Origin of the sequence: Rathayibacter sp. AY1F2, from assembly GCF_002930885.1 — a bacterium.
In the GTDB taxonomy this organism is placed as follows: Bacteria; Actinomycetota; Actinomycetes; order Actinomycetales; family Microbacteriaceae; genus Rathayibacter.
Map to the genome: position 1 here is coordinate 1 of NZ_PSVG01000005.1, position 56224 is coordinate 56224.

Genomic DNA, 56224 nt, shown 5'->3' on the forward strand with positions numbered 1-56224 from the left:
CCAGCAAGCTGGGCTTCATCGTTCGACTTGCATGTGTTAAGCACGCCGCCAGCGTTCGTCCTGAGCCAGGATCAAACTCTCCGTAAAAAAATTACGACCCCCAACCCCGAAGAGAAGGAGAGTCAAGTTTGACCTCTAGCAAATAAGACATCTCTCCGACCCGAAAGCCGGAAGCTGACATCAATTTCCAAAGGAATCCCAACCCGATCCGAAGATCAAGGCCGGGGTATAAAATTGGCATTGAACATAGTGCACGCTGTTGAGTTCTCAAGAATCGGACACATCCCGCCTCCACACCAGAACGGTGCTTCACAACGAAAGTGATCGAAGATTGCTGTACGAGGGCGTGAGCCACTCGATTTGTCTTGCTTGCCGAGACCGGTTAGGCTTGTCAGGACCGAAGTCCCGATCGCCTCCGTGGCAACTCGACTAACTTAGCACATCCGCAGGCCGTGTCAAGTCCGGCTTCTTCGTGGTGTTCGCTGCACGATCGAGGACCGCACCGCTGCACCGGGCTCGGCCGTGAGGCCTTGCAACGAAGCCGGGACCGTGTCCCGTGGAGGCTTTGCATCTTACGCTCGCGATCCCGCAGTCTTCAAGAGACGAATCTCTAACAGGCCTGGGAGCGAGGGGATGGTCCCCGCTTGAGGTGGGCCAGCTGGTCTCGACGCTCCGCGCCTGACTCCCGCTTGCCGCTCCTTTGGGGTGACGAGGAGTTACATTACGTCGGGCCTCGGCCGAGCGGCAAATCGCCTGCGTCCCGGGCGTGTCGCGATTCAGGGGCCGTGCGTCGCTGAGTGTCCGACTCGGTACCCGACACCGGCTACCGGCTACCGGCTACCGGCTACCGGCTACCGGCTACCGGCTACCGGCTACCGGCTACCGGCTACCGGCTACCGGCTACCGGCTACCGGCTACCGGACACCGGACACCGGACACCGGACACCGGACACCGGACACCGGACACCGGACACCGGACACCGGACACCGGACACCGGACACCGGACACCGGACACGGGACACGGGACACCGTGTTGATGAGACCGCCGACGCCGTCATCATCCGCGTCCGCTCGAGGAGAGCGGGCACGCGGTCAGCGGACGAAGGCCCCGGCGAAGCTCTTCTTGCCGCGACGGAGGACGGCGATCCCATCGATCAACGGGAGCTCGCCGAGCGTGACGGTCTCGGACGGGAGGGCGGTGTTGTTCACCGAGAGCCCGCCCTGGGCGAGAGCCCGCCGCGCCTCCCCCGTGCTGGCGACGAGTCCGGTCTCGACGAACGCCTGCAGCGCCGGCGTCTCCGGGGTCGCCTCCATCGAGGGCACCGCCTCGAGTGCGCCGCGGAGGATGACCGGGTCGATCCCCTCGAGCGAGCCCTTGCCGAAGAGCGCGGCCGAGGCGTCGATCACCGAGCGCGTCGCCTCCGCTCCGTGCACCAGCGACGTGACCTCCCAGGCGAGCGCGCGCTGCGCCTCCCGGCGGAACGGCTCGTCGGCAGCGGCCTTCTCCAGGCGCTCGATCTCCGTGCGCGGCAGGAAGGTGAAGATCCGCAGGCGGTCGGCGACGTCACGGTCGTCCGTGTTGACCCAGAACTGGTAGAACGCGTACGGGCTGGTGAGCTCGGAGTCGAGCCAGACGGCGTTGCCCTCGCTCTTGCCGAACTTGGTGCCGTCGGAGTTCATCACCAGCGGTGTGCCGATCGCGTGGACCGACACGCCCTCCGTGCGGTGGATCAGGTCGGTCCCGCTCGTCAGGTTGCCCCACTGGTCGCTGCCGCCGGTCTGCAGGACGCACCCGTACTGCCGGTAGAGCTCCAGGTAGTCGAGTCCCTGCAGGATCTGGTAGCTGAACTCGGTGTAGCTGATCCCCGCGTCGGAGTTGAGGCGGGCGCTGACCGCGTCCTTCTTGAGCATCGTCCCCACACGGAAGTGCTTCCCGATCTCCCGCAGGAAGTCGATCGCCGACAGCGGAGCGGTCCAGTCGAGGTTGTTGACCAGGCGCAGCCCGTTGTCGCCGCCCGCGGGAACGAACCGGGACACCTGCGCCTGGAGGCGCTCGACCCACGCCGTCACCGTCTCGCGCGAGTTCAGCGTCCGCTCGGCCGTCGGACGCGGATCCCCGATCAGCCCGGTCGAGCCGCCGACGAGCCCGAGCGGCCGATGCCCGGCCAGCTGGAGCCGGCGCATGACGATCAGCTGCACCAGGTTCCCGAGGTGGAGGCTGGGCGCGGTCGGGTCGAACCCGCAGTAGTAGGTGATCGGCTCCCCCGACAGCAGCTCGCGCAACGCTCCCGCATCGGTCGACACGTGCACCGAGCCTCGCCAGACCAGCTCGTCCCACACGGAGTCGAAGGCGGGGTCGAGCCGCGGGCTCGTCGCGGACCCGGGGAGGTGCTGGTCGATCACCCGACCAGGCTACCGCGGCGGGAAGGAGCCGGTCTCCGGGAGTCAAGCGCACAGGCTTGATCCGGGGCGATCAAGTGCCGATACTTGATCGAGGAGGTCCGATGTTCGTCATCACCGCGGATCAGCGCGACAGCAGGCACGACCACGACCGCGTGGACCAGGCGATCGCGAGCCTGATCGACGACGGTCGGGCGTCGTTCGTCCTGCCCCCGGAGCGGACGGCGGGCGACGAGTTCCAGTGCGTGCTCGACCGGGCCGATGCCGTCGTCGCGCTCGTGCTCGAGCTGCACCGGACCGGCCACTGGAGCATCGGCCTCGGGATCGGCCCCGTCGACCGGCCACTCCCCGCGACCACGAGAGCGGCGACCGGGGAGGCGTACTTCGCGGCGCGCCGGGCGGTCGAGGCGGCGAAGGGCCGGCCGACGCGCTTCTCCCTCGATCCGGACGCACCGGGAACGGCGGCGCCGGCACCGGCGGACGTCCAGGCGCTGATCGATCCGCTCCTCCTGCTGCGCGACGCGCGCTCCGAGGCCGGCTGGCAGATCGTCGACCTGCTCGAGAGCGGCCTCTCCCAGAAGGATGCGGCCGAGCGCCTCGCCGTCAGCCCGCAGGCGGTCAGCCTCCGGGTCCGCGCGGCGAGTGCTCGAGTCGACGCTCCCGCCCGTGACGCGCTCGCGCGCCTGCTGACAGTGGTTGACCGTACGCTCGACCCCACCGACGAGAGGACACCCCGATGACGGCACCCCCCGGATCCCCCGCCCTGCTCCTCGCCTCCGCGCTGCAGTCCGCCTCGTGGACGGGCGTGGTGCTCGTGCTGCTCGCCGGACTCGCCGGTGCGGTGCTCGCCGTGCGCCTTCGCCGTCCGCAGCTCGCCTGGATCCCCCTCGTGGCGGCGGCCGCCGCCTTCCTGCTCACGGCGGTCGCCGGACCGTCCGCGCCCCCGATCCACTCCGTCCTGGTGGCGGTGCTGGCCTTCGCGCTGGCGATCGCGGGCGGCGGGCCGGTCGTGCTGCTCACCCTCCGGCTCGCGACGGCCGACTCCCGCAGCGGCAGCCACGGCGGCATCATGGTCGCCGGAACCTCCCGCCCCGCCGCCGGGAGCGCGCCCTCGGCGATCGGCCAGCCGATCGAGGTGCTGCGCGGGGGGACGACGATCGGGGTCCTCGAGCGGATCGCGACGGCCGGCGCACTGATGAGCGGTCTCCCCGAGGGGATCGCGGTCGTGGTGGCGATCAAGGGCGTCGGCCGCTTCAGCGAGCTCGCCTCCCCGGAGGCGCGCGAGCGGTTCATCATCGGCACGCTGGCGAGCCTCGCCTGGGCGGCGGCTCTCGGCGTTCTCGCCCGGCTCTACCTCGCGGGCTGAGCTCCGGGCCGCCGCCGGGGCACTGCTCTCCGGTAGGGCGAGACGGTGGGGTCGCCCGGGATGCTGAAGCGCCACGGGAAGTCGTCCCCGCCGCCCGGGCCCGAGACGCCGGTGCGCGGGCCCGCCGCCACGGAGGACGGCCTCTCCCCCGGCAGCAGCTCGAACGCCGCCTCGAGTGGGTCGCCCGACTCGGTGAGACGGACTCCGAGGGCCTTCGCCAGCCGTGCGGGTCCGCGGGCCAGATCCCGGCTGCGAACGGGTCCGCGCCGGATCATCGCGAGATCCTCCCCCGATACGACCTCGCCGGCGCGCAGCAGCACCGCCGACGCCGTGCCCGCCGGGGAGCAGACGATGTTCACGCAGGTGTGCATCCCGTAGGTGAAGTACGCGTACACGGACCCGGGCGGACCGAACATGGGAGCCGTCCGGGGTGTCGGTCCGCGGTGCGCATGCGAGCCCGGATCCTCACCGGTTCCGAGGTACGCCTCGACCTCGGTCAGCCGGACGCCGACCACGCCCTCCGGCGTGCGGTGCAGGAGGACGCGGCCGAGCAGCTCCGGTGCCACCTCGAGGGCCGAGCGCGCGAGGTCGGGGAGGTCGGCGCTCAGAAGAAGCTCTGGCCCGACACGAGGGTGATCACGATCACCGCGACGATGACGACTGCGGCGACGAGCACCAGAGTCCGCTGCTGCCAGGGCCGCAGCGGCGGACGGCCGTCGTCGCCCGGCGCTCCTCGAAGAGTCACGGGCGTTCCCCTCGGAGGGATCCGCGCACGACCCGGACGCGCTCGGTCAGCCGGGCGAGCTGCTCCGCGACGCGGTCGGGAGCCGTGCCGCCGACACCGTCCCGGCTCGCCACCGATCCCTCGATGCTGAGGACCGACCGCACGTCTGGAGTGAGCAGCGGCGACACCGAGGCGAGCGCGGCGTCGTCGAGATCCTCGAGCCCCCTCCCCTGCGACTCCGCCAGCTTGACCAGCTCACCGGTGATCTCGTGGGCGTCCCGGAAGGGCACGTGCTTCTTCACGAGCCACTCGGCCACGTCGGTCGCGAGGGAGAAGCCCTGGGGCGCGAGCTCCGCCATCCGGTCGGTGTGGAAGGTGAGGGTCGCGATCATGCCGGTGAACGCGGGCAGCAGGACCTCGAGGGTCGTCACCGAGTCGAAGACCGGCTCCTTGTCCTCCTGCAGGTCGCGGTTGTAGGCGAGCGGCAGCGCCTTGAGGGTCGCGAGCAGCCCGGTGAGGTTGCCGATCAGCCGGCCGGACTTCCCCCGGGCGAGCTCGGCGATGTCGGGGTTCTTCTTCTGCGGCATGATCGAGGACCCGGTCGAGTAGCCGTCGTCGAGCGTGACGAAGGCGAACTCCCGCGTGTTCCAGAGGATGACCTCCTCCGCGATGCGCGAGACGTCGATCCCGATCATGGCGGCGACGAAGGCGAACTCGGCGACGAGGTCGCGGCTGGCCGTCCCGTCGATCGAGTTCGGCACGCTCGACGCGAAGCCGAGATCGCGGGCGACCGCCTCGGCGTCCAGGCCGAGGGTCGAGCCGGCGAGGGCGCCCGAGCCGTAGGGCGAGACGTCCGCCCGGACGGCCCAGTCCCGCAGGCGCTCCAGATCGCGCAGCAGCGCCCAGCCGTGGGCGAGCAGATGGTGCGCGAGGAGCACGGGCTGAGCGTGCTGGAGGTGGGTGCGCCCGGGCATGATCGCCGTCGGGTGCGCCGACGCCTGCGCGGCGAGGGCGTCGATGAGCTGCACCACCAGCTCCGAGACGAGCGCCGCGTGGTCGCGGAGGTACATCCGGACGAAGGTGGCGATCTGGTCGTTGCGCGAGCGCCCCGCGCGGAGCTTGCCGCCGAGCTCGGGACCGGCTTCGAGCATCAGGCCGCGCTCGAGGGCGCCGTGCACGTCCTCGTCGGACTCGTCGGCGGCGAAGCTCCCGTCGGCGACGGCAGCCTCGAGCCGGTCGAGCGCCGCGAGCATCGCGGTGAGCTCGGCGTCGTCGAGGTAGCCCGCTCCGGCGAGCGCCCGGGCGTGGGCGCGGGAGCCGGCGAGGTCGTAGGGGGCGAGCTGCCAGTCGAAGTGGGTCGACCTCGAGAGCGCGGCGAGCTCGGGCGAGGGGCCGCCGGCGAAGCGGCCGCCCCAGAGGGCTCCGGCCTCGCCCGCGCGGGCGGAGGGTCGTTCCGTCATGGTTCTCCTCGGGTTCGGCTGTCGAGTCTACTGAGCGGCGTCGGCGGTGCCGGCGCGCTCCAGGAGCCACACGAGCAGGGCCTTCTGCGCGTGCAGGCGGTTCTCCGCCTCGTCCCAGATCACGCTCTGCGGGCCGTCGATCACGTCGGCGGTCACCTCGTAGCCGCGGTCCGCGGGCAGGCAGTGCAGGAACAGCGCGTCGGGAGCGGCAGCGGCCATCGTGGCGGCGTCGACCCGGTAGGCGCCGAAGGTCGCGACGCGCGCCGCCTTCTCGTCCTCCTTGCCCATCGACACCCACGTGTCCGTGATCACGATGTCGGAGCCGGCCGCGCCCTCGTCGGGGTCGGTCGTGGTGATCGCCGATCCGCCGGTGGTCGCGGCGATGCGCTGCGCATCGGCCAGGACCGCCGCGTCCGGCGAGTACGACTCCGGGGAGACGATGCGGACGTGCATGCCGGCCGTGGCCCCCGCCAGGAGGTACGAGTGCGCCATGTTGCTCGCTCCGTCGCCGAAGAACGTGAGCGTGAGTCCCGCGAGGTGACCGCGGTGCTCGCGGATGGTCAGCAGGTCGGCGAGGAGCTGGCACGGGTGGAACTCGTCCGAGAGCGCGTTGACGACCGGCACGCGCGTGCTGCGCGCCATCTCCTCCAGGCCCGACTGCGCGTAGGTGCGCCATACGATGGCGGCGACCTGGCGCTCCAGGACCCGCGCCGTGTCGGAGGCGGTCTCCTTGCCGCCGAGCTGGCTGCTCGCGGTCGAGATGATCAGGGGGCTGCCGCCGAGATCGGCGATGCCGACCGCGAAGGAGACACGGGTGCGCGTGGAGGACTTGTCGAAGATCACGGCGACGGTCTGCGGCCCGGCGAGGGGCTTCCGGGAGAAGCGGTCGCGCTTGAGCTCGAGGGCGAGGTCGAGGATCTCGGCCTGCTCGGCGGGAGTGATGTCGTCGTCGCGGAGGAAGTGGCGGGTCACGGTGCTGGTCGCTTTCGGTGGAGGTACGGGGTCAGAGGGTCTGCAGTGCGCGGCCGAAGCGCTCGGCGAACTCGGCGACGTCGGCGGCGGTCACCACGAGCGGAGGCGCGAGCCGGATGCTCGAGTCGTTCGCCGCGTTCACGATCAGGCCGGCGTCGAGGCAGGCGGCGGCGAGCTCGGCGGCGACCGGCCGGGTCAGGGCGATGCCCAGGAGGAGGCCCGCGCCGCGGACCCCTCCGATCAGGGGCGAGTCGAGAGCGGTCAGCGCGTCGACGATCTGCGCCCCGCGCTCCCGCGCGTTGCCGAGAAGGTCGGCGCGCTCGATCTCGGCGAGCACGGCTCCGGCCACGGCGGTCGCGAGCGGATTGCCGCCGAAGGTGCTGCCGTGGTGGCCCTTCTGCAGGAGATCGGACGCCTCGCCGAAGGTCACCAGCGCTCCGACGGGGAAGCCTCCGCCGAGCCCCTTGGCCAGGGTGACGGCGTCGGGCAGGATCCCCGCCTCCTGGTAGGCGAACCAGCGTCCGGTCCGCCCGACCCCGGTCTGGATCTCGTCGACGATGAGCAGCGCGCCGTGCTCGCGGGTGAGCTCCCGCGCGCGCTCGAGGTAGCCGGCCGGCAGCGGGATGACGCCCGCCTCCCCCTGGATGGGCTCGACGATCAGCGCGGCGACGGACTCGTCGAGAGCCGCCTCGAGGGCCTCGATGCTCGCCTCGAGGTGCTCGACCCCTCCCGGCATCGGCTCGAACGGCGCGCGCATGGCCGCCTTGCCGGTCAGAGCGAGCGCGCCCATCGTCCGCCCGTGGAACGCGTTCTGCAGCGCCACGACGCGGTGCCGGCCGCCGGCCGCGTTCAGCCGCGCCAGCTTGAAGGCCGCCTCGTTGGCCTCGGTGCCCGAGTTGGCGAAGTAGACGCGGCCCGTCTCCCCGGCCCCGGTGAGGCGGCGCAGGGTCTCGGCGAGCTCGATCTGCGGGGCGGTCGCGAAGTAGTTGGAGACGTGGGCGAGCGCACCGGCCTGGCGCGTCACGGCCTCGACGAACACGGGATGCGCATGGCCGAGCGAGTTGACGGCGATGCCGCCGAGGAAGTCGAGGTACTCCCGCCCGTCGACGTCCCAGACCCGGCAGCCCTCGCCGCGCTCGAGCACGGCGAGCGGCGGCGCGAAGGTCTGCATCATCGCGGCGGAGTAGCGGTCGCGCGCCGAGCCGGTGCGGGACGCGGTCGTGGGGGTGGACATGGTGGCCTTTCGATCGGAGCGGTCCGGCCGCGAGGGCCGACGGTGCGCGCGTCCCGGACGGGACGGGCGCTCGGAGCCGGGGCCGCTGAGGATCAGCGGCCCGACATTCGCTCCCGGTCGCGGGGGTCGAGCGAGGCGACGACCTCGGTGCCGATGCCCTCCGAGGTGAACACCTCGAGCAGGATCGAGTGCGGGATGCGGCCGTCGATGATGGCGGCCTTGGGCACTCCCCCGCGCACGGCGTCGAGGCAGGCGGTCATCTTGGGGATCATGCCCGATTCGAGCGAGGGCAGCAGAGCCGCGAGGTCGTCCGAGCGGATGTGCGAGACGAGCGACTCGCGGTCGGGCCAGTCGGAGTAGAGGCCGGCCACGTCGGTGAGGACGACGAGCTTCTCGGCGCCGAGCGCGACGGCCAGCGCGGCGGCGGCGGCGTCGGCGTTGACGTTCAGCGACTGCGTGGGGTCGTCCGAGTCGGGGGCGATCGAGGACACGACCGGGATCCGGCCGGCCTCGAGCTGAGCGAGGACGGCGGCGGGATCCACGGCGATCACGTCTCCGACGAGTCCGAGGTCGTGCTCCTCGCCGTCGATCACGACACCGCGGCGGCGGCCGACGAAGAGGCCCGCGTCCTCACCGGAGATACCGGCGGCGAGGGGGCCGTGCTCGTTGATCCGGCGGACGATGTCGCGGCTGATGCTGCCGGTGAGCACCATCCGCACCACCTCCATCGCCTCGGGGCTCGTGACCCGGTAGCCGCCCCGGAACTCGCTCTCGATCCCGAGCCGGTCGAGCATCCGCGAGATCTGGGGCCCGCCGCCGTGGACGACCACGGGGCGGATCCCGGCGTAGCGCAGGTAGACCATGTCCTGGGCGAAGGAGCGCTGCAGCTCCTCCGACACCATCGCGTTGCCGCCGAACTTGATTACCATCGTGCGCCCGTGGAAGCTCTGCAGCCAGGGCAGCGACTCGATGAGCGTCGCGGCCTTCCCGGGCGCGGCGTCGCGCTCGGCGCGGCTCTCGGCCGAGAGGGTGGTGTCGTCGCTCATGGCCGCCTCAGCTCGAGTACGCGGAGTTCTCGTGCACGTAGTCGTGCGTGAGGTCGTTGGTCCAGATCGTGGCCGTCGCGTCGCCGGCGTGCAGGTCGATGTCGACGGCGACCTGCCGAGGGGCGAGGTCGACGAGGTCGCGGCTCTCGTGCGGCTCGCCCGCGAGGCAGACCTGCACCCCGTTCATCGCGACGTCGATGCCGTACGGGTCGAACTGCGCATCGGTCGTGCCCACGGCGGCGAGGACGCGGCCCCAGTTGGGGTCCTTGCCGAAGATCGCGGCCTTGAACAGGTTGCTGCGGGAGACGGCGCGGGCGACGACCACGGCCTCGTCCTCGGTCGCGGCGTTCAGCACGCGGATCGCGACGTCGTGGTCGGCGCCCTCCGCGTCGGCCTGCAGCTGCAGGGTGAGGTCGCGGCAGACCGCGGTCAGGGCCTCGGTGAACTCGTCGGCGTCGGCCTCGACGCCGCTGGCGCCGCTCGCGAGCAGTGCGACGGTGTCGTTCGTCGACATGCAGCCGTCCGAGTCGAGGCGGTCGAAGGTGACGCGGGTCGCGGCACGCAGGGCGGTGTCGAGAGCGGCGGACTCGAGGGCCGCGTCGGTCGTGATCACGACCAGCATCGTCGCCAGACCCGGCGCGAGCATCCCGGCGCCCTTGGCCATGCCGCCGATGCTCCAGCCCCGCTCGGAACGGACCACCGCCTGCTTCGGGACCGTGTCGGTGGTCATGATCGCACGGGCGGCCGCCTCGCCCGCCTCGGGTCCCCCGGCGAGCTCGGCGGAGGCGCCGGTCACGCCGGCGGTGAGCTTCGCGAGGTCGAGCTGGTCGCCGATCAGCCCGGTGGAGCACACCAGCACGTCGCCGGCGGACACCTCGAGGCTCTCGCCCACGAGCTCCGCGGTGCGGTGGGTGACCTGGAAGCCCTGAGCACCCGTGTAGCAGTTGGCGCCGCCGGAGTTGAGGACGATCGCCGAGACGACGCCGTCGCGCATCACCTGCTCGCTCCAGAGGACGGGGTTCGCCTTGCAGCGATTGCTCGTGAAGACCGCGGCGGCGCTCTGCAGCGGGCCGAGGTTCTGCACGAGCGCGACGTCGCGCGCTCCGGTCGACTTCAGCCCGGCGACGACTCCGGCCGCCCGGAACCCTGCTGCTGCGGTGACGCTCACGGCGCGACTCCGTTCACGCTCAGGCCGAGGGACTCCGGGAGTCCCAGGGCGATGTTGGTGGACTGGACGGCCGCGCCCGCGGTGCCCTTGACCAGGTTGTCGATGGCCGAGACGACCACGACGCGGCGGGCCCGCTCGTCCACGGCGAGTCCGATCAGAGCGGTGTTCGCCCCCACCACGTCGGCCGTCCGGGGGAAGGAGCCCTCCGGGAGCAGCTGGACGAAGGTCTCGTCGCCGTAGGCGGTCTCCCACGCGGCGCGCACGTCCTGCGCGGAGACGCCGGGAGCGAGGCGCGCGGTCGAGGTCGCCAGGATGCCCCGGGACATCGGCACGAGGACCGGGGTGAACGAGATCGAGACGGGTCCGGCTCCGGCGAGCAGGAGGTTCTGCCGGATCTCGGGATTGTGGCGGTGCGCTCCGCCGAGGCCGTAGGCGTGCGCGGAGCCGAGGAGCTCGCTGGCGAGGAGGTCGATCCGCAGGCTCTTGCCCGCACCCGAGGGTCCGACGGCGAGGACCGCGACGAGGTCCGACGACTCGATCACTCCGGCGTGCAGGCCGGGGGCCAGGCCGAGCGTGATCGCCGTGACGTTGCAGCCGGGGACGGCGATGCGCCGCACTCCGGCGAGCGCCTCGCGCTGCTTGCGTCCGCCGCCGCCGATCAGCAGCTCCGGGAGCCCGTAGGGCCAGGCCCCGGCGAAGTCGCCCCCGTAGAAGTCGGCCCAGTCCTGCGGGTCGGTCAAGCGGTGGTCGGCGCCGCAGTCGACGACGAGGACGTCCTCGGGCAGGGTCGCGGTGATCTCGCCCGACTTCCCGTGCGGGAGGGCGAGGAAGACGACGTCGTGCCCGGCGAGGTTCCCGGTCGTCGTGTCGACGAGGACGAGGTCGCGGAGCGAGCGGAGGTGCGGGTGCACGGCGACGAGGGGCTGACCCGCGTTGGCGTGCGCCGTCACCGTGCGCACCTCGAACTCGGGGTGGTCGGCGAGCAGTCGCAGCAGCTCGCCGCCCGCGTAGCCGCTCGCACCGGCCACCGCCACGGAGAAAGTCATGCCCGAGAGCCTAGCCGGTGCGGGTGCGGGGCCCCGCCCGGCCGAGCCGGACGGGACCCCCGGCCTCACTCGCGGAGTCGGACGCCGAAGCGCTCCGCCGCCACGGCCACGCCGTTCTCCTTCGCGGCCGTCGCCTCGGCCGCGGTGAGCGTGCGGTCCGGCGCGCGGAAGCGCAGCGCGAATGTCAGCGACTTCGTCCCCTCGGCGAGCCCGGTGCCGCGGTAGTCGTCGACCAGGCGGATCGCCTCGAGCAGCTCGCCCGCCCCCTCGGCGACGGCGGCGCGCACGTCGGCTGCCGCGATGCCGACCGGCACGACGAGCGAGAGGTCCTGGGTCGCGGCGGGCAGCGCGCCCACCGGACGGGCCACGACGACCCTCCCGGCCCGCGCGAGCAGCGGCTCGAGGTCGAGCTCGACCACGGCGACGCGGCGCGGGAGGTCGAGCTCCTCGGCGAGCGCCGGGAGCAGCTCCCCCGCGTGCCCGATGACCGCGCCGTCGAGCACGACCTCGGCGGTGCGGCCCGGGTGCAGCGCGGCGTGGGCCCCCTGGCGCAGCACGAGCTCGGTGCCGGTCGCCGCGGCGACCTCGCGGACCACGTCGAGGGCGTCGCGCCAGTCGACGTCACGCCCGGCGACACCGGGCTGGCGCACGACGGCGGCACCCGTGAGCAGCGCCGCGAGGTGCCGCGGCTGCGGCGGAATGCCCGCGTTCAGCTCGGCCTCGACCTCCGCGGACGGACGCGTCCCGCCCGCAGGGAGCGCCCCCGAGCCGAACGGGCGGCCGGCAACCGGGAGGAAGACGGAGCCGAGCTCGTAGACCGCGAGATCCGTCAGGCCGCGCGAGCGGTTGCGGGCCGCGACCTGCACGAGACCCGGCAGCAGAGAGATCCGCAGCTGGCCCGCGGTCGCGTCGAGCGGGTTGGCGAGCGTGATCTGCTCCTGCGGCTCCCCGTCGACCGAGCCGAGCCGGTCGTTGATCGAGCGCGAGAGGAACGGGTACGAGAGCACCTCGGTCAGACCCGCGGCGGCGAGCGCCTGGGCGAGGGTGCGGCGCAGCCGCTGGCCCGGGGTCAGCCCGCGGCCGGGAGGCGCCACGGGCAGGATCGCCGGGATGCGGTCGTACCCGGTGATGCGGGCGACCTCCTCCGCGAGCGAGGCGCGGTCGACGAGGTCGGGGCGCCAGCTCGGCGGAGTCACCAGCAGGCCCGCTCCGCCGGCCTCGACGGAGGCGCCGATCTCGACGAGCGCGCCGCGGATCTCCTCCGGGGTGTACTCCACGCCGATGAGGCCTGCGACGTAGCCGTCCGGCAGCTCGACCGGCTCCGCCGTGCGCGGGTCGGCCAGGACCGAGCCGAGCTCGTCCGCCGTGCCGCCGGCGAGCTCCACGAGCAGCTGCACCGCGCGGGCCGCGGCGACCGAGGCCACCTCGGGGTCGACGCCGCGCTCGAAGCGCCGCGACGCCTCGCTCGGCAGCTTGTGCCGGCGAGCCGTCCGGGCGATCGAGACCGGGTCGAAGTTCGCCGCCTCGAGCAGGACGTCGGACGTGGCGTCCGAGATCTCGGTGCGCGCGCCCCCCATCACTCCGGCGAGGCCGATCGCCCCGCCGTCGTCGGCGATGACGAGGTCCTCCGCGTGCAGGCGCCGGGTCTGGCCGTCGAGCGTCTCGAGGGTCTCCCCCGGTGCGGCGCGGCGCACCACGATGCAGCCCTGCAGGGTCGCCAGGTCGTAGCCGTGCAGCGGCTGGCCCAGCTCGAACATCACGTAGTTGGTGATGTCCACGACGAGCGAGATCGAGCGGACGCCGGCCAGTCGCAGTCGCGCGAGCATCCACGGCGGCGTCGGTCGTGAGACGTCGACGCCCCGAACGACGCGCGTGACGAACACGGAGGCGCCGACACGGCCGCGGATCGGCGCCTCGTCGGCCACGGACACGGGGAAGACGGGGGCCGTCTCCGTGCGCTCGTGCGGAGGGAGCGCCCGAGCGGGGTCGCGGAAGGCGGCTCCGGTGGCGTGGGCGTACTCGCGGGCGATGCCGCGGATCGAGAAGGCGTAGCCGCGGTCGGGCGTCACGTTGACCTCGACCGCGGCGTCGTCGAGACCGAGGAGCGCGACGGCGTCCGTGCCCGGCTCCGGGTCGAGCCCGAGCGAGGCGAGGCGGAGGATGCCGTCGTGGTCGTCCCCGAGGCCGAGCTCGCGGCTCGAGGCGATCATCCCGTCGGACACGTGCCCGTAGGTCTTCCGCGCGGAGATCGGGAACGGCCCGGGCAGGACCGCGCCCGGCAGTGACACGACGACCTTGTCGCCGGCCGCGAAGTTGTGGGCTCCGCAGACGATGCCGCGGACGTCCTCTCCGCCGTCGGCGGCCCGCCCGCCCTCCGGGGCCACGCGGACGTGGCACCAGTTGATGGTCTTGCCGTTCTTCTGCGGCTCCGGAGCGAGGTCGAGCACCTCGCCGACGACGACGGGGCCGGTCACCTCGAAGCGGTGGACGTCCTCCTCCTCCAGGCCGACCGACACCAGGGCCGCGTGCACGGACTCCGTCGTGACGTCCTGCTCGAGGTCGACGTACTCCCCCAGCCAGCTCAGCGGGATGCGCATCAGATCACCATCCCGTACTGCTCGCTGAAGCGGACGTCGCCCTCGACCATGTCGCGCATGTCCTTCACGTCGTTGCGGAACATCAGGGTCCGCTCGATCCCCATGCCGAAGGCGAACCCGGAGTACTCCTCCGGGTCGATCCCGGCCGCGCGCAGCACGTTCGGATTGACCATGCCGCAGCCGCCCCACTCGATCCAGCGGGCACCGCCGACGAAGGTCGGGTGCCAGACGTCCAGCTCGGCGCTGGGCTCGGTGAAGGGGAAGTAGTTCGGGCGCAGGCGAATGCGCGCGTCGTCGCCGAAGAGGATCCGCGCGACGTGCTCGAGGGTGCCCCGCAGGTGCGCCATGGTCAGGCCGCGGTCGACGGCGAGACCCTCGAACTGCGTGAACACGGGCGTGTGCGTCGCGTCGAGCTCGTCGGTGCGGTACACCCGTCCGGGAGCGATCACGTAGAGCGGCAGCGGGCGCTCGAGCATCGAGCGGATCTGCACCGGCGAGGTGTGCGTGCGCAGCACCAGGTGCGAGTCGACGGGGTCGACGAAGAAGGTGTCCTGCATGGCTCGGGCCGGGTGGTCCTCGTCGAAGTTCAGGGCGTCGAAGTTGAACCACTCGTTCTCGAGCTCCGGCCCCTCCGCGATCTCCCAGCCCATCCCGACGAACACGTCGGCGATCGACTCCTGGAGCAGCGAGAGGGGGTGGCGGGCGCCGCGGCGCACGAAGCTGGCGCCGGCGGTGACGTCCACGCGCTCGGCCTCGAGCGCGGCCGCGTCCTCGGCCTCGACGAGCTCGGCCTCGCGGGCGGCGTAGGCGTCGCCCACCTGCTTGCGGGCACCGCCGACGAGCTTGCCGGACGCCGCCTTGTGCTCGGGCGGGACGGAGCGCATCTGCGCGTTGAGGCGGGCGAGGGCGGACCCCTCGCCGAGGTGGGCGGCTCGGGCGGACTTCAGAGCGGTGGAGTCGCCCGCCGCGCCGATGGCGGCGAGGGCGTCGGCGACCGCCGCGGAGACGGCCTCATCGGTGATCGGGTTGCTGTCTGACACGATCCCCCAGTGTAGGCGAGGGCCTCCGCCCCCTCCCGCCGCCCGCGCGCGGTGCTCGTCGCGCTCGCCCGCGGCCAGGCCCCCATCTGCGCCGACGGCCCTCGAAGCCCCGCCACCGGCGCTGCTCGACCAGCAGGGGCGGGTTCTCGCTACGCCGGGGTCGGAGGCTGCTCGACCGGCAGGAAGCTGGGCGCCGCCGGACGGGAAGACGCCCGGACCGATCGCGACTCCCCGATCACCACCGCCTCCGCGTCGACGACGCCGGAGCGGAGCACCACCGCTCGATGCGCTGAGCGATCGCCGGACCCTCGAGGCGAACGGACGAATCGCGTGCGAGCGATTCCTCCTAGCCGGACGCAGGACGCTCTGCGGAACCCGACCCCGTCAGGAAGCCGACCGCGGTGAGGATCGCCCTCGGGCGATCCTCACCGTTCAATCCTGCACAGCGATCAGCTGCGTGTCCGTCTGCGCGCGGGCTGCGGGGTGGCCGCCGATGGTGCGGCCGCCGCGTCCGCCGCTCTTCGTGCGGATCTCGATCCACTTCGCCAGCCCCGAGAGGAGGAGGCAGATGCCGATGTAGATCGCTCCGATGACGATCGCCGCCGGGATGATCGGGCTGTCGAGGCTCGACTGGTTGCCCAGGTAGCGCGCGTAGTACAGCAGCTCGTTGTAGGTGATGATCGAGCCGAGCGCCGTGTCCTTGAGGGCGACGACGAGCTGGGCGATGATCACGGGCAGCATCGAGCGGATCGCCTGGGGGAACAGGATGAGCCGCATCACGCCGGACTTGCGCAGGCCGATCGCGTAGCCCGCCTCCTTCTGTCCTCGCGGGAGGGCTTCGATGCCGGCGCGGAAGATCTCGGAGAAGACGGAGCCGTTGTAGAGGGTCAGGGCGATGACGACGGCGAGGTAGGGGCTGAGCTTGAGGCCCGCGAACGGCAGGCCGTAGTACATCAGCATCATCAGGATCAGGACGGGGATCGCCCGGAACAGCTCGATGAAGAGCGTGACGGGGACGTTGATCCAGCGCCGGTCCGAGAGCCGGCCGATCGCCAGGAGGAGGCCGAGGACGAGGCTGGCGACGCCCGCCGTGGCGAAGGCCGCGAGCGTGCGGCCGAGGGCGCCGCCGATGCTCTGCCAGACCAGTGGGTAGCCGAACGCGCGCCACTTGGAGGCGTCGAACTGGCCGGACTCCGCGAAGCGCCAGACCACGAAGCCGAGGAACGCCGCGATCAGCAGGACGACGACGACGCCGATGACGCGGTTGCGCACGACGGCCCGGGGGCCGGGGTTGTCGAAGAGGACGGAGCTCATCGGGCGACCCTCCACTTCTTCTCGAGCTGACGTTGGACGAGCGAGAGCAGGGTGACCAGGACCACGAAGACCAGGGCCACCCAGAGGACGACGATGAGGCTGTTCTCGCCGCGCTCGTTGAGCACGCGGACGATGGTGCCCGCCTCCGCGACCGAGAAGCCGGCGGCGACGGTGGTGTTCTTCAGCAGCGCGATCAGGACGCTCATGAGCGGCGGGATCACGGAGCGGAAGGCCTGGGGCAGGACGACCTGCGTCATGGTGAGGCCGAAGTCGAGGCCGATCGCGCGGGCGGCCTCGGCCTGGCCGATCGGCACGGTGTTGATGCCCGAGCGCAGCACCTCCGCGACGTAGGTCGCGGTGTAGAGGCTGAGGGCGCAGATCGCCAGGTTCGTGTAGTCCACCTGCGGCAGGTCGAGCTTGGGGTAGCCGAAGGCGAAGAAGAACATCACCAGCGTGAGCGGGGTGTTCCGGATGGTGTTCACGTACACCGTGCCGACCGCGCGGGCGATCGGGACGGGCGAGACGCGCATCGCGCCGACCACCGTGCCGATCAGCAGGGCGAACACGAGCGAGACGCTGAAGAGGATCAGGGTGTTGCCGAAGGCCGGGACGTAGACGTCGAGGTTGTTCAACAGGACATCCATGCGGCTGGCCCTTCTGTCGGAGCGGTGGTGGTGGTCGAGGAGAGGGGACCCCCGGGCGGCGGTCGGGCCGCCCGGGGCGCCTCCTAGTAGTCGTTCACCGCCGGCTGGGTGACGGTCGTGCCGGACTGGCCGAGCGTCTCGTCGTAGATGGCGCTCCAGGTCTCGCCGCCGTCGGTCAGCATGCCGTTGACGAAGTGGCGCAGGGCGTCGTCGTCCTTGGGCAGGCCGATTCCGTACAGCTCGGTGCTGAAGGGCTCGCCGACGACCTTGAGCTCGTCGGGCCGCTGAGCGGCGTAGCCGATCAGGATCGCGCCGTCGGTGGTGACGGCGTCGACGGTGCCGTCGGCGAGGGCGTCCACGCACTGCGAGTACGTGTCGAACTCCTCGGTCTTCACCTCGGGGTAGTTGGTGCGGATGTTCTGGATCGGGGTGGAGCCGGTGGCCGAGCACACCGTGGTGTCGGCGGTGAGGTCGTCCGGTCCGGTGATCGTGTCGTTGTCGGCCGCGACGAGCAGCTGCTGGCCGGTCTCGAAGTAGGGTCCGGCGAAGCCGACCTGCTCCTTGCGCTTGTCGGTGATCGAGTAGGTGCCGACGTAGTAGTCGATGTCGCCGTTCACGATCGACGCCTCGCGGTTGGCCGACGGGATCGCCTTGAACTCGATGGCGTCGGCCGCGAAGCCGAGCGAGGCGGCGGTCCACTTCGCGATCTCGATGTCGAACCCGGAGCGCTCGCCGGTCGCCGCGTCGAGGTAGCCCAGCCCGGGCTGATCCTCCTTGACGCCGATGACGACCTTGCCGTCCGCGGTCATCGCGTCGAAGGTCGGGCTGCCCTCGAGAGTGACGTCGGAGGCGACCTCGTACGCGGAGGTCCCTCCCTCGGAGCCTCCACCGGCGCCGCCGCCGGCGGTTCCGGAGTCGCCGGAGCAGCCGGCGAGGGCGAGGGTCGCTGCTGCGAGTCCCGCGGTCATGAACATGAGCCTGGTGCGCATGATCGTCCTTCCTGGGGTTCGGCCCGCCGGAGCGGGCGATGTCGGGTCGGCTCCCGGGTCACGGGTCCGACCTGCCTGGTGGCTGCGGATCGCGCTTCTAGTGCGTGATGAGCTTGGAGAGGAAGTCCTTGGCCCGGTCGGTGCGGGGCGCGGTGAAGAACGACTCCGGGTCGGTGTCCTCGAGGATCTCGCCGTCGGCCATGAACACGACGCGATCGGCGGCCTTCCGGGCGAAGCCCATCTCGTGGGTGACGACGATCATCGTCATCCCGTCCTTGGCGAGCCCGACCATCACGTCCAGGACCTCGTTGATCATCTCGGGGTCGAGCGCCGAGGTCGGCTCGTCGAAGAGCATCACCTTGGGCTTCATCGCCAGCGCCCGCGCGATCGCGACGCGCTGCTGCTGCCCGCCGGAGAGCTGGGCCGGGGTCTTGGCGGCCTGGTGGCCGACGCCGACCCGGTCGAGCAGTGCCGTGGCCTGGGCCTCCGCGTCCTTGCGGGAGAGCCCGCGGACCTTGATCGGGCCGAGGGTGACGTTCTCGAGGATCGTCTTGTGCGCGAAGAGGTTGAACGACTGGAAGACCATCCCGACGTCGGCGCGGAGCGCGGCGAGGCCCTTGCCCTCCTCCGGGAGCTTCTGACCGTCGATGGTGATGGTGCCGCCCGAGATCGTCTCGAGCCGGTTGACCGTGCGGCAGAGCGTCGACTTGCCGGATCCGGAGGGGCCGAGGACCACGACGACCTCGCCCCGGTGCACCGTCAGATCGATGTCCTTCAGAGCCTGGAAGTCGCCGTAGTGCTTCTGCACCCCGGAGAGGACGACGAGGGGTTCACCGGCGGGAGCGGCGGCGCGCTCGTCTTGCGGGGCTGTGACCATGCCGTCAGAGAAGCACACGGGGATGGGCCGGTCAAATCATGAGGGAATTCTTAACCGAAGGGTAACAACGCGCCCTGTTCTCCAGGTTCGCGGCACCCTCGGCCCGGTTCCTCTCAGGAACGCAGCGCGAAGGCGCTCTCGTACAGGCAGACGGAGGCCGCGGTCGCGAGGTTGAGCGACTCCGCCGCCCCGTAGATGGGCACCGCGACCACGCCGTCGACGAGGGCGAGCGACTCCTCCTCGAGGCCGCGCGCCTCGTTGCCGAAGACCCAGATGGTCGGCTGGGCGAGGTCCCCGCGGGCGCGGACGTCGAGCAGGTCCTCCCCCTTCACGTCGGCCGCGACGGAGCGCAGTCCCACGCCGCGGAGCCGGCCCAGCACGTCGGCGAGGTCGGCGCCGACCGCGACCGGGAGGTGGAAGAGCGAGCCGGTCGTGGAGCGCACGACCTTGGGGTTGTAGAGGTCGACCGAGCGGCCGGACAGCACGACCGCGTCAGCGCCGGCGGCGTCGGCGGCACGGATGATCGTGCCGAGATTGCCCGGATCGCGGACCTCCTCGAGCACCGCCACGAGGCGCGGCTCGGAGGCGACGACGTCCTTGAGCGACGTGGGGAACTGACGGCAGACCGCGACGAAGCCCTGCGGAGTGACGGTGTCGGCCATCGCGTCGAGGACGTCCTCGGTCACGTACTCGATCTCCACCTCCGCCTCGGCGGCCGCGGCGACGATCTCGGGGTGCCGCTCCAGAGCGGTCGGAGTCGCGAACGACTCGACGATCAGCTCCGGGCGGTACTGCAGAGCCTCGGAGAGTGCCTGCGGGCCCTCGAGGAGGAAGAGCCCCGTCTCGAGCCGGGCCGGGCGGCGGGTGAGCTTCGCCACGGAGCGGACACGGGGAGAGCGGGGGTTGTCGAGCATGCGGCGAGCCTATCGGCGCGGTGATCGCCGCCCCCGCAGACACGGCGCGGGAGGGCCCTCGAACGACGGAGGGGGCCGCGACCTCTCGGTCGCGACCCCCTCCGGGAAGCCGTGCTGACTACGCTGCGGCCTTGGGCGCCGAGGTGTCGGCGGGCAGCGCGCTCTTCGCGGTCGCGACGAGCGAGGCGAACGTGGCCGGCTCGGTGATCGCGAGGTCCGCGAGGATGCGGCGGTCGACCTGGACGCCGGCCAGGGCGAGGCCCTGGATGAAGCGGTTGTAGGTCAGGCCGTTCGCGCGGGACGCGGCGTTGATGCGCTGGATCCAGAGACGACGGAACTCGCCCTTCTTGGCGCGGCGGTCGCGGTACGAGTAGACGAGGGAGTGGGTGACCTGCTCCTTCGCCTTGCGGTAGAGGCGCGACCGCTGGCCGCGGTAGCCCGAGGCGCGCTCGAGGATGACGCGACGCTTCTTGTGGGCGTTGACGGCCCTCTTCACTCTTGCCATTGCTGTTTCTTCCTATCGATCCGTGTCGGCTGAGTAGCGACCACGCGGCGCAGCGGGCTGCGCCGGCGGTGGGCTACAGACCGAGAAGCTTCTTGGCGACCTTGGCGTCCTGCGGGGCGAGGACCTGGTCCTGGTTGAGGCGGCGCGTGCGAACGCTGGACTTGGACTCCAGGTTGTGACGCATGCCGGCCTGCTGCTTCATGACCTTGCCGGAGCCGGTCACCTTGAAGCGCTTCTTGGCACCCGAGTGGGTCTTCATCTTGGGCATGTTCTCTCCTTGTGAACGTCACTCCGCGCTCGGCGGGGCGAAACCGGTGCCCCGCGAGCGGGGCGTCCACCGGCCCCGAGGCCGGGGCGGCGAAGTACTAGACGGACTCGGCCTCGGCCGTGTCCTCGGGGGTGTTGGCCTCGCGACGAGCGGCGCGGACCGCATTGGCCTCGGCCTTCGCCTCGGACTTGTTCTTCAGCGGGCCGATGACCATCACCATGTTGCGACCGTCGATGGTCGGGGTGGACTCGACCTGGCCGAACTCGGCGACGTCCTCCGCGAAGCGCTGGAGCAGGCGGACGCCCATCTCGGGGCGCGACTGCTCGCGACCGCGGAAGAGGATCATCGCCTTGACCTTGTCGCCGGCCTTGAGGAAGCCCTCGGCGCGCTTGCGCTTGGTCTCGTAGTCGTGCTTGTCGATCTTCAGGCGGAAACGGACCTCCTTGAGGATCGTGTTCGCCTGGTTGCGACGGGCTTCCTTGAGCTTCTGAGCCTGCTCGTACTTGAACTTCCCGTAGTCCATGATCTTGGCCACGGGCGGCTTGGAGTTGGGGGCGACCTCGACCAGGTCCAGGTCTGCGTCCTGCGCGAGTCGCAGGGCGACCTCGATCTTGACGACGCCGACCTGTTCTCCTGCGGGACCCACGAGGCGGACCTCGGGGACGCGGATACGGTCGTTGGTACGGGGATCGCTGATTGCGTTTCTCCTCTGATCTCGGTGAGTGCAGCTGCGCTGCCGGAGTCTTCTCCAGCGCACCCGAGAGAGGTGATCGTCCCGTCCACGTCGTGCCTGCAGCACGGCGCTCGCACCCTGTGACGCGGTTCCCGAGGCGGACCTCGAGAGCCGCAGCCCTGCCTCCGGTGGTCTGACGACCCTCGGGGGCGGAGTGCTTCTGACCCGGTAACCTTGTGAAGCGGTCAAGCGCGGGTGGGAGAATCTCCACTTTCGAACCGAGGACATGCCTCGGAGCCCGGACAACCATAGCAGACCGGCGGCCCGCCCGACAGACCGGATCCGGCCGCCCCTCGATCCTCTGCTCCGGCGGCCGCGCCCCTCCACCACGGACGACGAACGAAGGACCCATGGCCCAGTACGACGACGACTACACGCGACGATTCGGCGAGGACGGCGGAGCCTCCGACGTGGAGGCCGCGCGCGACATCGCGGAGGTCCCGGCGGTGGAGATCATCACCACCGCCGCCGTTCACCTGATGAGCGCGGCCGCCGTCAAGTGCGGGCTCGCCGACGAGCCCGGAGCGCAGGTCGACCTCGACGAGGCGCGCAAGCTCATCAACGCGCTCGCGGGCCTGGTCACGGCCGGGGCGCCCGACATCAGCGACATGCACGCCCGGAGCCTGCGCGACGGCCTCCGCACCCTCCAGCTCGCGTTCCGTGAGGCGTCCCCCATCGCCGACCCGATCGGCAAGGGCCCGGGCGAGAAGTGGACCGGCCCGGTCACCTGATCGGGAGTCAGCGGGCGGCGGCGAGCTGCAGCGTCATCGAGTCGACGCGCTGCGCGACGGTCTCGTCGGCCGCCCACCGCTCCCCCAGGCGCGCGACGAGGGCGCCGAGCGCGTCCTGATCGAGCCCCGGGCGCAGGCTCAGGACCACCACGAGCTCGGGGCCCGCGAGGCGCTGCTCCGGGTCTCCCGCGCGCACCTCGAGCGAGGCGACCGCCCGTTCCCCCTCCGCAGCCGCGCGCAGAGCCAGGAGCACCTCCGCATCGGCGGGGGCCGGCCGCCAGTCGCCGCCCTCCGCGATCGCCCAGAGGGCCGGGCGCCGGACCGCGAACTCCCGCTCGGACGCGGGGTCGAGGACCATCACCTCGGTGCCCTCCGCGACGGCCGCCAGGGCCGCGCGGCGCCCGTCGACAGGGACGGGACGGGCGGCCGGGTCCCACCGGCGCATGCTCTCGACGCCGCTGAAGACGGGGAGCACCGTGCGTCCGTCGGGTCCGGCGACCGTGACGATCGCGAGCTCCTGCGTCTTGTCCGCCCGGAGTCCCCCGACTCCCTCGGCCTCCTCGCCGAGGCGGGCGACCAGCGGGATGAGCAGGCGAGACGTGCGGAGCGCGTCGACCACGGCCTCCGGGCCGCGAGTGCCACCGGCGAAGGACTCGAGCGCTGCGACCAGCGCCTCCGGGGCGCTTCCGTCGTCCTCCGGTGCTGCGCTCGGCTCGAAGTGCCGGCCCGCCCAGGGGGTGCCTGCCGAGTCGGTCAGATGCGCCGGGAGCGGGCGGGGCTCACTCGGATGCGACATCCAGGGCTTCCGCGAGCGTGAACGCGCCCGCGTACAGCGCCTTGCCGACGATCGCGCCCTCGAGCCCCTGGGGCACGAGGTCGCGCAGAGCGGCGATGTCGTCGAGGTTCGAGATGCCGCCCGAGGCGATCACGGGGCGGTGGGTGCGGGCCATGACCTGCTCGAGGAGCTCGAGGTTCGGGCCCTTGAGCGTGCCGTCCTTCGTGACGTCGGTGACGACGTAGCGGGTGCAGCCGGCCTCCTCCAGGCGGTCGAGGACCTGCCAGAGGTCGCCGCCCTCCTTGGTCCAGCCGCGCGCGGCGAGCGTGGTGCCCCGGACGTCGAGACCGACGGCGATCTGGTCGCCGTACTGCGCGATGACGCTCGCGGCCCACTCGGGGTTCTCGAGCGCCGCGGTGCCGAGGTTGATGCGCTTCGCGCCGGCGCTCAGCGCGGACTCGAGGCTGCGGTCGTCGCGGATCCCGCCGGAGAGCTCGACGTTGACGCCCTTCACCTGCCGGATGACCTTCTTCATGATGCCGTGGTTGTCGCCGCGGCCGAAGGCGGCGTCGAGGTCGACGAGGTGGATCCACTCCGCGCCCTGGTCGGCCCAGTCGCCCGCGGCGTCGATCGGGTCGCCGTAGTTGGTCTCGGTCCCGGCCTCGCCCTGCGTGAGCCGCACGGCCCTGCCGCCCGCCACGTCGATCGCGGGCAGGAGGACCAGGCCCGGGGCCTTGGTGAACTCGCTCATCGTCATCCTCAGTCTCGGAGCCGGTGCCGGCCCCTGGAGGCGCCGACCACCGGCCGATCCTAGTTCGTGCGGAGGGTGCCCAGCCAATTGGCCAGCAGCCGGAGCCCGGCGGCCCCCGACTTCTCGGGGTGGAACTGCGTGGCCGAGAGCGGCCCGTTCTCGACCGCGGCGATGAAGGGGCCTCCGTGATCGGCCCAGGTGACCGCGGGACGCGGGAACGGGGGCATCACGTCGAGCGACCACTCGCGGGCGCCGTAGGAGTGCACGAAGTAGAAGCGCTCCTCGGCGATGCCGTCGAAGAGCACCGAGCCCTCGGGAGCGGAGACGGTGTTCCAGCCCATGTGCGGGACGACCTCGGCCGGGAGGAGGTCGACCGTCCCCGGCCACTCGCCCAGGCCCTCGCTCTCGACCCCGCGCTCGACGCCGCGCTCGAAGAGCACCTGCATCCCGACGCAGATGCCCAGGACGGGGCGCCCGCCGGCGAGGCGCTTCTCGATGATCTCGCCGCCGCGGGCGCGGGTCAGCGCCGACATCACGGCGTCGAAGGCGCCGACGCCGGGCACGAGGAGGCCGTCCGCCTCCAGCGCCCGCTGCCGGTCCCCCGTCAGCTCGACGTCGGCCCCGGCGAGCTCGAGCGCCTTGACGGCGGAGTGCACGTTCCCCGAGCCGTAGTCGTAGACCACGACGGAGGGGCGGGCCGAGCTCACAGCGCGCCCTTCGTCGACGGCACGCCGGAGACGAGCGGATCGAGGGCCTTGGCCTGACGGAAGGCGCGGGCGAACGCCTTGAACTCCGCTTCGGCGATGTGGTGCGGGTCCCTGCCGCCGAGCACCGTGACGTGCACGGTGAGGCCGGCGTTGAAGGCGATCGCCTCGAAGACGTGGCGCACCATCGACCCGGTGAAGTGGCCGCCGATCAGGTGCAGCGCGAAGCCCTCCGGCTCGCCGGTGTGCACGAGGTAGGGGCGCCCCGAGATGTCGACGACCGCCTGCACGAGCGCCTCGTCGAGGGGGACGAGCGCGTCGCCGAAGCGGGAGATCCCGGCCTTGTCGCCGAGCGCCTGACGGATGGCCGTGCCGAGCACGATGCCGATGTCCTCCGCGGTGTGGTGGATGTCGATCTCGATGTCGCCGCGGGCCCGGACTCGGAGATCCGTGAGCGAGTGCTTCGCGAACGCCGTCAGAAGGTGGTCGAAGAAGGGCACGCCGGTCTCGAGATCGGCGACGCCCGTGCCGTCGAGGTCGAGGGAGAGCTCGATGCTCGACTCGCTGGTGGCACGGCTGAGGGAGGCGGTGCGCCCGGGTGCGGCGCTCGGGGAGGTCATGCCTTCCAGTCTATTCGCGCCGCGTCGCCGCCCCCGGGCGGAGCTCACTCGCGCGAGAGCGCCACCGCGGGGTCGGCCGACGGTGCGGGGAGGGAGGCGAGCGCCTCGAGGAACGCGGTCGTCTCCTCCTCGGTACCGGCGCTGACGCGGAGGTGGTTCGGGATGCCGACGTCGCGGATGAGCACGCCCCGGGCGAGCAGGCCCTCGAACACGGCGGCCGGATCCGCGACGCCGCCGAAGAGGACGAAGTTGCTGCCGGTCGTGTACGGGCGGTAGCCGAGGGCGCGCAGTCCGTCGATCATCCGGTCGCGCTGCACGATGATCTCGCCGACCATGGCGAGCATCTCGTCGGCGTGAGCGAGGGCGGCGGTCGCGGCGGCCTGGGTGAGGGCCGACAGGTGGTACGGGAGGCGGACGAGGCGGAGCGCGTCGATCACCGCGGGGTCGGCGGCGAGGTAGCCCAGGCGGACACCGGCGAAGGCGAAGGCCTTGCTCATGGTGCGGGACACGAGCAGGCGCGGTCGCCCGGGGAGGAGGCTCAGCGCGGTGGGAGCGCCCCTGCCGGCGAACTCGGCGTACGCCTCGTCGACGACGACGATGCCGTCGGTCGCGTCGTAGACCGCCTCGATCACGGCGAGGTCGAGCGGCGTCCCGGTCGGGTTGTTCGGCGCGCAGAGGAAGACGATGTCGGGCCGGGCCCGGCGCACCTGCTCCGCGGCGTACTCGGCTCCGATCTCGAACTCCGCCTCGCGCGGAGTGGGGATCCACTCCGTTCCGCTCCCCGACGCCAGGATCGAGTACATCGAGTAGGTGGGCGCGAACCCCAGCAGCGAGCGCCCGGGACCGCCGAACGCCTGAAGGACGTGCTGGAGCACCTCGTTCGATCCGTTCGCAGCCCACACGCCGTCCGCGGTGAGCCCGTGACCGAGGTAGCCGGCGAGGGAGTCGCGCAGCTCTCGGAACTCGCGGTCGGGGTACCGGTTGACGGTGCGCAGCGCCTCCGTGACCCGCCCGACGATGTCGGCGATCACGTCGTCCGGGACCGGGTGGGTGTTCTCGTTGACGTTGAGGGCGACGGGCACGACCGCCTGGGGTGCACCGTACGGGTGCTTGCCTCGGAGGTCGTCGCGGAGGGGCAGGTCGTCGAGAGTCGTCACCAGGGAATGGTAGCGAAGCGCCCGACGCGGACGACCGGGCAGCCCGGCTCAGCGAGCGATGTCGTACTCGGCCGGGACGGCGAGGCGCTGCCCGGGCTCGACGCCCGCGCTCGAGAGCTGGTTGAGGGAGAGGATGTCGTCGACCACGTCGCGCGGGTCCGCCTGCGGGGCGAGCTCCTCGGCGAGCGACCAGAGCGACTCGCCCGCGTGGACGGTGACGTATTGGAACTCGACTGCAGCGGCGTCGCTCGACGCGACCGCTCCACCGCCGTTGAGCCCGAAGGCGAAGGCGCCCGCCACGATCGGCAGGGCCCCCAGAGCGGCCACCACGGCGCGGCCGCGGCGCGTGAGGCGCAGACGGGTGCGGACGATGCGCGCCTCGCCGAACGCGTTCATCGGCTCGGGAGCGGACGGCAGGACCTCGACGGGCCGAGCCGCGGACGAGCGCTGGAGCGGGCGGGAGGTGAGCTGTGCGGTCATGGGATCGCTCCTTTCAACAGGGATTCGGGGAGGCCCTCGGCCGGGAGGGCCGCCCCGAACGCCTGTACCGAACATATCTTCGAACGACGAAGCGGTCAAGGGACCGTCCGGCTGATCCGCGGGCGGACACGCGCGCGACACACTCGAACGAATGTTCCGGGTCGGGAGTTCCGGCGGATACAGTTTCGAGAGCCTGGTCGTAGTACAGCAGCGACCACCGACATTCCTTGTCGGGTCGCGACCGGGCGGGCGCGCACGCGGCGTGCGCACCGGGAAGAGGGAGCATCGTGAGCGACGCGCAGAGGGCCGGGACCCCGGCCGCCAAGACGAAGGCGGCCGCGGGCCGGCGCCGGAAGAGCCTGAGCGCCAAGCAGCTCGCGATCCTCGACGCGATCCAGCGCTCGGTGTCGAGCCGCGGCTACCCGCCGAGCATGCGCGAGATCGGCGACGCGGTCGGCCTCGCCTCGCTGTCGAGCGTCACCCACCAGCTCAACCAGCTCGAGCTCAGCGGCTATCTGCGCCGCGACCCGAACCGGCCCCGCGCCCTCGAGATCCTCATCGACGTCCCCAGCTCGACGGAGGACGACGGGTCGTTCGAGTCGACCGCGACGGTCGGCGACGCGGCGATGGTCCCTCTCGTCGGCCGCATCGCGGCGGGCGTGCCGATCATGGCCGACCAGCAGATCGACGAGGTGTTCCCGCTTCCCCGGCAGCTCGTCGGCAAGGGCGAGCTCTTCATGCTCAAGGTCGTCGGCGAGTCGATGATCGACGCCGCGATCTGCGACGGCGACTGGGTCGTGGTCCGCTCGCAGCGCACCGCCGAGAACGGCGAGATCGTAGCGGCCATGCTCGACGGCGAGGCCACCGTCAAGGTGCTGCGCCAGCGCGACGGCCACACCTGGCTGCTGCCCCGCAACTCCAACTTCGAGCCGATCCTCGGCGACGAGGCCGAGGTGCTCGGGAAGATCGTGGCGGTCCTCCGCTCGGTCTGACACCGGGCGTGCAGGAGGGGCCCGACCGGCGTGCAGCCGGCCGGGCCCCTCCTGCGTTCGACGGGCACCGGCGATCGGGGCGCGCGCCCCTCCGTCGCGGTCACGGGAAGGCGGAGGAGGGCCGCCGAAACCCCGTCGCCGAACCCTCCGGCCGCCGCCGGTCGGTGGTGCGGGTCGCCGCACCCCCTCCCGGATGCGCCGAGCGCCCGCCTCCCTGACGGGGAGACGGGCGCTCGGGTGGTGGCGATCAGGCCTGGACGGCCGCGCGCGGAACCGCGAACTCGGTGAGCGAGCCCGCCAGGTCGGCGTGCACGAGGGCGACCACGTGGGTGCCGCCCTCGACGTACTGCGTCGACAGGATCCGGCCGCTGCGGTGCAGATGCGAGATCACGTCGCCCCGGTCGTACGGCACGAGCAGGTCGATCTCGACGTCCGGCTCGGGCAGGATCTCGGCGATCCGCGCCTCCAGCTCGTCGATGCCCTCGCCGCTGCGCGCCGACACGAAGACCGCGTCGGGAGCGAGACCGCGCAGCACCAGCCGCGTGCCCTCGTCCACCAGATCGGCCTTGTTGAAGGCGATGATCTCGGGGATGCTGCGGGCGCCCACCTCGCCGATCACGTCGCGCACGGTGGCGATCTGCCCGGCCGGATCGGGGTGGGAGGCGTCCACGACGTGGACGATCACATCGGAGTCCGCGACCTCCTCGAGCGTCGACCGGAAGGCCTCGACGAGCTGGTGCGGAAGCGCTCGCACGAAGCCGACCGTGTCGGCGAGCGTGTAGAGGCGCCCGTCCTTCGTCTGGGCCTTGCGAACGGTGGCGTCGAGGGTCGCGAAGAGCGAGTTCTCGACGAGGACGCCCGCGTGCGTCATCCGGTTCAGCAGGCTCGACTTGCCGGCGTTCGTGTACCCCGCGATCGCCACCGAGGGGACGGCGTTGCGCTTGCGGTTCGCGCGCTTGGCCTCGCGGGCGGGCTTCATCGCCGTGATCTGCTTGCGCAGGCGCGCCATGCGGGTGTGGATGCGGCGACGATCGAGCTCGATCTTCGTCTCACCCGGACCGCGCGAGCCCATTCCGGCTCCCGCGCCCACCTGGCCGCCGGCCTGGCGGGACATGGACTCGCCCCAGCCGCGCAGTCGCGGGAGCAGGTACTCGAGCTGCGCGAGCTCGACCTGCGCCTTGCCCTCACGGCTCTTCGCGTGCTGGCTGAAGATGTCGAGGATCACCGCGGTGCGGTCGATCACCTTGACCTTCACCACGTCCTCCAGCGCACGCCGCTGGCTCGGTGCGAGCTCGGTGTCGGCGACGACCGTGTCCGCGCCGAGGGCCGCGACGAGCCCCGCGAGCTCCTGGGCCTTGCCCTTGCCGAGGTAGGTGCTCGGATCGGGGTGCGGGCGGCGCTGGAGCAGGCCGTCGAGGACCGTCGCTCCCGCCGTCTCCGCGAGCGCGGCGAGCTCGTGCAACGAGTTCTCCGCGTCCTCCAGCGAATTCTGCGAGTACACGCCGATGAGCACGACGTTCTCCAGGCGCAGCTGGCGGTACTCGACCTCCGTGACGTCCTCGAGCTCGGTCGAGAGGCCGGCGACGCGTCGCAGCGCCTGCCGGTCGTCGCGGTCGAACTGCTCGCCGTCGCTGTTCTCGCCCTCGTGGCCGGCGCTCTGCAGCGCCTGGGCTCCACCCGCGACGAAGCGCGAGTACCCCGCCGAACGCGACTGCGCGTTCGCCAGGACCCTCGAGACGACGTCCACGGCCTCGGTCGTGTCGGTCTCGTTCAGGTCTTCCGTCATCCGGATAACACTAACTCCTCAGGTCTTGATAGGTTCACTTCTCATGGCCGCCGAGCACTACTTCTCGAGTACTCCCGACGGCGACCTCCGGCCCCGCAGGATCCAGGCCCGCCTGGCCGGCCGCGACCTCGAGGTCACGACGGCAGGAGGGGTGTTCAGCCCCGGTCACGTCGATCTCGGCACACGCGTCCTGCTGGACGCGGTGCCCGACGCCCCCGCTGACGGGGACCTGCTGGACCTCGGCTGCGGCTGGGGCCCGGTCGCCCTCGCGCTCGCCCTCGCCTCCCCCGACGCCCGGGTGTGGGCGGTCGACGTCAACCAGCGGGCGCTCGAGCTGGTCCGTCGCAACTGCGAGGAACTCGGCGTCCTCAATGTCAACGCCGTGCTGCCCGAGGATGTTCCCGACGACGTCCGCTTCCGCACGGTGTGGTCGAACCCGCCGATCCGCATCGGCAAGGAGGAGCTGCACCTCCTGCTCGAGCGCTGGCTGCCGCGGCTCGAGGAGGGCGCGGACGCCTGGCTCGTCGTGCAGCGCAACCTCGGCTCAGACTCGCTCCAGACCTGGCTGGGCGCCGCGTTCGCCGGGCGGCTCGACGTGGAGCGCGTCTCCTCGGCGAAGGGCTTCCGCGTGCTCCGGACGACCCGCCGGGCCTGACCGGGTCCTCAGTCGATCCGGATCGTCCCGGTGAAGACGAGGTCGGCCGGGCCGGAGAGCCCGACGTGCTCGCCCTCCTCCGCCGCGAACATCGTCACGCCGAGCGTGCCGCCCGGGACCTCCACGCGCCAGGCCTGCGGAGCGCGGGCTCCCGCCCAGTAGCGCACCGCCAGTGCCGCCGCTGCGGCACCCGTGCCGCAGCTCAGGGTCTCGCCGCTGCCGCGCTCGTGCACGCGCATCCGGATCCGCCCGATGCCGTCGTGGACCAGGGGCTCGCCGGGTACCACGAACTCGACGTTCGCGCCGTCCTCGGGCTCCGGGTCGAGCTGCGGGATGTAGGAGAGGTCGGCGGAGTCGAGCTCCTCGTCGTTGCTGAGGGCGACGACCACGTGCGGATTGCCGAGGTCGATCCCGAGACCGGGGCGCGCGACCTTGAGCTCCTTCGCCCGCACCAGGGGCTCGCCGCCCGCCAGCTCCCAGCGGCCGAGGTCGACCTGGAACCCGGCACCGCTGCGGGTGACGTCGCGGACGCCGGCGCGGGTGCCGATCGGCAGGGTGTCGCCGGGCTCGAGCGCCGCGAGGCCGCCCGCGAGCAGGAACGCGGCGTAGACGCGGATGCCGTTGCCGCACATCTCGGCGATCGAGCCGTCGGCGTTGCGGTAGTCCATGAACCACTCCGCCTCGCTCTCCTCGGCCAGAGCCGCGGCGCCCTCCGGGATCGCGCGGGAGCGGACGGCACGGATGACGCCGTCGGCGCCGACGCCGAAGTGGCGGTCGCAGATCATCGCGATCTGCGCGGGCGAGAGGTCGACCTCACCGTCCGGGTCGCTGAAGAGCACGAAGTCGTTGCCGGTGCCCTGGCCCTTGGTGAAGTGCAGCTCGATCGTCATGGCGCACAGCCTAGCGAGGAGCGGGAGCGGCGGCCTGGGCGGCGGAGTGCGCCCGCGACACCAGGTCCGGCGCGTCGTACGGGAGCCGGTGGGCGCCGGCGTAGCGCCGGAACCAGCTGTTCTGCCGACGTGCGTAGCGGCGCGTGAGCGCCTGCGTCGCCGCGATCGCCTCCTCCTCGCGGAGGACGCCGGCACGCTGGGCGAGCGCCTGGGCGTACCCGATGGCCCGCCCGGCGGTGACGCCGCGCTCCAGGCCGAGGGAGACGAGCCGCTCGACCTCGTCGAGCATCCCGGTCGCCCACATCCGCTCCACCCGCCGGTCGAGGCGCTGCACCAGCTCCTCCCGCGGAGCCTCGAGGAACAGGATCGAGGCGGGGCGCCACCGAACCGGCTCGTCGGACATCAGCGCGCTGTGCGTGCTCCCGCCGGTGAGCTCCGCGATCTCGAGCGCGCGGACGATGCGCCGGGCGTTGTGCGGACCGATCCGCTCGGCCACTCCGGCGTCGATCCGGCGCAACCGCTCGACGAGGGCGCCCAGGCCCTCCCGCTCGGCGGTCTCCTCGAGCCGGCGCCGGACGGCCGGGTCGGTGCCCGCGAACGAGAACTCGAAGACGACGCTGGAGACGTACAGACCGGAGCCCCCGACGAGGATCGGCGTCGCCCCGCGCGCCAGCACGCTCTCGATCACGCGCCGCGCCTCGCTCTGGTAGCGGGCGACCGACGCCTCCTCCGTCACGTCGAGGACGTCGAGCAGGTGGTGCGGGACGCCCCGACGCTCGTCGGCGGGCAGCTTCGCGGTGCCGATGTCCATCCCGCGGTAGAGCTGCATCGCGTCGGCGTTCACGATCTCAGCGGCGCCGCCGTCCTGCCGGATCGCCTCGGCGAGCTCGAGCGAGAGGTCGGACTTGCCCGTGCCGGTCGCGCCGACGACCGCGATGAGCTCCGGCGCGGTATCGGGGGCTCCGGTCTCAGCGCTCGCCATCGAGGGCGTCGTAGATCGGCGTCGTCAGCGTGCCGGCGTCGCGCACGCGCAGCGACGGCAGGCCCAGCGAGACCCGGGGCGCCCCGCTCCCGCCCGGGGCGGCCGGAACTCCGCAGGACTCGGTCTGCGCCCGGTCCCAGGCGTCGCCCGCGCGGGTGCGGCGGATGCGGAGCGGCGCGCCGTCGGGCGAATCCGCCAGGAGGTAGAAGGGGGCGGCACGGGTGACCCGGACGGAGACCACGTCTCCGGGACGCGGCTGCTCGGAGCCCTCGGGCACGTCGAAGTGCACCAGACGGCTGTCCTCGGCGCGTCCGCTCAGCCGGTGCGTCTCCGTGTCGCGACGGCCCTCGCCGGTCGCGACGAGGACCTCGACCTCTCGGCCGACGACTGCGCGGTTCTCCTGCTCGCTGATCGCGTCCTGCAGGGCGACGAGCCGCTCGTAGCGCTCCTGGACGACCGCCTTGGGGATCTGGTCGGGCAGCGTCGCGGCCGGGGTGCCGGGCCGGATGGAGTACTGGAAGGTGAAGGCGGAGGCGAAGCGGGCCGCCTCGACCACCCGCAGGGTCTCCTGGAAGTCGGCCTCCGTCTCGCCGGGGAAGCCCACGATGATGTCGGTGCTGATCGCCGCGTGCGGGATGCGATCGCGCACCCGGTCGAGGATCCCGAGGAACTTCTCGGAGCGGTAGGAGCGGCGCATCGCCTTGAGGACGCGGTCGGAGCCGGATTGGAGCGGCATGTGCAGCTGCGGCATCACCGCCGGCGTCTCGGCCATGGCGTCGATCACGTCGTCGGTGAAGGCCGCGGGATGGGGGCTCGTGAAGCGGATCCGCTCGAGCCCGTCGATGGTGCCCGCCGCGCGGAGCAGCTTCGAGAACGCCTGGCGATCGCCGAACTCGACGCCGTAGGAGTTCACGTTCTGGCCGAGAAGGGTGACCTCGATCGCGCCGTCGTCCACGAGCGCCTGGATCTCGGCGAGCACGTCGCCGGGGCGCCGGTCCTTCTCCTTGCCGCGGAGCGAGGGGACGATGCAGAAGGTGCAGGTGTTGTTGCAGCCGACCGAGATCGAGACCCAGCCGCTGTAGGTCGAGTCGCGCTTCGTGGGGAGCGTGGAGGGGAAGACATCGAGCGATTCAAGGATCTCGAGCTGCGCCTCGTCGTTGTGGCGGGCGCGCTCGAGCAGGCTGGGGAGGGCGCCCATGTTGTGCGTGCCGAAGACCACGTCGACCCACGGGGCACGGTCGAGGATGACGTTCTTGTCCTTCTGCGCGAGACAGCCGCCGACCGCGATCTGCATCCCCTCGTGGCGGCGCTTCACCGAGGCGAGGTGGCCGAGGTTGCCGTAGAGCTTGTTGTCGGCGTTCTCGCGCACCGCGCAGGTGTTGATCACGACGACGTCGGCCTCGGCTCCATCGGCGGACACGTAGCCCGCCGCCTCGAGCGAACCGCTCAGCCGCTCGGAGTCGTGCACGTTCATCTGGCACCCGAACGTACGGACCTCGTAGGTCCTCGGCCGGGTCTCGGCGACGGGCGACGGGGCGGTACCGAGCGTGCTCATGGTGTGGGATTCTACGCTCCGGTCGGACCGCCTCGGCCCGCCGTGTCAGCGGAAGCGGACGCTCGACCCCGGCTTGCGGATCGTCTCGCGGACGACGCGCTGCACGAGTCCGCCGGCGTAGCCGCGGCGCGCGAGGAACCCCGTGAGCCGGCGCTCGGCGACCTCGTCGGAGAGCGAGCGCAGGCTCGGTAGGCGCTTGCGCGCGAGCTCGAGCGCCGTGCGGTACTCGTCGTCGCCGTCCAGCTCGTCGAGCGCTGACGCGATCGCCTCGGGGTCGATCTTCCGCGCGCGCAGCTCCTGCTGGATGGAGGAGCGGCCGAGCTTCTTGCGGTCACGGAGCGAGACGACCAGCTGCTCCGCCATGCGGAGGTCGTCGAGGTAGCCGAAGCGCGTGAAGCGCTCGAGGATCTCGAGGGCGTCCTTCTCGGCGACGCCCTCCGTGTAGAGGCGCGCCTCGACCTCGGCGACCGAGAGGCTCTTGCGGGAGAGCCCCCGTACGATCCGATCCGCGACCTGCTCGGGATCGATCTCCTCCGGGATCTCGATCGCGTCGTCGTCGTCCTCGTCGTCCGCGTTCTCGACGAACGCCGGCGCGCGCCGGGCGACATGAGCCGAGAGCTCGGCGATCCGCTCGGAGGCCGGAGACGCGGCGCCGCCGACGGCCGAGCCTCCCGACTCTCCTCCGACCGTCCCGGGCGCACTGGTACGCGGCGTCCCGGCTCCGGACGGCTCCGGAAGCGACCCGGCCCCGTCGGCGGCCGGCGCCGCCGGAGCCCAGCCCTCGTCGCCCGCCGCACCCCGGTCGACCCAGGGCAGGAAGGCCACGGGGCGGCCCTTCGCCCCCTCCGCGGCCTTCTCCGCCACGGGCTAGGCGCCCTTGCGCACGGGCTGCTTGGTCTCGATCGCGACCGGCGCGGCCTCGACGGCCGCGTTCGGGTCGACGATCACGCCGAGCTTCACCAGGATGCGCTTCTCGATCTCAGCGGCCACATCGGCGTTGTCGATGAGGAACTGGCGCGCCTTCTCCTTGCCCTGGCCGAGCTGGTCGCCGTCGTAGGTGTACCAGGCGCCCGACTTGCGGACGATCTCGTGCTCGACACCGAAGTCGATCAGGCTGCCCTCGCGGGAGATGCCGACGCCGTAGAGGATGTCGAACTCGGCCTGCTTGAAGGGCGGGGCCATCTTGTTCTTCACGACCTTGACGCGGGTGCGGTTGCCGACCGCGTCGGTGCCGTCCTTCAGCGTCTCGATGCGGCGGATGTCGAGGCGGACCGACGCGTAGAACTTGAGCGCCTTGCCGCCCGCCGTGGTCTCGGGACTTCCGAAGAAGACGCCGATCTTCTCGCGCAGCTGGTTGATGAAGATCATCGTGGTGTTCGTGGTGTTCAGTCCGCCGGTCAGCTTGCGCAGCGCCTGGGACATGAGGCGCGCCTGCAGGCCGACGTGGGAGTCGCCCATCTCGCCCTCGATCTCGGCACGCGGCACGAGGGCCGCGACGGAGTCGATCACGATGAGGTCGATCGAGCCCGAGCGCACGAGCATGTCGGCGATCTCGAGCGCCTGCTCTCCGGTGTCGGGCTGCGACACGAGGAGGGAGTCGATGTCGACGCCGAGCTTCTTGGCGTACTCGGGGTCGAGCGCGTGCTCCGCGTCGATGAAGGCGGCGATGCCGCCGTTGCGCTGCGCGTTCGCGATCGCGTGCAGCGTGAGGGTTGTCTTTCCGGAGGACTCGGGGCCGTAGATCTCGACGATGCGGCCGCGGGGGAGCCCGCCGATCCCGAGCGCGACGTCGAGCGCGATCGAACCGGTCTGGATCACCTCGACGGGAGCGCGGTCGTCGCTTCCAAGGCGCATGACGGCGCCCTTGCCGAACTGGCGGTCGATCTGGGCGAGTGCGGTCTCGAGGGACTTCTCGCGGTCGGAGGAACTGGGCATGGCCGTCTCGCTCTCGTGTTCGTGGTGGTGTCGCCTACAGGCTGTCGCGACATGCCGGTGGCTGTCGGAGTGACAGTGCCGGCCGGCTGCGACAAGGCGGTGAAGCAGGTCCGTTCAGGTGTCTCCGACGGTACGCCCGACCACCGACATCGGGGCCGAGCGAGAGCGACTCCGTGGAGACGGGGCCGTTCCTGCTTCTGTGGAGGAGCCTAGACCCGTTCGAACACGGATTCGAGCACGAGCCGTCGGCGTGTCGAACACGGCTTCGGCGACGGGAGCGTCAGCGGTGGCGCTTCCGCGGATCCACGCCGTGCCACCGGGCCTCCGGGACGTCGTTGGCGCGGCAGAGGGCGAGCCAGACCTCGCGCGGCTCCGCTCCGTCCGCGAGGGCGCGCTCGGCTGTGCGGCCCCCGAGCTCGGTCAGCACGAGGTCCGAGACCAGGACACGGGCGTAGGCGCCGCCGAACTCGTCGTCCACCAGCTGCCGGAACTCGCTCAAGCGCATGCGTCCACGGTAGCCGCTGCCCGGAGGCCGCACTCCCCCGGGAACGCCGAAGGGCGCCCGGCCGGAGCCTGGGCGCCCTTCGCGTGGAGCGGGTGCGGTGAGTGGAGGGGACGGGGGCCGACTACTGCGTGACGAGGTCCGCGTCGAAGCCGGCGACCATGTCGGCCGGGATGGTGTCGGGGATGGTGTCGATGCCCTCGATGACGGCGAGACGATCGCCGACCTCGCGCATGATCACCGAGATGGGGGTGTCGAGGGCGTCGGCGACAGAGGCGAGGATCTCCGAGGAGGCCTCCTTCTGACCGCGTTCGACCTCGCTCAGGTAGCCGAGCGCAACGCTCGCCTTGCTCGCCACCTGACGGAGCGTACGACCTTTCTGCAGGCGAAAGTCCCTGAGGACATCGCCGATCTCCTGACGAACTAGAACCACTGGACCCTCCTTCTCCACGTCAACCGCATGTCGTGCACCTGCACCGCGAGCACGAGCGCCGGAGATTCTCCGGAGCGGGTGATCGGGGGCTGGGACGAGAGAACCGGATAGCTGTTCACTACCCGGTTCGTATGGTGTCGACTCTAATACCGGATGACTGGACTTTGCGTGTGAGCGACACCAGTTGTAACCGGGCCGCAATGCGGCGCATTCCGATTCCCGGAGGGCCCTCGCTGGGTATCCGCCTCATGCCCCCCGGGAGATCAGCTCCGCGCCGAGGGCGAGGGCCGCGTCGACCGAGGCGGCGCGGATCGCGGCGCGGTCGCCGTCGAACCGGTGCTCACGGACGAGCTCGTCCTCGCCGAGGACGGCCGCCACGAAGACGGTGCCGACGGCCGTGTCCCCCTGCGGATCCGGACCGGCGACCCCAGTGGTCGCCAGGCCGAGCGTCGGACGCCCGTCGGCTGCGAGCCGCGAGGACGCTCCGCGCGCCATCTGCACGGCGACTCCGGGATCGACGGGACCCCGCTCGCCGAGGACGCGCGCGTCGACCCCGAGGAGCCGGTCCTTGAGGTCGGTGGCATAGCTCACCACTCCCCCGCGGTACACGGCGGAGGCGCCGGGCACCTCCACGAGGGCGGAGCTGAGCGCGCCGCCGGTGAGGGACTCCGCGACGGCGAGGTCGACACCCCGCCGCCGGAGCTCGGCGATCAGCTGCGCGGCCGTCACCGCGTCGACCGGGCGGCCCGGCTCTGGCGGGCGGCGTCGGCGAGGTAGTCGATCCCGGTGGCGACCGTGAGCACCACCGCCGCCGTCATCGTGATGCCGTTCAGCCAGTGGACCCACTCGCCGAGGACGGCCCAGAGCGGCAGCAGAGCGAGGGAGATCGCGATCGACTGCACGATCGTCTTGAGCTTGCCGCCCCGCGACGCGGGGATCACCCGATCCGAGAGCACGGCCATCCGGAACACGGTGATGCCGATCTCGCGCACCAGGATGACGATCGTCACCCACCACGGCAGCTCCCCGAGGATCGAGAGCCCGACGAGCGCCGCGCCGGTGAGCACCTTGTCGGCGATCGGATCCAGGAGCTTGCCGAGATCGGTCACGAGGCCCCGGCTCCGGGCGATGTGCCCGTCGATGCCGTCCGTGGCGATCGCGACGATGAAGAGGAGCGCCGCGGCGATCCGGATCCCGCCGTCCTGCCCCCCGTCGGCCAGCAGGAGCCAGAAGAAGACGGGCGCCAGCAGGATCCGGACGACCGTGATCGCGTTCGGCAGGTTCCAGTTGCCCGACGCGGCCGGAGCCGGTGCGGTGGGGTGGGTCATCGTGCTCCGCCGTTCCTCGCAGTGCGGGCGACCGGGACGGTCACTCGCGTCCCGTCAGCGTCCAGGCGTCCTCGCCGGACCCCTCGTCGTCGTCGTGGTAGTCGGTGGCGACGGGCCCCGTCGGCTCGGCCAGCGGATCCGCGTACGGGTCCGGGGCGACCGAGGACGGCGCGGCCGGCCCCTCGCCCGGGTCCTCGCCGCGCATGCGCGCGAGGACGCCCGGCAGCTGCTCGGCGGTGACCAGCACGTCGCGGGCCTTCGACCCCTCGGAGGGGCCGACGACCTCGCGCGACTCGAGCAGGTCCATCAGCCGGCCGGCCTTGGCGAAGCCGACGCGGAGCTTGCGCTGCAGCATCGAGGTCGAGCCGAACTGCGTGCTGACGACGAGCTCGGCCGCCGCGACCAGCAGCTCGAGGTCGTCCCCGATGTCGGAGTCGATCTCCTTGCGCTGCGCCTGCACGGTGATGTCCTGGCGGTACTCGGGCTGCGCCTGACGGGTGACGTGCTCGACGACCTTCGCGATCTCGTCCTCGCGGACCCAGGCGCCCTGCACGCGCATCGGCTTGTTGGTGCCCATGGGGAGGAAGAGGCCGTCGCCCTGCCCGATGAGCTTGTCGGCTCCCGGCTGGTCGAGGATGACCCGCGAGTCGGTCACGCTGGTCACCGCGAAGGCGAGGCGGCTGGGCACGTTCGCCTTGATGAGGCCGGTCACCACGTCGACGCTCGGCCGCTGCGTGGCCAGCACGAGGTGGATGCCCGAGGCGCGCGCGAGCTGGGTGATCCGCACGATCGAGTCCTCGACGTCGCGCGGGGCGACCATCATCAGGTCGGCGAGCTCGTCGACCACCACGAGGAGGTACGGGTACGGCTTGAGGACGCGGCTGCTGCCCGCCGGGAGCTTGATCTCGTCCGCGCGGACGGCCGCGTTGAAGTCGTCGATGTGACGGAACCCGAACGACGCCAGGTCGTCGTAGCGCATGTCCATCTCCTTCACGACCCACTGCAGCGCCTCGGCTGCCTTCTTGGGGTTCGTGATGATCGGAGTGATCAGGTGCGGCACTCCGCCGTAGATGGTGAGCTCCACGCGCTTGGGGTCGATCAGGACCATGCGCACGTCCTGCGGGCGCGCGCGCATCAGCAGGCTCGTGATCATCGAGTTGACGAAGCTGGACTTGCCGGAGCCGGTGGAGCCGGCGACCAGGAGGTGCGGCATCTTGGCGAGGTTCGCCACGACGTAGCCGCCCTCGACGTCCTTGCCGACGCCGATGGTCATCGGGTGCGTGGACGTCGTCGAGGCCGGCGAGCGGAGGACGTCGCCCAGCGAGACGATCTCGCGGTCCGTGTTGGGGATCTCGACGCCGATCGCGCTCTTGCCCGGGATCGGGGAGAGGATCCGGACCTCGTTGCTGGCGACGGCGTAGGAGAGGTTCTTGCTGAGCGCGGTGACGCGCTCGACCTTGACGCCCGGGCCGAGCTCGATCTCGTAGCGGGTGACGGTCGGGCCGCGGGAGAAGCCGGTGACCGTCGCGTCCACGTTGAACTGCTGCAGCACCTCGGTGATGGCGCGGACCATCTCGTCGTTGGCCGCCGAGCGCGCCTTGGAGGGCGTGCCCGTCGAGAGGGCGGCCGCCGAGGGGAGGCGGTACGGCGCGTCGTCCTCGAACGAGGAGTCGAAGCCGGCGGTCGGGTCCTCCTCGGCGAGGGGCGCGATCGGGCCGGTCTCGATGACGGGCGGTATCGGGACGGCGGGCGCCACGTCGAGGCGGTCGAGCCGGATGACCTCGGTCGCGTCGTCGTCGACCACTCCGGTCGCGCCGCGGGGAGCGCCCGTCTTCTCGAAGCGGGCGAGCGCGGCCTCGGCGGTCTCGGCCTCGGCCAGCACCTCGGTGGCGTAGGAGCGGGTCGGCGGGTGGGCCTCGTCGTCGCGCTCCTCGAGCGCGGTGTCGAAGCCCTTCGCGCGGCCGCGGGCGGGCGCGGTGCCCTCGAGCACCTCGGTGAAGGAGTCGATCGGGAGCTCGGTCTGCACGGTCGGCTCGTCCTCGCGCCCGGACTCGGTGCGCCGCCACCAGGGCAGCTCTCCGCCGTCCTGCTGCGCGTCCTCCTCCTGCTCGGCCTCCGCCTTCGCCGCGGCCTTGGCGGCGGCCCGCTCGGCCTTGAGGCGGGCGCGCTCCTCGTCGTCGAGCACGGGGGCGCCGAAGAGGTAGCCGTAGAGCTCCCGCGAGCGCGCGCCGATGCGGTTCGGCGGGGTCTTGGTGATGATGAACAGCGACAGCAGGATCACGAGCGACAGCAGCACGGTCGCGCCGGGGACGGTGGCGATCGCCGCGAGCGGAGCGCCCACCAGCCAGCCGAGGACGCCTCCCGCTGCCGCCATGGTCTCGATGCCCTGGCCGGGCTGCGGCAGGCCGAGGTGCGCGTGGCAGATGCCGGCGGAGGCGACGAGCAGCGTGATGACGCCCACGCCGATCCGTCCGTTGTCGTCGACGGACCGGGGGTGCCGGAAGAGCCAGAGGGAGAAGAGGAGAAGGACGACCGGCAGCACGTAGGCGACACGGCCGAAGAAGCCGCCGAAGCTCCACGCGTCGAGCACCAGGGCGACCGGGTCGGTCGCGAGGAACCACTCGACGACCGCGCCCGCGACGGCCAGCAGCAGCAGCAGGAAGGGGACGCCGTCGCGGCGCTCCTCCTTCGCCAGCCGCTCGGGACCGAGGGCGCGCGCGGCGCCGCCCGCGAGGTGGGCCAGCGCCATCCAGAGCCGCACGGCGGGGTTGGTGCGCGGGGCGGACTCGAAGGCCACCGTCTTCGTCTCGGCGGCCGCCTTGCCCGAGCCCCGTCCGGATCGCGGCGCGCCGGAGCGCGGAGTCGCGCTGCCGCGCCCGCGCGAGGTCGTCTTGGTACTGGTCGCCATGAGGCCACCGTACCCGCCGCCCCCGTCAGGGCCGGTGACCCGCGCCGCGACGGCCGGCGCCGATCCGCCGCCGGCCGGGAGGCTCAGGCCTCGATGACGAGCGGCACGATCATGGGCCGGCGGCGGTAGGAGGTGTTGACCCAGCGGCCGACGACGCGACGGACGGCCTGCGAGAGCGCGTGCTGATCGCTCGCCCCGTTCCGCACCGCCTCCTCGAGCGCGGCCGCGATCCGCGGCTTGACCTCGTCGAAGACGCTGTCGTCCTCCGCGAAGCCCTTCGCGTGGATCTCGGGGCCGACGACGATCCGCCCCGTGCCCGCCTCGACCACCACGATGATCGAGATGAAGCCCTCCTCGCCGAGGATCCGCCGGTCCTTGAGGTCGGCGTCGGTGATCTCGCCCACCGACGATCCGTCGACGTAGACGAACCCCAGGTCGAGCCGTCCGACGACGGTCGCCCTGCCGTCGAGCAGGTCGATCACGGTGCCGTCCTCGGCGATGATCGTGTTCTCCTCCGCGATCCCGGTCTCACGCGCGAGCTGCGCGTTCGCGACCAGGTGCCGGTACTCGCCGTGCACCGGCATCACGTTCAGCGGCTTGAGGATGTTGTAGCAGTAGAGGAGCTCGCCGGCCGCGGCGTGCCCGGACACGTGCACCTTCGCGTTGCCCTTGTGCACGACGGTCGCTCCGAGCCGCGTGAGCCCGTTGATGACCCGGTACACCGCGTTCTCGTTGCCGGGGATGAGACTGGAGGCGAGGATCACGGTGTCGCCCTCCCCCGGCTCGATCTGGTGATCGAGGTTGGCCATCCGGCTGAGGACGGCCATCGGCTCGCCCTGCGACCCGGTGGACATGTAGACGATCCTGTCCTCGGGGACGTCGCCCGACTTCTTCATGTCGACCAGGACTCCCGGAGGGACGTGCAGGTAGCCGAGATCCGCGGCGATGCGCATGTTGCGGACCATGGAGCGGCCGAGCAGCGCCACGCGGCGGCCCGTGGCGTGGGCCGCGTCGAGCACCTGCTGCACCCGGTGCACGTGGCTGGAGAAGCTCGCGACGATGACGCGGCGGGTCGCCCTGGCCATGACGCTCTCGATGACCGGGCCGATGTCGCGCTCGCTCGGCGTGAAGCCGGGGACGTCGGCGTTGGTGGAGTCGACCATGAACAGGTCGACGCCCTCCTCGCCGAGGCGGGCGAAGGCGCGCAGGTCGGTGATCCGGCCGTCGAGCGGCAGCTGGTCCATCTTGAAGTCGCCGGTGTGCAGCACCGAGCCGGCGTCGGTGACGATCGACACGGCCAGCGCGTCCGGGATCGAGTGGTTCACGGCGACGAACTCGAGCTCGAAGGGCCCGAGGTTCTCGACGTCGCCCTCCTTCACCGTGAGCGTGTACGGCGTGATCCGGTGCTCCTTGAGCTTCGCCTCGACGAGGGCGAGCGTGAGGGTGGACCCGATCAGCGGGATGTCGCGCTTCAGGCGGAGCAGGTAGGGGACGGCGCCGATGTGGTCCTCGTGGCCGTGGGTGAGGACCACTCCGACGATGTCGTCGAGCCTGTCCCGGATGGGCGTGAAGTCCGGGAGGATCAGGTCGACGCCCGGCTGGTCCTCCTCCGGGAAGAGCACGCCGCAGTCGACGACCAGGAGCCTGCCGTCGATCTCGAAGACGGTCATGTTGCGGCCGATCTCGCCGAGGCCGCCGAGGGGGATGATCCGGAGCGTTCCCGGAGCGAGCGGGGCGGGGATGATCACGGGACCGGGCATGCGCCCTCCTTCTCCAGCGGTGCTTTCTCGGGACGTGCCGCTCGGGCTCAGCGGGTGGTGCCGGCGACCTTCGGGAGGGCGCCGCCGGCCGCGGCGTTGCGGTCGGGCCGGAAGTTGCGGAAGTCGACGCCCGGGATGTCGCGGACCAGGCCGAGCTCGTCCTCGATGAGCGCCGCCTCCGACTCCTCCGGGCCGACCAGGGGCAGCCGCACGCGCGGCGAGGAGATGCGGCCGAGGCCGTGCAGGATGTACTTCGCGGCGACGGTCCCGGGGACGTGCGTCATCACGGCGCGCACGAGCGGCTCGAGCTGCTGGTGCGCGCGGGTGGCCGCGTGGAGGTCGCCCGCGTTCACCGCGTCGACGATCGTGCGGTACGGCGCGGCGGCGATGTTCGCGGTGACGCCGATGAGCCCCGTGGCGCCGATGGCGAGCTCGGGGAGCACGTTCGCGTCGTCGCCGCAGAAGTACATCAGGTCGGTCTGGTTGAGCACGCGGCTGACCTCGGAGAGATCGCCCTTCGCGTCCTTCACGGCCAGGATGTTCGGGTGCTTGGCCGCCCGCAGGATCGTCTCGTAGCGGATCGGCACGCCGGTGCGGCCGGGGATGTCGTAGAGGATGACCGGCAGGTCCGTCGCATCCGCGATCATCCGGAAGTGGGTGAGCACGCCCGCCTGCGTGGGCTTGTTGTAGTACGGGGTGACGATCATGTTGCCGTCGGCGCCGGCCTTCTCGCTCTGACGGGCGAGCTGCATGGCGTGGGCGGTCTCGTTCGAGCCGCCTCCCGTGATGATCTTGGCGCGGCCCCCGGCGACCGAGCGGCCGACCTCGACGAGGCGGATCTTCTCCGGGTCGGTCAGGGTGCTGGTCTCGCCCGTGGTCCCGGTGACCACGATGCCGTCCGCGCCCGCTGCGATGCAGTCGTCGATGTGCTTCTCGACACCGGGCCAGTCGACCTCGCCGTCGGCGGTGAACGGGGTGACCAGGGCGACCAGGACCTGGCCGAAGGGATTCTCCGGAGTTGACACGCTGCCAGGGTAGCGGGTCGCCGCCGCGCCGCCGGGAGGAGGTTCCCGGAGCCGCCCGCGCGGACGGCAGCAGGCGATCGGGCGGGACGGCCCGCTCGTCCTCGCCGGGCGGCGGGCTACGGGGCGACTCGGCCGTTCGCTGTGAAGGCGGCGGCCGTGAGGGGCATCAGCTCCTGGAAGTGCGTCTCCATCTGCTCGGCCGCCATCTCGATCTCGCGCTGCGGGAAGGAGGGGAACGTCGAGTCCTCGCGCTTGGTGCGCAGGGAGAGGAAGTTCATCAGCGAGCGGGCGTTGAGCGTGACGTACATCGACGAGTAGATGTTCAGCGGGAGGACGATCCGGGCGACCTCGCGGGCGACGCCCTCGCCGAGCATCCGCCGGTACGACTCGTAGGCCTGCGTGCTGACGCGGCGCGTCTCCTCGGCGACGAGCTCGGCCTGCTCCGCGGTGCCGGGCTCGAAGGAGTAGGCGCCGGGCTTGCCGACCTGCACGAGGTTGCGGCGGGGGCCGGGCACGTAGAAGACCGGACGGAGCTCGCGGTAGCGGCCCGACTCCTCGTTGTAGGAGGCGATGCGGTGCCGCATGAACTCGCGGAAGACGAAGATCGGCGCCTGCACGTAGAAGGTCATCGAGTTGTGCTCGAACGGCGAGCCGTGGCGGTCGCGCATGAGGTAGTTGATCAGGCCGCGGTCGCGCTTGCGCTGCAACTCGGCGTCGGACTCCTCGCCGTCGAGCGCCTCGGCGAGCGTCTTCTCGCCCTGGGTCGAGACGCGGGCCGCGAACAGCACGTCGGAGTCGTGGGCGCTCGCGCGGACCAGCTCGACGACGACATCACTGCGGAAGACGGGACTGCTCGGGTCTGCGCTGAGGCTGCTCTGTTCGGTCACGGATCGAACCTAGACCACGCTCCGACCGCGGCCGTCGTCACATCCCGAAACAGTCGTCCGCGCAGCGCCCGCGCCGACCTACGCTTCCCGGATGGAGCCCGTGACGATCCTCGCCGCACTGCTCGGCCTCGTCGTGCTGGGCGTCGTCCTCGGGGCTGTCCATCGGGCCCGCTCCGGGCGCGTCGCGAGCGCCCCCTCGCGCCAGGACCCCGCGATCGACCCCGGCGAGCTCGTCCCCGGCGCAGTGCTCGGGACCCGGGCCACAGTCGTGCAGTTCTCGACCGACGTCTGCACGCGGTGCCCTGCAGTGCGACGGATGCTCGGGGAGCTCGCCCAGCAGCGGCCCGGGCTGGCGCACCTCGACGTCGATCTGACGCACCGCCCCGACCTCGCGGCGCGCTTCCGCGTCCGGCAGACGCCCACGCTCCTCCTGCTCGATCGAGACGGAGTGCCGCGCAGCCGCATCGGCGGCGCTCCGACCCGCGCAGCCCTGACCATCGAGCTCGACCGACTCCAGGAGACATGATGAGCACCCGCTCCCCCTCCACCACCGGCGCCACTCCCCCGTCCGGCACCGTCGATCCCCGCGGTCCGAGGGTCGCCGCCGGAGTCACCGCCGCACTCCTCCTCACGGCCGTGGGCCTCGGGCTCGCGGCCCCGGCCCGGGCCGACCTCGACGGCCGGCTCTCCCAGCCCGGCTTCCTCCTGCTGCTCGCGCTCGCCGCCCTCTTCGCCTGGTCGGCCGCGCGCGGCGTCGGCTCCGGCCCCTGGGCGGTGCTGTTCCGCCGGGTGGTCCGGCCGCACCTGGCACCGCCCCGCGAGTGGGAGGACGCCCGCCCGCCGCGCTTCGCCCAGCTGATCGGCCTGGTGGTGACCGGCACCGGCGTCCTCCTGCACGTCGCCGGCGTCCCGGGATCGGTTCCGGTCGCCGCGGCCGTCGCCTTCCTCGCCGCCTTCCTCAACGCCGTGTTCGGCCTCTGCCTGGGCTGCGAGCTCTACCTCGTGCTCGCGCGGGCCGGCCTGGTCGGGCGCTCGGCCGGCTCCCGGGCGTGAGGCTCTAGGCTGGGTCCGCTTCGCGGGCGGCCCGCGACCGGCTCCGGGAGGCACCATGAGCGACTCATCCGCACGGCACTCCGACCACGACGGGACCACGGACTCCGGCTCGCCGCGGCGCGCCGCGCGCACGCCGGGCGAGCACGTGTCGACGCCGTCCGAGCTGCCCTCGGCCCGGCCGCATGCGTCCGCTCCCCGGCTCCGCGTCCTGATCTCGGGCGCCAGCGGGATGATCGGCTCCGAGCTGACCCGCCAGCTGCGCGCCGAGGGGCACGAGATCCTGCGCCTGGTGCGCCACGCGCCGTCGAGCCCGGACGAGTTCCACTGGGCGCCCACCTCGCACATGCTCGACTTCAGCGTGCTCGACCGCGTCGACGCCGTGATCAACCTCTCCGGCGCCTCGATCAGCCGCCTGCCGTGGACCGCGTCCTACAAGCGGGAGATCCTCGACTCGCGGATCCAGTCCACGCAGACCCTCACCGACGCGATGCGGATGTCCTCGACCCCGCCGACGACGCTGATCAACGCCTCCGCGGTCGGCTACTACGGAGACCGCCCGGGCGAGGAGCTCACCGAGCAGTCCTCGCGCGGCGACGGGTTCCTCGCCGACGTCGTCGACCGCTGGGAGAAGGCCGCCCACCTCGCGCCCGAGGCCACGCGGGTGGTCACCGCTCGCACCGGGCTCGTCCTCGGCGACGGCGGCGCGCTCAAGCCGCTCCTGCCCCTGACGAAGCTCGGCCTCAGCGGACCCCTCGGCAGCGGCAACCAGGCCTGGCCCTGGATCAGCCTCTACGACGAGGCCGCGGCGATCCGCCACCTGCTCACGTCCTCGCTCTCGGGCCCGGTGAACCTCGCCGGACCGGTGCCGGCGACCGCGAACGACGTGATGCGCACCCTCGCCGAGCAGCTGCACCGCCCGTTCAAGCTGGCCGTCCCCGAGAAGATCATCGAGCTCGCGCTGCGCGACGCCGGGCACGAGCTCCTGCTCTCGAGCCAGCGCCTGGTCCCTCAGCGGCTGCTCGACGACGGCTTCGAGTTCCGCCACCGCACGGTCGGCGAGGCGCTGGAGTGGGTGCTCGCCTGATCCCGGCCGCCCGAGCGGTCCTCGCCCGGCGAGCCGCGCTCGAGTCGCGGCCGAGCGGTCAGGCCGGAGCCTCGTGCTCCAGCGCGATGGCCCGGCGGATGGCGCCTCGGGCGCGCTTGCGGTCGCCGCTGGCGTCGTAGGCGAGGCCGAGACGGTACCAGGCGCGCCAGCTCCCGGGCTGCGCATCGACCTCCTCCGCGTACTGCGGGAACAGCGCGTCCGCCTCCTCCCGGAGCGGACGCCCGCTGGCCCGCGAGTCGAGGACCTCCTGCGGCAGCGCGTTCTCGCCCTCCAGCCGACGGGCCAGCTTCTCGGCGCGGAGCCCGAACAGCAGCTCGCGCACGAGCCCCCAGACGCCGACGGCGCCGAGGATCAGCAGGCCGACGCCCATCACGATGCCGGGCACCGTCGCCGCGGCGAAGGCGACGACGGAGTACTGCAGGCAGACGAACAGGTAGAGGGCGAGCAGGACCGCCATCAGGACGACACCGACGCGGGTCCTCACGGGGTGCTCGTCGCTGCGGCGGCCTGGCCGGACGGAGCCCGGTCGATGACGGGCTGCTCGTCGACCGGCCGCTCGGCGAGAGGCGCGGCGTCGAAGGCGGCGCGCAGGTCGATCAGCGCGTCGAGGCCCACCACCACGCCCGTGGTCGTCCGGACCGCGTCGAGAGCGCGCAGGACGCCCTGCTCGTAGGAGGCCTGCGAGGTGGTGTCGTGCCGGATGGTGACCGTCTCGCCGGTGCCGCCGAAGACGACCTCCTGGCGCGCCTCCACTCCGGGCAGGCGGAGGCTGTGGACCGGGACGCTCGCGACCTGCTGGCCGCGGGCCCGCTGGTCGGTGTGCGGAGCCTGCACCGGACCGAGCTCGGCCCGGGCGCGCAGCAGCAGCTCGGCCGTGCGGACCGCGGTCCCGGAGGGCGAGTCGACCTTGCGGGCGCCGTGGGTCTCAACGATCTCGGCGGCGTCGAAGAACCGCGCGGCCACGGTGGCCAGCGCGGTCGCGAGCACCGAGCCCAGCGAGAAGTTGGGGATGATCACGACGCCGGCCTCGGGCTGCTCGGCGACGCTGCGCCGGAGGGCCGCGATCCGCTCGCCGGTCCAGCCGGAGGTGCCGACGAGCACCTTCCTCCCGTTGGCCACGGCGAAGTCGACGATCTGCTGGCTGACGGCCGGCACGGTCATGTCGACGACGACGTCGGCCGCGAGCATCTCGGCGGGATCGCTCCGCGAGCCGAGCCGCGCGACGAGCGAGAACTCGCTCGACGCCTCGATGAGCGAGCAGGTGAACGAGCCGAGTCGGCCGGACGCGCCGACCACGGCGACGGAGGTAGTCACCGACTCAGCGTAGCCCGCGGCTCAGTACGGCTGGGCCTCGGGCAGGCCGGTGCGCAGCTCCACGGGCAGGTGCGAGAGGTCGTTGTGCACGACGAGCACCGGCGGCTTGCGGGAGCGGACGCGGATGATCGTCAGCCCGCAGTTGGCCTGGTTGAGGCCCAGCCACCGCCAGTCGGGAGCGTCGAACACGTGGCGGACGAACCAGCCGATCACGAAGTTGTGGGTGATGAGGAGGTCGTGGCGGTCCTCGCGCGACGGCGCCAGGAACTCGGCCACCGCGTCCTGCATCTGCGCGTGCCCCGCCTCGATCTCGGCCGCGGTGACGCTGCCGAAGAAGGGCTCGAACGCCTTGGGCATGTCCGGGGTCGGCCCCGAGGGGATGCAGTCGAACAGCAGCGAGGACGGCTGGAGCGGCAGGCTCGGCAGAAGCGTCTGGAAGCGTGCGGCCGTCTCCTCGGCCCGGCGCAGCGGGGAGTGCCACGCTCCGGTGAAGGGGACTCCGCCGAGCCGCTCGGCGATGAGCCTCGCCTGGCGCTCACCACGGGCCGAGAGCGGGCCGTCCGGCATGCCGTGCTCGGCGTCCTGCTGCTCGCCGTGGCGGACGAGGTAGATGTAGTGGGACACGGGGTCCTCCCTGGTGCGGCGCGGCGGTGCGCGGTCAGCGGGCGTTCGACGATCGGATCAGATCGCGGAGGCGCTCTCGATCCCGGCGATCCCGGCGAAGGCCGACTCGTCGACCGCGCCGACGGCCGAGATCGACGACGGCCCCCGGGCCAAGTCTGCCGCGAGTGCCTGGACGTCCTCCGCGCCGACGAGGGCGAGTCGGCGCAGGCTCTCGTCGAGGTCGACGAACTCGCCGAAGGTCAGCTCGGCGCGTCCGAGGCGCGACATCCGGGTGTCGGAGTCCTCCAGCGCGAGCGCCGCCGCTCCCGAGAGCTGGCCGCGGGCGCGCGCGAGCTCGTCGTCGGTGACGCCGTCCTCGGCGAGGCGGTGGAACTCGGTGAGCAGGAGCTCGGCGACCGTCCCCGCCTTCGCCGGGGTGCACGCGGCGTAGAGCCCGAAGAGGCCCGCGTCCGAGTAGGACGGGGCGAAGGAGTAGACGGAGTAGGCCAGGCCGCGCTTCTCGCGCACCTCCTGGAACAGCCGCGAGGACATGCCGCCGCCGAGGATCGAGTTGAGGACGCCCATCGTCATTCGCCGCTCGTCGCCCGCGGCGAGACCGGGGAAGCCGACCAGCAGGTTCGCCTGCTCGGTGGGGCGGTGCACCACCGACAGGGCGCTGCCGCGGGTGTAGGACGCACGGCCGCCGACGCGCCGCTCGACGGGCGGGGCCGCCGTGCCGAGGTCCCAGCCGTCGGCGACGAGGACCCGCTGGAGCAGCGCGACGAGCGCCTCGTGGTCGACGGCGCCGGCGACGGTGATCACCACGTCTCGCGGGCGGTAGGCGGCGCGGTAGTGCGCCCAGACCGCGTCCCGGGTGGCCTCGCCGATGGTCGCGGCGGTGCCCCCGATCGGGCGGCCCAGCGGGTGGTCGCCGAACACGGCCTCGAACAGCTTCTCGCCCGCCACGTCGGCCGGATCGTCGTCCGCCATCGCCAGCTCCTCGAGAATGACCCCGCGCTCGGTCTCGAACTCGTCCGGATCGATCAGGCTCGAGGTCACCATGTCGGCGATCACCTCGACCGCCATCGGGAGGTCGCGGTCCTGGATCTTGGCGTAGTAGCAGGTGTACTCCTTGGCGGTGAGAGCGTTGTGCTCCCCGCCCACGGAGTCGAAGGACACGGCGATGTCGAGGGCGGACCGCTTCTGCGTGCCCTTGAACAGCAGGTGCTCGAGGAAGTGCGTCGAGCCGACGTTGGAGGGCACGGCGGGCTCGCCCGCGGTCGCGGGGCGGCCGGGCCGCTCGTCGCGAGAACCCGCGGCGACCCAGAAGCCGATCGTGGCGCTGCGGGCGCCGGGCACCGATTCGCTGAGGATGCGGACACCGCTCGGGAGGACGGAGCGGCGGACCGTGGATCCGCCTGCGGCCCGGACTGACGTCTCCGGCTGGTCGAGGGGCAGTGCGACTCCGTGATTCATCGTGCCCACCCTAGGCCACCGCGACGGCGGCCCGAGCCGGGCTGTCGCGCCGTGGCGGGAGAGGTGCAGGGGGCGTCGCGGACGGGCGCGGTCAGCGGCGCGCGCGCTCCAGCGCGGCCAGGTGTCCGGGGTCGAGCTCGAGCGAGACCGCGCGCACCAGCGCGTCCACGTCGGCGGGTGAGCGCGGGGCGACCGTCGCGGCGGTCAGCCGCGGCCGGCCGAGCAGCCAGGCCAGGGCGACGGCGGCGGGAGCGGCCGAGAGCTCGGCACCGATCGCGTCGAGGACGGCGAGGACCCGGCGTCCGCGGCGCCCGAGGTGGGCGGCGGCGAGTGCCCCGTCGGGCAGGCGGCCGAGCTCGCGGCGGGTGCGCTCGGCGCCGCGGAGGAACCCGTGGGCGAGGGGGACGGTCGCGAGCAGGGCGAGTCCCTGGCCGGCGGCGACGAGGCCGAGATCGCCCTCCGAGCCGGGCCGCTCGAGCAGGTTCCAGCGGACCTCCGCGCCGGCGAGGCGGGGCAGCCCGTGGGCGGCCAGGACGCGCGCCTCGAACAGCTCCTCCGGGGAGAACCCGGAGGCGACCACCGACCGCACCAGCCCGCGCGCCAGCAGCACGTCGACGGCGCTGAGGAGCTCGTCGAGGCGTCCGGCCCCGTCGGGGCGGACCGCCAGCACATCGAGGCGGTCGGTGCGGAGGCGGCGCAGCGCCCCCTCGACACGGTCCACCAGCGCACGCGGCGTCGCGGGCGCGCCGACCGGAGCGGCGAAGCGGCCGATCAGGAGGAAGCGGTCCCGGTCGCGGTGTCCGGCGGGCCAGCCGCCGACGCCCTCCGCGAGGCTCGAGTCGGTGACGACGACGCCGTTGCCGCCCCACGCCGCGTAGCGCTCGAGCAGCGCGGCACCGTCGTCGCGGCCGAGGGCCGCCGCGTCGAGCACGAAGGGGAAGAGGTCGTGGCCGGAGTCGCCCATCGGCCGGCGGCGCGAGGGTGCGACGGCGGTCGGCTCGACGGGGCCGGTCTCGGCGAGGACGCCGCTCGAGGCGGCTGCGCGGGAGACCGCGGGCGGGAGCGGGACGGCACTGTGACGGGGAGCCCGCACGACGGCGCCGGTCCTGTCCCTGGGCACGCCACCACTCTCCCTGCGGCGGCTCGGGTCCCGCCAGGGGAGAGAGTATCCGAGCGCCGGAGCCGCCACTCCGCCGGGTCGCGCACGGTTCACCAGATCGTTACACGGGCGCCGCCGGCGGGGTCGACTCGCGCCGGCGAGCGGTGCGGCGGGCCCCTCCGTGTCGGCCGTCCGGGCTAGATTCGCGACCATGGACTCCGCCGCCCCGACCCCCTCCGAGACCGCCGCCCCGACCTCCGACTCCCCCGAGCGGGAGACGTCAGCGCCCTGGTGGACGAGCGCCGTCGTCTACCAGATCTACCCGCGCTCGTTCGCGGACTCGAACGGCGACGGCATCGGCGACCTGGGCGGCATCCGCTCGAAGCTCGACCACCTCGCCGACCTGGGGGTCGACGTGATCTGGCTCTCGCCGGTCTACCCGTCGCCGCAGCACGACAACGGCTACGACATCTCGGACTACGAGGACATCGACCCGCGGTTCGGCACGCTGGAGGAGTTCGACCTGCTCCTCGCGGAGGCCCACGAGCGCGGCATCCGCATCGTGATGGACCTCGTGGTCAACCACACGAGCGACGAGCACGCCTGGTTCGTCGAGTCCCGCTCCTCGCAGGAGGACCCGAAGCGCGACTGGTACTGGTGGCGCCGCGGGCGCCGCTCGGCCGAGCCCGGCCGCGAGCTCGAGGCGGCCGCCGGCGCCGGCCTCGACGTCGCCGAGCCGAACGGCTGGCGCTCCTACTTCTCCGGCCCGGCCTGGACGCTCGACCCGGCGACGGACGAGTACTTCCTCCACCTCTTCGCGGTGCAGCAGCCGGACCTCAACTGGGAGAACCCCGAGGTGCGGCACGCGGTGCACGCGATGATGAACCGCTGGCTCGACCGCGGAGTGGACGGCTTCCGGATGGACGTGATCAACCTCGTCTCGAAGGACGTCGGAGCCGTCGACGGCGAGCAGGGCGGCGCGGGCATCGTCGGAGGGGTGGGTCCGCGGCTCCACGAGTACCTCCGCGAGATGCACGAGGCCGTGTTCGCGCACCGCGAGGGCTCCTTCCTCACCGTCGGCGAGATGCCCGGGGTCACCCTCGAGGAGGCGGTGCTGGTGACCGATCCCGAGCGGCGTGAGCTCGACATGGTCTTCCAGTTCGAGCACGTCGGCATCGACCACGGAGTCGACAAGTTCCACCCGGTGCCGCTGGACCTGGTCGCCTTGAAGGCCAACCTCGCGCGCTGGCAGGACGGCCTGGCCGAGCGCGGCTGGAACAGCCTGTACCTCGGCAACCACGACCAGCCGCGTCTCGTCTCGCGCTTCGGGGACGACGGCGCGCACCGCTACGAGTCCGCGACCCTCTGGGCGACGCTCCTCCACCTCCAGCGCGGCACGCCGTACATCTACCAGGGCGACGAGATCGGGATGACGAACGTCCCGTTCGCCGGCATCGAGGACTTCCGCGACGTCGAGTCCCTGAACTACTGGGCCGAGGCTGTCGGCGAGCGCGGCGAGGACCCGGCGACCGTGCTCGCCGGGCTGCGCGCGCAGAGCCGCGACAACGCCCGCACGCCGGTGCAGTGGGACGACGGCCTCCAGGCCGGCTTCACGACCGGCGAGCCGTGGATCGCGGTCAACCCGAACGCCGCCGAGGTGAACGTCGCCGCCGATCGGGCCGCCGAGCGGTCGGTCTTCGAGTACTACCGGGCGCTGATCGCGCTGCGGCACGCCGACGAGACGGTGCAGCTGGGCCGCTTCGCGCTGCTGGAGCCCGAGCACCCCGCGCTCTTCGCCTTCACGCGCACCGGACCGGGCGAGCTGCTCGTCGTCGGGAACGTGTCCGGTGAGCCGCTCGAGGTGCCGCTGCTCGAGGAGTGGGCGGCTGCCGAGACGGTCCTCGGCAACGTCGCCGGTGCGACCGGGTCGACGCTCGGCCCGTGGGAGGCGCGCATCCTGCGCCGCTGAACCTCGCCGCGCCCCGCTCCGAGCACGGCGCGGGGCGCGGCGCCCGACGGCGGTGGACCAGCGGGCGACGGCCTCAGGCGGAGACGCGGTCCAGTTGAGCGACGTCGCTGCGGGTCAGCGGGAGCGCGGCCGCCGCGAACAGCGACTCGAGCTCCGCGGCGTTCCGCGCCCGGACGATCGCCGCCGAGACCTCCTGGTGCGAGAGCACCCAGGCGAGCGCGACCACGCCGGGCTCCGTGCCGTGGGCCCCGGCGATCTCGTCGAGGGCCGCGAGCACGCGGGAGCCGTGGCGGCCGACGTAGTCCAGGCCCGCCTCGAACAGGGCCGACTCCGGCTCGTCCGTGCGGCTGCGCAGGGCGCCGGTGAGGTAGCCGCTCGCCAGGGGCAGCCGCGCGAGGGTGCCGAGCTCGAGCCGCACCACCTCGGGGGCGACGTCGGTCTCGTAGGTCCGGCGCTCCATCAGGCTGTACTCCGACACGACGGCCGAGAGCGACGGCAGCGCGAACGCGGTCGCCGTCTCGTGCAGCGCCGTGATCGCGGCTCCGCTGAAGTGCGCGGCGCCCAGGGCGCCGACCGAGCCGTCCGCCAGGAACGGCGCGACCGCCGCCAGGCTGTCGGCGATGGGGATCCCGGGGTCCTCGCTGTCGAACGAGAGCAGGTCGATCCGGGTGCCGAGCCGCTCGAGGCTCCCCTCGATCGCGATGCGGACGTCCTCCGGGGCGAGGCCCGGCGCGTCCGGGTGCCGGCCGACCTTCGTCGCGACCAGCATCCGCTCGCGCAGCCCGCTCTGCTCGAGCCAGCGGCCGATCATGTACTCGCTCCGACCGGTCGCGTAGTGGTCCGCGGTCGAGATCAGGGTGCCGCCGAGACGGCCGAACGCGTCGAGCACCTCGGTGGTGTCGTCGATCCCGGCGGCCCAGCCGAAGACGGAGCCGTCGAGGGCGAGCGGATGCACGGGGAGGCCGGTCCGACCCAGGGTGCGTGAGAGGAGGGGCGTCTCCGGCTCGGTGGCCAGGGGCGTCGGGTCGGTCACGGAGTCCTCCGGTCGGGGCGGTGCGGCGCGGTCCCGCCACCGTACCCCATGCCCCCGCCGACGACGGACGCCCGCCCCACCGGAGTGGGACGGGCGTCACGGTCGTGCAGGAGGGATCAGCTCTCGGCGGGAGCCTCTGCCTCGGCCTCCTCGGCCACGACGGGCGCGAGGGACAGCTTGCCGCGGTCGTCGATCTTGGTGATCTGGACGAGCAGCTTCTGACCGACTCCGAGGACGTCCTCGACGTTCTCGACGCGCTTGCCGCCGGCGAGCTTGCGGACCTCGCTGATGTGCAGCAGTCCGTCCTTGCCGGGGAGGAGCGAGACGAACGCGCCGAACGTCGCGAGCTTGACGACGGTTCCGAGGAACTGCTCGCCGACCTCGGGGTTGGTCGGGTTCGCGATGGCGTTGACCTGCGCACGCGCGGCCTCGGCCGACGGGCCGTCGACGGCTCCGATGTAGACGGTGCCGTCCTCCTCGATGGAGATGTCGGCGCCGGTCTCGTCCTGGATCGCGTTGATCGTCTTGCCCTTGGGGCCGATCAGCTCGCCGATCTTGTCGACGGGGATCTGCACCGAGATCACGCGGGGCGCGGTCGGGGCCATCTCGTCGGGCTGGTCGATGGCCGCCGTGAGCACCGCGAGGATCGTGGTGCGGGCGTCCTTGGCCTGCTTGAGCGCGGCGTCGAGCACCGACGACGGGATGCCGTCGAGCTTCGTGTCGAGCTGGATGGCCGTGACGAACTCGGCGGTTCCGGCGACCTTGAAGTCCATGTCGCCGAGCGCGTCCTCGGCGCCCAGGATGTCGGTCAGCGCCGCGTAGCGGGTCTGGCCGTCGACGACGTCGGACACGAGGCCCATCGCGATGCCCGCGACCGGGGCGCGCAGCGGCACTCCGGCGTTGAGGAGCGACAGGGTCGACGCGCAGACCGAGCCCATCGAGGTCGAGCCGTTGGAGCTCAGCGCCTCGGAGACCTGGCGGATCGCGTAGGGGAACTCCTCGCGGCTCGGCAGCACCGGCACGAGGGCGCGCTCGGCGAGGAAGCCGTGCCCGATCTCGCGACGCTTCGGCGATCCGACGCGGCCGGTCTCACCGGTCGAGTAGGGCGGGAAGTTGTAGTGGTGCAGGTACCGCTTCTTGGTGACGGGCGACAGCGAGTCGATCTGCTGCTCCATCTTGAGCATGTTCAGCGTGGTGACGCCCAGGATCTGGGTCTCGCCGCGCTGGAAGATGGCCGAGCCGTGGACGCGCGGGATGACCTGCACCTCGGCGTCGAGCGGGCGGATGTCGGCCAGGCCGCGTCCGTCGATGCGCACGCCGTCGCGGAGGATGCGGCCGCGGACGACCACCTTCGTGACGGACTTGTACGCCGCTCCGACCTGGTTGTAGGCCTCGGCCGACAGCTGACCCGACGCGATGCGCTCGGCGATCTGCTCCTTGACGCGCGCCTTGAGGGCGTCGTCGGCGTCCTGCCGCTCGACCTTGTCGGCGATCTGGTACACGCGGACGAGCTCGTCGTAGCTGAGCTCGGCGACGTTGTCGTAGGTCTCCTGCGCGTAGGGCAGGAACACCGGGTAGTCCTTGACCGGCTTCGCGGTCTCGGCGGCGAGCTTCGCCTGCGCCTCGACGAGTGCGCGGAGGAAGGGCTTGGCGGCCTCGAGGCCCTCGGCGACGACGTCCTCGCTGGGCTTGGTCGCACCCGCCTTGATGAGGTTCCAGGAGGACTCCGTGGCCTCGGCCTCGACCATCATGATGGCGACGTCCGAGGAGCCGTCCTCGTTGGTGACGACGCGGCCCGCGACGGTGAGGTCGAAGACGGCGTTCTCCAGCTGGGAGGCCTTGGGGAAGGCGACCCACTGGTCGTTGCCGGAGCCGTCGGACATGAGCGCCAGGCGGACGCCGGCGACCGGGCCGGAGAACGGCAGGCCGGAGATCTGCGTGGACGCGCTCGCGGCGTTGATCGCGAGGGCGTCGTAGAACTCGTCCGGCGCGATGCTGAGGACCGTGATGACGATCTGGACCTCGTTGCGCAGGCCCTCGACGAACGAGGGGCGCAGCGGCCGGTCGATCAGACGGCAGACCAGGATCGCCTCGGTGGAGGGGCGGCCCTCGCGGCGGAAGAACGAGCCGGGGATCTTGCCGGCGGCGTAGGAGCGCTCCTCGACGTCGACGGTCAGCGGGAAGAAGTCGAAGTTGTCCTTCGGGTTCTTCGAGGCCGACGTGGCCGACAGGAGCATGGTGTCCTCGTCGAGGTAGGCGGCGACGGCGCCCTGAGCCTGCTGCGCGAGGCGGCCGGTCTCGAAGCGGACGGTGCGGGTACCGTACGAGCCGTTGTCGAGAACGGCTTCGGCGAATGTGATTTCAGGACCTTCCAAGAGGTCTGTCTCCTTAACGTCTGCAGCGGCGCCCCTTCTGGGC

Annotated in this window: 55 protein-coding genes and 1 rRNA gene; 9 read left to right on the forward strand and 47 right to left on the reverse strand. The window is 72.1% G+C overall.

Features of this window, described 5'->3' with window-relative positions; genetic code table 11:
• Both C5C54_RS05500 and tyrS read right to left on the reverse strand, forming a co-directional pair.
• A 16S ribosomal RNA gene (locus tag C5C54_RS05500) occupies positions 1–87 on the reverse strand; the annotation flags it as partial.
• Between the two features lie 1006 nt (positions 88–1093).
• The gene (gene tyrS / locus C5C54_RS05510; RefSeq protein WP_104224503.1) at positions 1094–2404 is read right to left on the reverse strand and encodes a tyrosine--tRNA ligase; all 1311 of its coding nucleotides are present in this window, start codon (positions 2402–2404) and stop codon (positions 1094–1096) included.
• Positions 2405–2505: 101 nt separating this feature from the next.
• On the opposite strand from tyrS, the gene C5C54_RS05515 reads away from it, so the two are divergent.
• Positions 2506–3141, forward strand: a complete 636-nt coding sequence (locus C5C54_RS05515; RefSeq protein ID WP_104255580.1) for a DNA-binding protein — start codon at positions 2506–2508, stop codon at positions 3139–3141.
• Entirely contained in the window at positions 3138–3767 is a 630-nt protein-coding gene (locus tag C5C54_RS05520; protein ID WP_258059401.1) for a hypothetical protein, read from the forward strand. The genes C5C54_RS05515 and C5C54_RS05520 overlap by 4 nt, the downstream gene beginning before the upstream one ends.
• On the opposite strand, the gene C5C54_RS05525 is transcribed toward C5C54_RS05520, so the two are convergent.
• The 18 genes from C5C54_RS05525 to infC form a co-directional block, all read right to left on the reverse strand.
• Positions 3752–4375, reverse strand: a complete 624-nt coding sequence (locus C5C54_RS05525; protein WP_104226321.1) for a DNA-3-methyladenine glycosylase — start codon at positions 4373–4375, stop codon at positions 3752–3754. The genes C5C54_RS05520 and C5C54_RS05525 overlap by 16 nt on opposite strands.
• Positions 4372–4512, reverse strand: a complete 141-nt coding sequence (locus C5C54_RS17890; protein WP_160034127.1) for a hypothetical protein — start codon at positions 4510–4512, stop codon at positions 4372–4374. The genes C5C54_RS05525 and C5C54_RS17890 overlap by 4 nt, the downstream gene beginning before the upstream one ends.
• A complete protein-coding gene (gene argH, locus C5C54_RS05530) occupies positions 4509–5951 on the reverse strand; it encodes an argininosuccinate lyase (protein WP_104287939.1) in 1443 nt (480 codons plus the stop codon). The genes C5C54_RS17890 and argH overlap by 4 nt, the downstream gene beginning before the upstream one ends.
• Positions 5952–5978: 27 nt before the next feature.
• Positions 5979–6923, reverse strand: coding sequence for an ornithine carbamoyltransferase (argF, locus tag C5C54_RS05535; protein ID WP_104238645.1), 945 nt, complete (start codon positions 6921–6923; stop codon positions 5979–5981).
• A gap of 31 nt (positions 6924–6954) precedes the next feature.
• Positions 6955–8157, reverse strand: coding sequence for an acetylornithine transaminase (locus C5C54_RS05540; protein ID WP_104287940.1), 1203 nt, complete (start codon positions 8155–8157; stop codon positions 6955–6957).
• A 92-nt stretch (positions 8158–8249) separates the two neighbouring features.
• On the reverse strand, positions 8250–9203 hold the full coding sequence (argB, locus tag C5C54_RS05545; RefSeq protein WP_104224497.1) for an acetylglutamate kinase: 954 nt from the start codon (positions 9201–9203) through the stop codon (positions 8250–8252).
• 7 nt (positions 9204–9210) lie between these two features.
• A complete protein-coding gene (gene argJ / locus C5C54_RS05550; RefSeq protein ID WP_104287941.1) occupies positions 9211–10371 on the reverse strand; it encodes a bifunctional glutamate N-acetyltransferase/amino-acid acetyltransferase ArgJ in 1161 nt (386 codons plus the stop codon).
• On the reverse strand, positions 10368–11417 hold the full coding sequence (argC, locus tag C5C54_RS05555) for an N-acetyl-gamma-glutamyl-phosphate reductase (protein ID WP_104287942.1): 1050 nt from the start codon (positions 11415–11417) through the stop codon (positions 10368–10370). Before argC ends, argJ begins: the two co-directional genes overlap by 4 nt.
• Before the next feature lie 65 nt (positions 11418–11482).
• Complete coding sequence (pheT, locus tag C5C54_RS05560; RefSeq protein ID WP_104287943.1) at positions 11483–14014, reverse strand: phenylalanine--tRNA ligase subunit beta; 2532 nt, start codon at positions 14012–14014, stop codon at positions 11483–11485.
• On the reverse strand, positions 14014–15054 hold the full coding sequence (gene pheS / locus C5C54_RS05565; protein ID WP_104250188.1) for a phenylalanine--tRNA ligase subunit alpha: 1041 nt from the start codon (positions 15052–15054) through the stop codon (positions 14014–14016). The genes pheT and pheS overlap by 1 nt, the downstream gene beginning before the upstream one ends.
• Positions 15055–15486: 432 nt before the next feature.
• Entirely contained in the window at positions 15487–16368 is an 882-nt protein-coding gene (locus tag C5C54_RS05570; RefSeq protein ID WP_104224492.1) for an amino acid ABC transporter permease, read from the reverse strand.
• Positions 16365–17012 (reverse strand): amino acid ABC transporter permease, encoded by a 648-nt coding sequence (locus C5C54_RS05575; RefSeq protein ID WP_104224491.1) that lies wholly within the window; start codon positions 17010–17012, stop codon positions 16365–16367. The genes C5C54_RS05570 and C5C54_RS05575 overlap by 4 nt, the downstream gene beginning before the upstream one ends.
• Before the next feature lie 83 nt (positions 17013–17095).
• The gene (locus tag C5C54_RS05580; protein ID WP_181073455.1) at positions 17096–18001 is read right to left on the reverse strand and encodes a glutamate ABC transporter substrate-binding protein; all 906 of its coding nucleotides are present in this window, start codon (positions 17999–18001) and stop codon (positions 17096–17098) included.
• Between the two features lie 97 nt (positions 18002–18098).
• Positions 18099–18878: an amino acid ABC transporter ATP-binding protein gene (locus C5C54_RS05585; RefSeq protein ID WP_104224489.1), complete on the reverse strand. Its 780-nt coding sequence runs from the start codon at positions 18876–18878 to the stop codon at positions 18099–18101.
• Between the two features lie 113 nt (positions 18879–18991).
• Entirely contained in the window at positions 18992–19792 is an 801-nt protein-coding gene (locus tag C5C54_RS05590; protein WP_104287944.1) for an RNA methyltransferase, read from the reverse strand.
• Positions 19793–19910: 118 nt separating this feature from the next.
• The gene (gene rplT / locus C5C54_RS05595; RefSeq protein ID WP_104224487.1) at positions 19911–20297 is read right to left on the reverse strand and encodes a 50S ribosomal protein L20; all 387 of its coding nucleotides are present in this window, start codon (positions 20295–20297) and stop codon (positions 19911–19913) included.
• Positions 20298–20370: 73 nt separating this feature from the next.
• Positions 20371–20565, reverse strand: coding sequence for a 50S ribosomal protein L35 (rpmI, locus tag C5C54_RS05600; RefSeq protein ID WP_055793295.1), 195 nt, complete (start codon positions 20563–20565; stop codon positions 20371–20373).
• A 97-nt stretch (positions 20566–20662) separates the two neighbouring features.
• Positions 20663–21211 (reverse strand): translation initiation factor IF-3, encoded by a 549-nt coding sequence (gene infC, locus C5C54_RS05605; RefSeq protein ID WP_374952931.1) that lies wholly within the window; start codon positions 21209–21211, stop codon positions 20663–20665.
• Between the two features lie 437 nt (positions 21212–21648).
• Between infC and C5C54_RS05610 the strand changes: the two genes are divergently transcribed.
• The gene (locus tag C5C54_RS05610; RefSeq protein ID WP_104313470.1) at positions 21649–22029 is read left to right on the forward strand and encodes a DUF1844 domain-containing protein; all 381 of its coding nucleotides are present in this window, start codon (positions 21649–21651) and stop codon (positions 22027–22029) included.
• A gap of 7 nt (positions 22030–22036) precedes the next feature.
• On the opposite strand, the gene C5C54_RS05615 is transcribed toward C5C54_RS05610, so the two are convergent.
• From C5C54_RS05615 to C5C54_RS05640, 6 genes are read right to left on the reverse strand one after another with little or no spacing between them, the layout of a single operon-like run.
• On the reverse strand, positions 22037–22825 hold the full coding sequence (locus tag C5C54_RS05615) for an SseB family protein (protein ID WP_104287945.1): 789 nt from the start codon (positions 22823–22825) through the stop codon (positions 22037–22039).
• Positions 22809–23555 carry a bifunctional 1-(5-phosphoribosyl)-5-((5-phosphoribosylamino)methylideneamino)imidazole-4-carboxamide isomerase/phosphoribosylanthranilate isomerase PriA gene (gene priA / locus C5C54_RS05620; RefSeq protein WP_104224506.1) on the reverse strand — a complete coding sequence of 249 codons (747 nt, stop codon included), beginning with the start codon at positions 23553–23555 and terminating at the stop codon, positions 22809–22811. Before priA ends, C5C54_RS05615 begins: the two co-directional genes overlap by 17 nt.
• A gap of 59 nt (positions 23556–23614) precedes the next feature.
• Complete coding sequence (gene hisH, locus C5C54_RS05625; RefSeq protein ID WP_104224485.1) at positions 23615–24262, reverse strand: imidazole glycerol phosphate synthase subunit HisH; 648 nt, start codon at positions 24260–24262, stop codon at positions 23615–23617.
• Positions 24259–24879: an imidazoleglycerol-phosphate dehydratase HisB gene (hisB, locus tag C5C54_RS05630; protein ID WP_104224484.1), complete on the reverse strand. Its 621-nt coding sequence runs from the start codon at positions 24877–24879 to the stop codon at positions 24259–24261. Before hisB ends, hisH begins: the two co-directional genes overlap by 4 nt.
• Positions 24880–24923: 44 nt before the next feature.
• Complete coding sequence (locus C5C54_RS05635) at positions 24924–26036, reverse strand: histidinol-phosphate transaminase (protein ID WP_181127852.1); 1113 nt, start codon at positions 26034–26036, stop codon at positions 24924–24926.
• A gap of 48 nt (positions 26037–26084) precedes the next feature.
• Entirely contained in the window at positions 26085–26516 is a 432-nt protein-coding gene (locus tag C5C54_RS05640) for a LysM peptidoglycan-binding domain-containing protein (protein WP_308470736.1), read from the reverse strand.
• A 287-nt stretch (positions 26517–26803) separates the two neighbouring features.
• Here C5C54_RS05640 and lexA point away from each other — a divergent pair, with 287 nt between their 5' ends.
• On the forward strand, positions 26804–27508 hold the full coding sequence (gene lexA, locus C5C54_RS05645) for a transcriptional repressor LexA (protein ID WP_104224482.1): 705 nt from the start codon (positions 26804–26806) through the stop codon (positions 27506–27508).
• A gap of 247 nt (positions 27509–27755) precedes the next feature.
• On the opposite strand, the gene hflX is transcribed toward lexA, so the two are convergent.
• On the reverse strand, positions 27756–29294 hold the full coding sequence (gene hflX, locus C5C54_RS05650; RefSeq protein WP_104224481.1) for a GTPase HflX: 1539 nt from the start codon (positions 29292–29294) through the stop codon (positions 27756–27758).
• Positions 29295–29337: 43 nt separating this feature from the next.
• On the opposite strand from hflX, the gene C5C54_RS05655 reads away from it, so the two are divergent.
• Positions 29338–29949, forward strand: a complete 612-nt coding sequence (locus C5C54_RS05655; RefSeq protein ID WP_104287947.1) for a class I SAM-dependent methyltransferase — start codon at positions 29338–29340, stop codon at positions 29947–29949.
• A gap of 8 nt (positions 29950–29957) precedes the next feature.
• Here the strand turns inward: C5C54_RS05655 and dapF are convergent, their stop codons facing one another.
• The 13 genes from dapF to thyX form a co-directional block, all read right to left on the reverse strand.
• The gene (dapF, locus tag C5C54_RS05660) at positions 29958–30839 is read right to left on the reverse strand and encodes a diaminopimelate epimerase (RefSeq protein WP_104226308.1); all 882 of its coding nucleotides are present in this window, start codon (positions 30837–30839) and stop codon (positions 29958–29960) included.
• Between the two features lie 10 nt (positions 30840–30849).
• Entirely contained in the window at positions 30850–31821 is a 972-nt protein-coding gene (gene miaA / locus C5C54_RS05665; RefSeq protein ID WP_104287948.1) for a tRNA (adenosine(37)-N6)-dimethylallyltransferase MiaA, read from the reverse strand.
• Positions 31808–33376, reverse strand: a complete 1569-nt coding sequence (gene miaB / locus C5C54_RS05670; protein WP_104260627.1) for a tRNA (N6-isopentenyl adenosine(37)-C2)-methylthiotransferase MiaB — start codon at positions 33374–33376, stop codon at positions 31808–31810. The genes miaA and miaB overlap by 14 nt, the downstream gene beginning before the upstream one ends.
• Before the next feature lie 45 nt (positions 33377–33421).
• Positions 33422–34240, reverse strand: coding sequence for a regulatory protein RecX (locus tag C5C54_RS05675; RefSeq protein ID WP_104272756.1), 819 nt, complete (start codon positions 34238–34240; stop codon positions 33422–33424).
• A 3-nt stretch (positions 34241–34243) separates the two neighbouring features.
• A complete protein-coding gene (recA, locus tag C5C54_RS05680) occupies positions 34244–35311 on the reverse strand; it encodes a recombinase RecA (RefSeq protein WP_104262713.1) in 1068 nt (355 codons plus the stop codon).
• Positions 35312–35591: 280 nt separating this feature from the next.
• Positions 35592–35816 (reverse strand): DUF3046 domain-containing protein, encoded by a 225-nt coding sequence (locus C5C54_RS05685; RefSeq protein ID WP_104224474.1) that lies wholly within the window; start codon positions 35814–35816, stop codon positions 35592–35594.
• Between the two features lie 121 nt (positions 35817–35937).
• Positions 35938–36246, reverse strand: coding sequence for a helix-turn-helix domain-containing protein (locus tag C5C54_RS05690; RefSeq protein ID WP_068207524.1), 309 nt, complete (start codon positions 36244–36246; stop codon positions 35938–35940).
• A 246-nt stretch (positions 36247–36492) separates the two neighbouring features.
• Entirely contained in the window at positions 36493–36975 is a 483-nt protein-coding gene (locus C5C54_RS05695) for a CinA family protein (protein ID WP_104262712.1), read from the reverse strand.
• Positions 36972–37574 (reverse strand): CDP-diacylglycerol--glycerol-3-phosphate 3-phosphatidyltransferase, encoded by a 603-nt coding sequence (pgsA, locus tag C5C54_RS05700; protein WP_104287949.1) that lies wholly within the window; start codon positions 37572–37574, stop codon positions 36972–36974. The genes C5C54_RS05695 and pgsA overlap by 4 nt, the downstream gene beginning before the upstream one ends.
• Positions 37575–37614: 40 nt before the next feature.
• Positions 37615–40482: a DNA translocase FtsK gene (locus C5C54_RS05705; RefSeq protein WP_104287950.1), complete on the reverse strand. Its 2868-nt coding sequence runs from the start codon at positions 40480–40482 to the stop codon at positions 37615–37617.
• Positions 40483–40565: 83 nt separating this feature from the next.
• Positions 40566–42242, reverse strand: coding sequence for a ribonuclease J (locus C5C54_RS05710; RefSeq protein WP_104224470.1), 1677 nt, complete (start codon positions 42240–42242; stop codon positions 40566–40568).
• A 47-nt stretch (positions 42243–42289) separates the two neighbouring features.
• Complete coding sequence (dapA, locus tag C5C54_RS05715) at positions 42290–43267, reverse strand: 4-hydroxy-tetrahydrodipicolinate synthase (RefSeq protein WP_104224469.1); 978 nt, start codon at positions 43265–43267, stop codon at positions 42290–42292.
• A gap of 116 nt (positions 43268–43383) precedes the next feature.
• Positions 43384–44154, reverse strand: coding sequence for an FAD-dependent thymidylate synthase (gene thyX, locus C5C54_RS05720; protein ID WP_104226301.1), 771 nt, complete (start codon positions 44152–44154; stop codon positions 43384–43386).
• 91 nt (positions 44155–44245) lie between these two features.
• Between thyX and C5C54_RS05725 the strand changes: the two genes are divergently transcribed.
• The 3 genes from C5C54_RS05725 to C5C54_RS05735 are packed head-to-tail and all read left to right on the forward strand — an operon-like array spanning position 44246 to position 46291.
• Positions 44246–44680 (forward strand): thioredoxin family protein, encoded by a 435-nt coding sequence (locus C5C54_RS05725; RefSeq protein ID WP_104267086.1) that lies wholly within the window; start codon positions 44246–44248, stop codon positions 44678–44680.
• On the forward strand, positions 44680–45207 hold the full coding sequence (locus C5C54_RS05730; RefSeq protein ID WP_104224466.1) for a DUF4395 domain-containing protein: 528 nt from the start codon (positions 44680–44682) through the stop codon (positions 45205–45207). The genes C5C54_RS05725 and C5C54_RS05730 overlap by 1 nt, the downstream gene beginning before the upstream one ends.
• Before the next feature lie 55 nt (positions 45208–45262).
• On the forward strand, positions 45263–46291 hold the full coding sequence (locus C5C54_RS05735) for a TIGR01777 family oxidoreductase (protein WP_104287951.1): 1029 nt from the start codon (positions 45263–45265) through the stop codon (positions 46289–46291).
• A gap of 58 nt (positions 46292–46349) precedes the next feature.
• On the opposite strand, the gene C5C54_RS05740 is transcribed toward C5C54_RS05735, so the two are convergent.
• The 5 genes from C5C54_RS05740 to C5C54_RS05760 all read right to left on the reverse strand — a co-directional run bounded on the left by C5C54_RS05740 (position 46350) and on the right by C5C54_RS05760 (position 50825).
• Positions 46350–46796 carry a tetratricopeptide repeat protein gene (locus C5C54_RS05740; protein ID WP_104233263.1) on the reverse strand — a complete coding sequence of 149 codons (447 nt, stop codon included), beginning with the start codon at positions 46794–46796 and terminating at the stop codon, positions 46350–46352.
• Complete coding sequence (gene dapB, locus C5C54_RS05745; RefSeq protein WP_104287952.1) at positions 46793–47626, reverse strand: 4-hydroxy-tetrahydrodipicolinate reductase; 834 nt, start codon at positions 47624–47626, stop codon at positions 46793–46795. Before dapB ends, C5C54_RS05740 begins: the two co-directional genes overlap by 4 nt.
• 21 nt (positions 47627–47647) lie before the next feature.
• The gene (locus C5C54_RS05750) at positions 47648–48250 is read right to left on the reverse strand and encodes a histidine phosphatase family protein (RefSeq protein WP_104224462.1); all 603 of its coding nucleotides are present in this window, start codon (positions 48248–48250) and stop codon (positions 47648–47650) included.
• A gap of 57 nt (positions 48251–48307) precedes the next feature.
• On the reverse strand, positions 48308–49705 hold the full coding sequence (locus C5C54_RS05755; protein ID WP_104224504.1) for a pitrilysin family protein: 1398 nt from the start codon (positions 49703–49705) through the stop codon (positions 48308–48310).
• Positions 49706–49796: 91 nt separating this feature from the next.
• Positions 49797–50825: an aldo/keto reductase gene (locus tag C5C54_RS05760; RefSeq protein WP_181065686.1), complete on the reverse strand. Its 1029-nt coding sequence runs from the start codon at positions 50823–50825 to the stop codon at positions 49797–49799.
• Positions 50826–51015: 190 nt separating this feature from the next.
• Between C5C54_RS05760 and C5C54_RS05765 the strand changes: the two genes are divergently transcribed.
• Positions 51016–52773, forward strand: a complete 1758-nt coding sequence (locus C5C54_RS05765) for an alpha-glucosidase (RefSeq protein ID WP_104233260.1) — start codon at positions 51016–51018, stop codon at positions 52771–52773.
• 73 nt (positions 52774–52846) lie between these two features.
• Here C5C54_RS05765 and C5C54_RS05770 read toward each other — a convergent pair whose 3' ends face one another.
• Together C5C54_RS05770 and C5C54_RS05775 are read right to left on the reverse strand one after the other, a co-directional pair.
• A complete protein-coding gene (locus C5C54_RS05770) occupies positions 52847–53806 on the reverse strand; it encodes an aldo/keto reductase (RefSeq protein WP_104260622.1) in 960 nt (319 codons plus the stop codon).
• A 116-nt stretch (positions 53807–53922) separates the two neighbouring features.
• Positions 53923–56181 carry a polyribonucleotide nucleotidyltransferase gene (locus C5C54_RS05775; RefSeq protein ID WP_104226293.1) on the reverse strand — a complete coding sequence of 753 codons (2259 nt, stop codon included), beginning with the start codon at positions 56179–56181 and terminating at the stop codon, positions 53923–53925.
• Between the last annotated feature and the right edge of the window lie 43 nt (positions 56182–56224).

Bases quoted from the DNA above. Each gene is read 5' to 3' on its own strand.
- C5C54_RS05685 (WP_104224474.1), bottom strand. From the start codon at position 35,816: ATGCGCTTGAGCGAGTTCCGGCAGCTGGTGGACGACGAGTTCGGCGGC.
- C5C54_RS05590 (WP_104287944.1), bottom strand. From the start codon at position 19,792: ATGCTCGACAACCCCCGCTCTCCCCGTGTCCGCTCCGTGGCGAAGCTC.
- C5C54_RS05515 (WP_104255580.1), top strand. From the start codon at position 2,506: ATGTTCGTCATCACCGCGGATCAGCGCGACAGCAGGCACGACCACGAC.
- pgsA (WP_104287949.1), bottom strand. From the start codon at position 37,574: ATGACCCACCCCACCGCACCGGCTCCGGCCGCGTCGGGCAACTGGAAC.
- C5C54_RS05540 (WP_104287940.1), bottom strand. From the start codon at position 8,157: ATGTCCACCCCCACGACCGCGTCCCGCACCGGCTCGGCGCGCGACCGC.
- miaB (WP_104260627.1), bottom strand. From the start codon at position 33,376: ATGAGCACGCTCGGTACCGCCCCGTCGCCCGTCGCCGAGACCCGGCCG.
- hisB (WP_104224484.1), bottom strand. From the start codon at position 24,879: ATGACCTCCCCGAGCGCCGCACCCGGGCGCACCGCCTCCCTCAGCCGT.
- C5C54_RS05710 (WP_104224470.1), bottom strand. From the start codon at position 42,242: ATGCCCGGTCCCGTGATCATCCCCGCCCCGCTCGCTCCGGGAACGCTC.
- C5C54_RS05730 (WP_104224466.1), top strand. From the start codon at position 44,680: ATGAGCACCCGCTCCCCCTCCACCACCGGCGCCACTCCCCCGTCCGGC.
- miaA (WP_104287948.1), bottom strand. From the start codon at position 31,821: ATGGCGAGCGCTGAGACCGGAGCCCCCGATACCGCGCCGGAGCTCATC.
- rplT (WP_104224487.1), bottom strand. From the start codon at position 20,297: ATGGCAAGAGTGAAGAGGGCCGTCAACGCCCACAAGAAGCGTCGCGTC.
- C5C54_RS05570 (WP_104224492.1), bottom strand. From the start codon at position 16,368: ATGAGCTCCGTCCTCTTCGACAACCCCGGCCCCCGGGCCGTCGTGCGC.
- C5C54_RS05580 (WP_181073455.1), bottom strand. From the start codon at position 18,001: ATGCGCACCAGGCTCATGTTCATGACCGCGGGACTCGCAGCAGCGACC.
- argC (WP_104287942.1), bottom strand. From the start codon at position 11,417: ATGACTTTCTCCGTGGCGGTGGCCGGTGCGAGCGGCTACGCGGGCGGC.
- C5C54_RS05610 (WP_104313470.1), top strand. From the start codon at position 21,649: ATGGCCCAGTACGACGACGACTACACGCGACGATTCGGCGAGGACGGC.
- hflX (WP_104224481.1), bottom strand. From the start codon at position 29,294: ATGACGGAAGACCTGAACGAGACCGACACGACCGAGGCCGTGGACGTC.
- dapF (WP_104226308.1), bottom strand. From the start codon at position 30,839: ATGACGATCGAGCTGCACTTCACCAAGGGCCAGGGCACCGGCAACGAC.
- priA (WP_104224506.1), bottom strand. From the start codon at position 23,555: ATGAGCGAGTTCACCAAGGCCCCGGGCCTGGTCCTCCTGCCCGCGATC.
- rpmI (WP_055793295.1), bottom strand. From the start codon at position 20,565: ATGCCCAAGATGAAGACCCACTCGGGTGCCAAGAAGCGCTTCAAGGTG.
- C5C54_RS05615 (WP_104287945.1), bottom strand. From the start codon at position 22,825: ATGTCGCATCCGAGTGAGCCCCGCCCGCTCCCGGCGCATCTGACCGAC.
- C5C54_RS05705 (WP_104287950.1), bottom strand. From the start codon at position 40,482: ATGGCGACCAGTACCAAGACGACCTCGCGCGGGCGCGGCAGCGCGACT.
- C5C54_RS05640 (WP_308470736.1), bottom strand. From the start codon at position 26,516: ATGACCGCACAGCTCACCTCCCGCCCGCTCCAGCGCTCGTCCGCGGCT.
- recA (WP_104262713.1), bottom strand. From the start codon at position 35,311: ATGCCCAGTTCCTCCGACCGCGAGAAGTCCCTCGAGACCGCACTCGCC.
- C5C54_RS05575 (WP_104224491.1), bottom strand. From the start codon at position 17,012: ATGGATGTCCTGTTGAACAACCTCGACGTCTACGTCCCGGCCTTCGGC.
- C5C54_RS05585 (WP_104224489.1), bottom strand. From the start codon at position 18,878: ATGGTCACAGCCCCGCAAGACGAGCGCGCCGCCGCTCCCGCCGGTGAA.
- argB (WP_104224497.1), bottom strand. From the start codon at position 9,203: ATGAGCGACGACACCACCCTCTCGGCCGAGAGCCGCGCCGAGCGCGAC.
- C5C54_RS05755 (WP_104224504.1), bottom strand. From the start codon at position 49,705: ATGAATCACGGAGTCGCACTGCCCCTCGACCAGCCGGAGACGTCAGTC.
- C5C54_RS05765 (WP_104233260.1), top strand. From the start codon at position 51,016: ATGGACTCCGCCGCCCCGACCCCCTCCGAGACCGCCGCCCCGACCTCC.
- C5C54_RS05655 (WP_104287947.1), top strand. From the start codon at position 29,338: ATGGCCGCCGAGCACTACTTCTCGAGTACTCCCGACGGCGACCTCCGG.
- argH (WP_104287939.1), bottom strand. From the start codon at position 5,951: ATGACGGAACGACCCTCCGCCCGCGCGGGCGAGGCCGGAGCCCTCTGG.
- C5C54_RS05520 (WP_258059401.1), top strand. From the start codon at position 3,138: ATGACGGCACCCCCCGGATCCCCCGCCCTGCTCCTCGCCTCCGCGCTG.
- C5C54_RS05725 (WP_104267086.1), top strand. From the start codon at position 44,246: ATGGAGCCCGTGACGATCCTCGCCGCACTGCTCGGCCTCGTCGTGCTG.
- pheT (WP_104287943.1), bottom strand. From the start codon at position 14,014: ATGCGCATCCCGCTGAGCTGGCTGGGGGAGTACGTCGACCTCGAGCAG.
- C5C54_RS05735 (WP_104287951.1), top strand. From the start codon at position 45,263: ATGAGCGACTCATCCGCACGGCACTCCGACCACGACGGGACCACGGAC.